The 57671-nt window shown below is 33.6% G+C and carries 44 protein-coding genes (1 of these 44 cut by a window edge); 25 read left to right on the top strand and 19 right to left on the bottom strand.

What is annotated here, in order from left to right:
• The first annotated feature begins 127 nt into the window (after positions 1-127).
• The gene (locus QLS97_RS06525) at positions 128-937 is read left to right on the top strand and encodes a lysophospholipid acyltransferase family protein (protein ID WP_131916906.1); all 810 of its coding nucleotides are present in this window, start codon (positions 128-130) and stop codon (positions 935-937) included.
• Between the two features lie 32 nt (positions 938-969).
• Here QLS97_RS06525 and QLS97_RS06530 read toward each other — a convergent pair whose 3' ends face one another.
• Both QLS97_RS06530 and QLS97_RS06535 read right to left on the bottom strand, forming a co-directional pair.
• Complete coding sequence (locus QLS97_RS06530) at positions 970-1575, bottom strand: hypothetical protein (protein ID WP_282715160.1); 606 nt, start codon at positions 1573-1575, stop codon at positions 970-972.
• Positions 1572-2075: an RNA polymerase sigma factor gene (locus QLS97_RS06535; protein WP_099714727.1), complete on the bottom strand. Its 504-nt coding sequence runs from the start codon at positions 2073-2075 to the stop codon at positions 1572-1574. The genes QLS97_RS06530 and QLS97_RS06535 overlap by 4 nt, the downstream gene beginning before the upstream one ends.
• Positions 2076-2363: 288 nt before the next feature.
• On the opposite strand from QLS97_RS06535, the gene QLS97_RS06540 reads away from it, so the two are divergent.
• Both QLS97_RS06540 and QLS97_RS06545 read left to right on the top strand, forming a co-directional pair.
• Complete coding sequence (locus tag QLS97_RS06540; protein ID WP_282715162.1) at positions 2364-3668, top strand: NAD(P)/FAD-dependent oxidoreductase; 1305 nt, start codon at positions 2364-2366, stop codon at positions 3666-3668.
• Positions 3669-3938: 270 nt separating this feature from the next.
• Positions 3939-5159, top strand: coding sequence for a 3-oxoacyl-[acyl-carrier-protein] synthase III C-terminal domain-containing protein (locus QLS97_RS06545; protein ID WP_282715164.1), 1221 nt, complete (start codon positions 3939-3941; stop codon positions 5157-5159).
• Positions 5160-5219: 60 nt separating this feature from the next.
• Here QLS97_RS06545 and QLS97_RS06550 read toward each other — a convergent pair whose 3' ends face one another.
• On the bottom strand, positions 5220-6281 hold the full coding sequence (locus QLS97_RS06550; RefSeq protein WP_282715166.1) for a DUF3810 domain-containing protein: 1062 nt from the start codon (positions 6279-6281) through the stop codon (positions 5220-5222).
• Between the two features lie 110 nt (positions 6282-6391).
• Here QLS97_RS06550 and QLS97_RS06555 point away from each other — a divergent pair, with 110 nt between their 5' ends.
• Complete coding sequence (locus QLS97_RS06555; protein WP_282715167.1) at positions 6392-7855, top strand: aminoacyl-histidine dipeptidase; 1464 nt, start codon at positions 6392-6394, stop codon at positions 7853-7855.
• Positions 7856-8110: 255 nt separating this feature from the next.
• Here the strand turns inward: QLS97_RS06555 and QLS97_RS06560 are convergent, their stop codons facing one another.
• The 5 genes from QLS97_RS06560 to QLS97_RS06580 all read right to left on the bottom strand — a co-directional run bounded on the left by QLS97_RS06560 (position 8111) and on the right by QLS97_RS06580 (position 14327).
• Complete coding sequence (locus QLS97_RS06560) at positions 8111-8449, bottom strand: DHCW motif cupin fold protein (RefSeq protein WP_282715170.1); 339 nt, start codon at positions 8447-8449, stop codon at positions 8111-8113.
• Positions 8450-8586: 137 nt separating this feature from the next.
• The gene (locus QLS97_RS06565; RefSeq protein ID WP_282715171.1) at positions 8587-9354 is read right to left on the bottom strand and encodes a carboxypeptidase-like regulatory domain-containing protein; all 768 of its coding nucleotides are present in this window, start codon (positions 9352-9354) and stop codon (positions 8587-8589) included.
• 88 nt (positions 9355-9442) lie between these two features.
• Entirely contained in the window at positions 9443-11356 is a 1914-nt protein-coding gene (locus tag QLS97_RS06570) for a DEAD/DEAH box helicase (protein ID WP_282715174.1), read from the bottom strand.
• A 206-nt stretch (positions 11357-11562) separates the two neighbouring features.
• Positions 11563-12141: a non-canonical purine NTP diphosphatase gene (locus QLS97_RS06575; RefSeq protein ID WP_282715177.1), complete on the bottom strand. Its 579-nt coding sequence runs from the start codon at positions 12139-12141 to the stop codon at positions 11563-11565.
• 677 nt (positions 12142-12818) lie between these two features.
• Positions 12819-14327: an FMN-binding glutamate synthase family protein gene (locus tag QLS97_RS06580; RefSeq protein WP_282715179.1), complete on the bottom strand. Its 1509-nt coding sequence runs from the start codon at positions 14325-14327 to the stop codon at positions 12819-12821.
• A 211-nt stretch (positions 14328-14538) separates the two neighbouring features.
• Here QLS97_RS06580 and QLS97_RS06585 point away from each other — a divergent pair, with 211 nt between their 5' ends.
• A complete protein-coding gene (locus QLS97_RS06585; RefSeq protein ID WP_282715181.1) occupies positions 14539-16917 on the top strand; it encodes a hybrid sensor histidine kinase/response regulator in 2379 nt (792 codons plus the stop codon).
• Here QLS97_RS06585 and QLS97_RS06590 read toward each other — a convergent pair.
• Positions 16914-17678 (bottom strand): NYN domain-containing protein, encoded by a 765-nt coding sequence (locus QLS97_RS06590; protein WP_099714738.1) that lies wholly within the window; start codon positions 17676-17678, stop codon positions 16914-16916. The two genes, QLS97_RS06585 and QLS97_RS06590, sit on opposite strands and share 4 nt — an antisense overlap.
• A gap of 285 nt (positions 17679-17963) precedes the next feature.
• Between QLS97_RS06590 and capB the strand changes: the two genes are divergently transcribed.
• Together capB and QLS97_RS06600 are read left to right on the top strand one after the other, a co-directional pair.
• Positions 17964-19226 carry a cysteate-C-fatty acyltransferase gene (capB, locus tag QLS97_RS06595; RefSeq protein WP_282715182.1) on the top strand — a complete coding sequence of 421 codons (1263 nt, stop codon included), beginning with the start codon at positions 17964-17966 and terminating at the stop codon, positions 19224-19226.
• A gap of 121 nt (positions 19227-19347) precedes the next feature.
• The gene (locus QLS97_RS06600; protein WP_282715184.1) at positions 19348-19821 is read left to right on the top strand and encodes a hypothetical protein; all 474 of its coding nucleotides are present in this window, start codon (positions 19348-19350) and stop codon (positions 19819-19821) included.
• Between the two features lie 90 nt (positions 19822-19911).
• Here QLS97_RS06600 and QLS97_RS06605 read toward each other — a convergent pair whose 3' ends face one another.
• Positions 19912-21030, bottom strand: coding sequence for a GTP cyclohydrolase (locus tag QLS97_RS06605; protein ID WP_282715186.1), 1119 nt, complete (start codon positions 21028-21030; stop codon positions 19912-19914).
• The gene (locus tag QLS97_RS06610; protein WP_282715188.1) at positions 21030-21965 is read right to left on the bottom strand and encodes a transporter; all 936 of its coding nucleotides are present in this window, start codon (positions 21963-21965) and stop codon (positions 21030-21032) included. The genes QLS97_RS06605 and QLS97_RS06610 overlap by 1 nt, the downstream gene beginning before the upstream one ends.
• A 124-nt stretch (positions 21966-22089) precedes the next feature.
• Between QLS97_RS06610 and QLS97_RS06615 the strand changes: the two genes are divergently transcribed.
• From QLS97_RS06615 to QLS97_RS06635, 5 genes are all read left to right on the top strand, one after another.
• The gene (locus QLS97_RS06615; RefSeq protein WP_282715190.1) at positions 22090-22371 is read left to right on the top strand and encodes a DUF4834 family protein; all 282 of its coding nucleotides are present in this window, start codon (positions 22090-22092) and stop codon (positions 22369-22371) included.
• Positions 22372-22419: 48 nt separating this feature from the next.
• Positions 22420-24825, top strand: coding sequence for a YfhO family protein (locus tag QLS97_RS06620; protein ID WP_282715192.1), 2406 nt, complete (start codon positions 22420-22422; stop codon positions 24823-24825).
• 50 nt (positions 24826-24875) lie between these two features.
• Positions 24876-26171, top strand: coding sequence for a glycosyltransferase family 4 protein (locus QLS97_RS06625; RefSeq protein WP_282715193.1), 1296 nt, complete (start codon positions 24876-24878; stop codon positions 26169-26171).
• A gap of 41 nt (positions 26172-26212) precedes the next feature.
• Positions 26213-27676, top strand: a complete 1464-nt coding sequence (locus tag QLS97_RS06630) for an oligosaccharide flippase family protein (protein WP_282715195.1) — start codon at positions 26213-26215, stop codon at positions 27674-27676.
• Between the two features lie 377 nt (positions 27677-28053).
• Positions 28054-28353, top strand: coding sequence for a hypothetical protein (locus tag QLS97_RS06635; RefSeq protein WP_282715198.1), 300 nt, complete (start codon positions 28054-28056; stop codon positions 28351-28353).
• A gap of 5 nt (positions 28354-28358) precedes the next feature.
• Here the strand turns inward: QLS97_RS06635 and uvrA are convergent, their stop codons facing one another.
• Complete coding sequence (gene uvrA, locus QLS97_RS06640; protein ID WP_282715199.1) at positions 28359-31145, bottom strand: excinuclease ABC subunit UvrA; 2787 nt, start codon at positions 31143-31145, stop codon at positions 28359-28361.
• Positions 31146-31331: 186 nt separating this feature from the next.
• Here uvrA and QLS97_RS06645 point away from each other — a divergent pair, with 186 nt between their 5' ends.
• The 8 genes from QLS97_RS06645 (at position 31332) to QLS97_RS06680 (ending at position 46325) form a co-directional block, all read left to right on the top strand.
• Entirely contained in the window at positions 31332-34133 is a 2802-nt protein-coding gene (locus tag QLS97_RS06645) for a helix-turn-helix and ligand-binding sensor domain-containing protein (RefSeq protein ID WP_282715201.1), read from the top strand.
• Between the two features lie 237 nt (positions 34134-34370).
• Entirely contained in the window at positions 34371-37427 is a 3057-nt protein-coding gene (locus tag QLS97_RS06650) for a SusC/RagA family TonB-linked outer membrane protein (protein ID WP_282715203.1), read from the top strand.
• Between the two features lie 11 nt (positions 37428-37438).
• On the top strand, positions 37439-38917 hold the full coding sequence (locus QLS97_RS06655; RefSeq protein WP_282715205.1) for a RagB/SusD family nutrient uptake outer membrane protein: 1479 nt from the start codon (positions 37439-37441) through the stop codon (positions 38915-38917).
• A 19-nt stretch (positions 38918-38936) separates the two neighbouring features.
• Positions 38937-40532: a PKD domain-containing protein gene (locus QLS97_RS06660; protein ID WP_282715207.1), complete on the top strand. Its 1596-nt coding sequence runs from the start codon at positions 38937-38939 to the stop codon at positions 40530-40532.
• Between the two features lie 91 nt (positions 40533-40623).
• Positions 40624-42267, top strand: coding sequence for a family 16 glycosylhydrolase (locus QLS97_RS06665; protein ID WP_282715209.1), 1644 nt, complete (start codon positions 40624-40626; stop codon positions 42265-42267).
• 67 nt (positions 42268-42334) lie between these two features.
• The gene (gene bglX, locus QLS97_RS06670; RefSeq protein WP_282715211.1) at positions 42335-44635 is read left to right on the top strand and encodes a beta-glucosidase BglX; all 2301 of its coding nucleotides are present in this window, start codon (positions 42335-42337) and stop codon (positions 44633-44635) included.
• 6 nt (positions 44636-44641) lie between these two features.
• On the top strand, positions 44642-45397 hold the full coding sequence (locus QLS97_RS06675; RefSeq protein ID WP_282715213.1) for a glycoside hydrolase family 16 protein: 756 nt from the start codon (positions 44642-44644) through the stop codon (positions 45395-45397).
• A 343-nt stretch (positions 45398-45740) separates the two neighbouring features.
• On the top strand, positions 45741-46325 hold the full coding sequence (locus QLS97_RS06680; protein ID WP_282715214.1) for an RNA polymerase sigma factor: 585 nt from the start codon (positions 45741-45743) through the stop codon (positions 46323-46325).
• A gap of 302 nt (positions 46326-46627) precedes the next feature.
• Here QLS97_RS06680 and QLS97_RS06685 read toward each other — a convergent pair whose 3' ends face one another.
• Complete coding sequence (locus QLS97_RS06685) at positions 46628-47278, bottom strand: endonuclease III domain-containing protein (protein ID WP_282715216.1); 651 nt, start codon at positions 47276-47278, stop codon at positions 46628-46630.
• 89 nt (positions 47279-47367) lie between these two features.
• On the opposite strand from QLS97_RS06685, the gene bcp reads away from it, so the two are divergent.
• Positions 47368-47820: a thioredoxin-dependent thiol peroxidase gene (gene bcp, locus QLS97_RS06690; protein WP_099714757.1), complete on the top strand. Its 453-nt coding sequence runs from the start codon at positions 47368-47370 to the stop codon at positions 47818-47820.
• 223 nt (positions 47821-48043) lie between these two features.
• Here the strand turns inward: bcp and QLS97_RS06695 are convergent, their stop codons facing one another.
• Entirely contained in the window at positions 48044-49504 is a 1461-nt protein-coding gene (locus QLS97_RS06695; protein WP_121342546.1) for a TonB-dependent receptor, read from the bottom strand.
• A 94-nt stretch (positions 49505-49598) separates the two neighbouring features.
• Here QLS97_RS06695 and QLS97_RS06700 point away from each other — a divergent pair, with 94 nt between their 5' ends.
• The 3 genes from QLS97_RS06700 to QLS97_RS06710 are packed head-to-tail and all read left to right on the top strand — an operon-like array spanning position 49599 to position 51321.
• Positions 49599-50363 (top strand): MBL fold metallo-hydrolase, encoded by a 765-nt coding sequence (locus QLS97_RS06700; RefSeq protein ID WP_282715219.1) that lies wholly within the window; start codon positions 49599-49601, stop codon positions 50361-50363.
• Positions 50364-50374: 11 nt separating this feature from the next.
• Positions 50375-50875: a hypothetical protein gene (locus QLS97_RS06705; RefSeq protein ID WP_282715220.1), complete on the top strand. Its 501-nt coding sequence runs from the start codon at positions 50375-50377 to the stop codon at positions 50873-50875.
• Positions 50876-50877: 2 nt separating this feature from the next.
• A complete protein-coding gene (locus QLS97_RS06710; RefSeq protein WP_282715222.1) occupies positions 50878-51321 on the top strand; it encodes a hypothetical protein in 444 nt (147 codons plus the stop codon).
• A gap of 7 nt (positions 51322-51328) precedes the next feature.
• Here QLS97_RS06710 and QLS97_RS06715 read toward each other — a convergent pair whose 3' ends face one another.
• The 4 genes from QLS97_RS06715 to QLS97_RS06730 all read right to left on the bottom strand — a co-directional run bounded on the left by QLS97_RS06715 (position 51329) and on the right by QLS97_RS06730 (position 55649).
• Positions 51329-51976: an alpha/beta hydrolase gene (locus QLS97_RS06715; RefSeq protein WP_282715224.1), complete on the bottom strand. Its 648-nt coding sequence runs from the start codon at positions 51974-51976 to the stop codon at positions 51329-51331.
• 4 nt (positions 51977-51980) lie between these two features.
• Positions 51981-52307: a hypothetical protein gene (locus QLS97_RS06720; RefSeq protein WP_282715226.1), complete on the bottom strand. Its 327-nt coding sequence runs from the start codon at positions 52305-52307 to the stop codon at positions 51981-51983.
• 39 nt (positions 52308-52346) lie between these two features.
• Complete coding sequence (locus QLS97_RS06725; protein WP_282715228.1) at positions 52347-53600, bottom strand: dihydroorotase; 1254 nt, start codon at positions 53598-53600, stop codon at positions 52347-52349.
• 120 nt (positions 53601-53720) lie between these two features.
• A complete protein-coding gene (locus tag QLS97_RS06730; RefSeq protein ID WP_282715230.1) occupies positions 53721-55649 on the bottom strand; it encodes a BatA domain-containing protein in 1929 nt (642 codons plus the stop codon).
• A gap of 182 nt (positions 55650-55831) precedes the next feature.
• On the opposite strand from QLS97_RS06730, the gene QLS97_RS06735 reads away from it, so the two are divergent.
• Positions 55832-56944 carry a lactonase family protein gene (locus QLS97_RS06735; RefSeq protein ID WP_282715233.1) on the top strand — a complete coding sequence of 371 codons (1113 nt, stop codon included), beginning with the start codon at positions 55832-55834 and terminating at the stop codon, positions 56942-56944.
• 64 nt (positions 56945-57008) lie between these two features.
• On the opposite strand, the gene QLS97_RS06740 is transcribed toward QLS97_RS06735, so the two are convergent.
• On the bottom strand, positions 57009-57671 hold the 3' end of the coding sequence (locus QLS97_RS06740; protein WP_282715235.1) for a DEAD/DEAH box helicase. It continues 690 nt past the right edge of the window; the window shows 663 of its 1353 coding nt (coding positions 691-1353); the start codon falls outside the window, past its right edge — the gene reads right to left on this strand; it ends in the stop codon at positions 57009-57011.

Below are 57671 nucleotides of genomic sequence, written 5' to 3' on the forward strand. Positions count from 1 at the left end.
TTTACAGTTAGAAAAGGGCCAATTAATTGGTTGTAATTTTCAAATAGTTCTGTTGAATTCAGCAACCAACTTCAAATATAAATTTCGTAAGTTTGTAATCCAAATTCACAAAAAAATACACAATTTTATGGGATTGTTGAAGAGAAATCCTTTCGGACACATATTATTTATAAAAAAATGGCTGATCCGAATCTTTGGAGCCATGACGCATAGACGGTATAGAGGATTTAATGAATTACAGATTGAAGGTTCAGAAATTATTAGAAATTTACCGGACAACAACGTACTTTTTATTTCCAACCATCAAACGTATTTTGCGGATGTCGTTGCTATGTTTCATGTTTTTAATGCGAGTTTGAGCGGACGTGATGATAGCATTAAAAATGTTTGCTATCTGTGGCAACCTAAAATGAATATTTATTACGTTGCGGCCAAAGAAACCATGCAGGCAGGTTTGTTACCAAGGATTTTATCTTATGTAGGCGCAATAACTGTTGAAAGAACTTGGCGTGCAAAAGGTGTTGATGTAACCGAAAAACGAGACGTAAACCCTAACGATACTGAAAATATTAAAATTGCGCTAGCCGATGGCTGGGTAATCACTTTTCCGCAAGGAACTACAAAATCTTTCAAACCGGTTCGTAAAGGGACAGCACATATTATTAAACAACACAGGCCTATCGTGGTGCCTATTGTTATAGATGGGTTTCGTCGTTCGTTTGACAAAAAAGGATTTCGCATGAAGAAAAAAGGAATTCTGCAGTCTTTTATTATCAAAGAACCTCTGGATATTGATTATGATAATGATACAATCGAAGAAATTGTTGAAAAAGTAGAATATGCAATCGAGCAACATCCTTCATTCCTAAAAGTTATTCCTGCTGAAGAAATTAAAGAACAGGAAGAATTGAATCGATTGCGTAAATGGGAATATTAATAATACAAAAAAAGAGGCAATTGCCTCTTTTTTTATAAATCTATCTTTTTCAATTCTGCGTAATTTCTATTCAGTTTTTTTAGTAAAATTCCATAAATCAATTGATAAAATAGCCATACTATGCCAACTAAAATAAGTATAAAAATAAGCATAACAATACAAGTGAAAAATATTCTAGCTCCATCATCATTGTTCGTTGCGAATTTAATTTGGATCTCATTGGATAATAATATTACAGCAACAAAAAACACTATAAATAAATTATATCCTATATAATATCGAACTGTTTTTCGAGTATTTAAAATACATTCCATTAGTTTTTTAGTATTTGAAGTGACTGATATAGAACGATAATTCTTATAGAATAAATACATAAAGAATAGCGCTACACCATAACTTAAATAATCTAAAACAGTAATAAAAATTTCAATTGTTCCAGATTTACTCATTTTGTCATCAGGAAGTAAAAAACTTAAAGAGTTTAATACTACAAACTCAATAATACTAATAATAAAAATCCATTTCACAATCGAAGATGATTTTTTATGGATCATTTTATAAATCTCGATTTCCGATACTTGCTCAAAAGAATTATCACTCTTCTGCCAGTCTTTTTTTAATAAATCCAACTCTTTCATACGCCTAATGGATTTAATATTTTTTTTAATTTCCCTTTAATTCTATTCATTTTCACCCTTGCATTTACTTCACTAATTCCCAATGTTTCTGATATTTCCTGATAATCTTTGTCTTCAAGATACATAAATATCAATGCTTTTTCAATGTCATTTAATTGGTAAACAGCTTTGTACATTAATTTTAATTGTTCTTCCTCCTCATAGTCATATTCAACATCATTCAGGAAATGTTGCCGTCCTTCAAATTCTATAGTGTTTATGGATCTTTTTGTTTTTCGGTACAAAGTAATCGCTGTATTCAGCGCGACTCGATAGGCCCAAGTAGAAAATTTACTGTCGCCCCTAAATTTTGGAAAAGCCTTCCATAACTGAATCGTAATTTCTTGGAACAAATCCTTATGTGCATCATCGCCATTAGTATACAACCTACAAATCTTGTGGATTATATTCTGATTTTCCTGCAACTGCTTTACAAAAGAATGTTCTAGATTATCACTCATATATACGTTAGTAAGCCAATACTGGTTTTTGTTACAAAGTAGCGCTTTTTTTTGAGGAGCACACCACTATTCATTTCATAATTAATACTCGTCCCGCTGTACATTGCAATCTTTATTTTCTGAAAAAACCAGAAAAATAAAGGATTTCCATTACCATCGGGGCTAATTTACACGTTTATTTTTTCTAAGGAACTTTTGCAAAAACAAAAATTTCGATACTATTTGATGAAATTCAACAGTAGAAAACATTGTATCTTTGAGTATCAACAATTCAGAATTTTTTTAAACATGAACATCCCAAATTCAACTTTACCCAGAATAGTAGTCATTGGCGGAGGTTTCGCAGGAATTGCATTAGCCAAAAAACTAAAAAACAAAAAAGTTCAGGTTGTCCTTTTAGACAAACACAATTACCATACTTTCCAACCTTTATTATATCAAGTAGCTACAGGCGGTCTCGAAGCCGGTTCCATAGCATATCCTATCCGAAAAGTAATCCAAGAATACGACGACGTCTATTTTAGGCTCACCAATGTCCAAGAAATCGACACTAAAAACCAAAAGATAATCGCTGAAATTGGCGAATTAAAGTATGATTATCTAGTGATTGCCACAGGTTCCAAAACCAATTATTTTGGCAACAAAGAAATCGAGCGCAACAGTATGGCCATGAAAACCATACCGCAATCACTCAATATTAGAAGTCTGATTTTAGAAAATTTTGAACAAGCGGTTTTAACAACAGATGTAGCCGAACAAAATAGTCTCATTAATTTTGTACTCGTAGGTGGCGGACCTACAGGAGTGGAACTTTCTGGCGCTTTGGCCGAAATGAAAAAAGCCATTCTGCAAAAAGATTATCCCGACCTTGATATTGCCAAAATGGAAATTAATTTGATTCAAAGTGGTGACAGAATCCTAAACACCATGAGCGAAGAATCCTCGCAAGCTGCCGAAAAATTTCTAATCAGTTTGGGTGTGAAAATCTGGAAAAACGTCCGTGTCACTAATTACGATGGACGCACGATAACCACAAATTCCGATTTAGCTTTTGAAACCGCCACCGTGATTTGGACAGCAGGAGTTCAAGGCGCTCTTATTGCCGGATTGGATGGTAAATCTTTGGTTGAAAAAGTAGAACGCATTCGGGTTAATGAATACAATCAAGTGGCGGGCTACGAAAATATTTTTGCCGTAGGCGATATTGCTTCTATGGAATCCGAAACCTATCCGCAAGGACATCCTATGATGGCACAGCCTGCGATGCAACAAGGGGAATTATTGGGTGAAAACTTAATAAAATTAATTGAAAACAAACCCATGGAAGCTTTTGAATACAATGACAAAGGCTCTATGGCAACCATAGGAAGAAATAAAGCGGTTGTTGATTTGCCTAAATATCATTTCAGTGGCGTTTTCGCATGGTTTGTATGGATGTTTGTCCACTTGTTTTCACTTATTGGATTCAAAAATAAAGCCGTAGTTTTCTTGAATTGGGTTTACAATTACATTCGATTTGATCGGGAAGGACGTTTGATTATCAGGCCTTATAAAAAGAAAAGCTTCACGACTTTTACAAGTGATGAAGTTTAGATATTTTTTTAAAATTTGGAAAAATACACTTAAAAAACAGCATCACATAATACTGTATTTTTATTCTTACATACTTGATAATCAGTACTTAATGAATGTGTAGAGTAATTCTTATAACTAACTGATTTTCAGTTTTTTAACAAAATTATAATATTTATAACTAATTGTAAATCAGTGATTTATGTTTTAAATAAATATAACTATATTGATTTGAACTTTTTTGAATGATTTTTGATTTAATTTTATATTTCAATTAAAATTTAAAAGTTAATGAAAAGCGTTATACTTTCCAATTTTCATCCAATTTTAGTGGGTAAATTGATAGATCAAAAAAAACTCAATCAGTACACAAAATTCCTGTATTATCATTTTCAAAATCTTCCAAAATCTGGTGTAACTGGAAATGGAGCTTATGATAATGAACCTATTACTTTTGAGCTTATATCTGATCAGGTAGATAAGTATGCCGTTTCTTCCGAAAATATAAATAGTAGACAAAGTATTATTTTTGAGGAAGTTGAGGATTTTATTGAACATATAATGGAAGTTACTTCGCCTTCAGGATATCATTTTCCTGCTGGTTTCGAAGTCAAATCAGGAAATCTTTATGGACCTAAAATTGAGGTTCGAATGGAATGGTTCAAAAGAAAAATGGGATATGTTTTTGATCAATTCTATTTAAAAACCAATACAAGTCCAGAAAATCTCATACATGTTACTTGCTCGGGATATTCTTCACCAAGTGTCGCTCAGGAAGCAGTCATAGAAAGGGATTGGGAAACGGTACAAGTTACGCATTCCTATCACATGGGCTGTTATGGAGCTTTTCCGGCAATTCGTACAGGAAGAAGTTTGCTGTGTGCCAGTTCAACTAAAGGTAGGGTAGATGTGGTTCACACAGAATTATTATCGGCACACTTAAATCTGACCGAATTTTCCAATTCAAATATTATGATTTGCTCTCTTTTTGCAGATGGATTTATTGGTTATTCCTTATTCGATGAAGAATCGTTCCTGACTGATGATACGTTTCCCGAGAAAAAAGGACTACGAATTTTAGCGTCTCATGAAGTTATTATACCAGATTCGTTAGAGGATATGTCTTGGGATTTAGGGGAATACAATTTTTTAATGACCTTGTCTAAGCGAGTACCTGTTTTTATTCGTAAAAACATCAAACCTTTTTTGACTACACTTTGTAAAAAAGGAAATGTTGATCTTGAACAGCAAAAAGGAAATATGCATTTTGCGATACATCCAGGTGGGCCTAAAATCATTGATTATGTTATAGATGCAATAGGATTGGCTAAAGAGCAGGCAAATTGGTCTTATGAGATTTTACGTCGTCAGGGAAACATGTCTTCAGCCACGATTCCTCATATTTTCAACGAAATTGTGAACGATCCAAATATTGAATCAGGTAAGAAAATTGTCGCAATGGCGTTTGGGCCAGGGCTTACAGCTACAGGTTTATTACTGGAAAAATTATAGTTTCTTAATAGTTAAGTTAGGCTTTAAATGTTATGAAATTCATAATTCATAACACATAACTCATAACTTTTTTCCCTTATAGTAATTCACCATTAAATTCACAAATTTACTATAGCCTTCTAAGCCGTCTTTTTGCTGGTTTATTTTTAGAAATCTATCGTAAAAAGCATGAAAACCTTTGTCAATTATAGTGTCATATTGTTTCCAAAAATACTCACTTTCTTTGTAGTTTTTCAAAATTCCGGGATGAACGGTTTTTAGTAATTCTTTAAAAATTTTTTCGTCTCGAACTTGCCAATTGCCCAAGCAATACCGTAAAGCCATGCTGTAGCCTGAATATTGAATATATACATTTTCATTTTTTATAGATGCTAAAAATCCAATAAAGTTACATTCGCTTTCGCTGGCAAAACCCATTTGATGTGCCATTTCATGATTGGTAGTCATAGGGAAACTGTACATTGGACCCAGATAATTAACCTGAGCTTCATTGGTAAACGGATTCAAATAGCCGCCAAAACCCATATAGGTCAAAGGCAAGCTGATAAGTGATTTTTTGGTGCTTAAATGATTATAGGTAAAATAGGAATGTTCTTCAGCTAGTTTTTTGTATCCATTCAAATTCATCTTAAAAACCTGGTTTTGTGAGTAAGGAAATACTACTTTCAAACTATCGTTTTTTGTAATCTGCTTTTGAATGGCGTTTGTTTTAATGATTAACTTTTTGGTGAAAGCTAATAAATCAGCATCCGTATAGTCTTTTTGAATTTCCATTTTTTCAAAAAGCGGTTGACGGTAATAATTAAACGCCCACAGTGAATGAAACAAGAAGTAGAACACTGAAACAAAACTTAATATAGATAATATATTGTTTTTCCATTTTAATTTCCAAGATTTTCGTTGGTTCCAAAACCATTTCAACACAAAAGCAATAACAATAATATACATTAAATCTCCCAAAGAAAATAGAATGCTGCCCAATGCTAATCTTGAAAATTTTGAAAGTACCGGATAAAAACCATTACTGTAAAATTGTTCTACTTGTAGCGGAAAATAAGGAAGAACCTGCAAAATTAGTATTTGGACAAAAAGAAAGAAGGAAAGGAAATATTTTGTTCGCACAGCATGAATTTTAGTAGTGTAAATATAATTACAATATCAATTAGTATCGATAAAGAATTTAAACTTTGTAACTTTGGGCTTTGTAAATGTTAAACCTCAAACAAAAATAAATGAGTCAAGAAATAAGAAATCTGGAACCAAAAGCACTTTGGAATAAGTTTGCCGATTTAAACGCCGTACCGCGTCCTTCTAAAAAAGAAGAGCGTGTGATTGAGTTTATGAAAAACTTCGGAAATAACCTTGGATTAGAGACTTTTGAAGATGAAATTCGCAACGTAATTATCCGTAAGCCGGCAACCGCTGGAATGGAAAACCGAAAAGCAATCGTACTTCAAGGACATTTGGATATGGTACACCAAAAAAATTCGGATACCGTTTTTGATTTTGATACGCAAGGAATCGATATGTACGTGGATGGAGATTGGGTTCGTGCTCGAGGAACAACTCTTGGGGCTGATAACGGTCTTGGTGTTGCAGCTATCATGGCAATCTTGGAAAGTACGGATATTCCACATCCTGCGATAGAAGCATTGTTTACTATTGACGAAGAAACGGGAATGACTGGAGCGTTGAACTTAAAAGGAGGCATTCTACAAGGTCAAATTCTTTTAAATTTAGATACGGAAGAAGATGATGAAATAGATATTGGTTGTGCGGGAGGAATTGATGTGACGGCTACTGCTGAGTATGATGAAGAAGAAACTCCGGAAGGTTCTGTTGGATACACGATTACTGTAAAAGGCTTGAAGGGTGGACATTCAGGAATGGATATTCACAAAGGATTGGGTAATGCCAATAAAATCATGAACCGATTGTTATTTGATGGTTTTGATAATTTTGGTTTACAAATTTCCGAAATAAAAGGTGGAAGTTTGCGTAATGCGATTCCGCGTGAAAGTCAGGCAAAAGTAATTATTGCCGAAGTGTATGATGAAGCTTTTGTTTTTGACATGCAGCAAATTGTAAACGAAATCAAAATGGAGCTAAAAACAACGGAACCTAATTTAGAAGTTGTTTTTGAAAAAATGGATATAACTCCTGCTAAAGTAATGCCTTCAATTGCTCAGTTTTACTTTGTAAGAGCAATGTATACGGCTCATAATGGAGTGTATAGAATGAGTGCTGATTTTGATAATTTGGTGGAAACATCGAATAATATCGCTAAAGTAATTGTTGGCGAAGGGCAACTTTCGGTACAATGCTTAACACGTTCTTCGGTTGAAACCTCTAAATTTGATTTGGCCAATGCTTTGCGTTCTGCTTTTGAATTAATGGGTTGTGAAGTAGAATTTTCTGGTGCATATCCAGGTTGGACACCGAATTCTGAATCAGAGATTCTGGATGTTTTAGTTCCAATTTACGAAAAACAAAACGGTGAAAAACCAAAAGTAGTGGCGTGTCACGCAGGATTAGAATGTGGGATTCTGGGAACTAATTATCCGGATATGGATATGATTTCTTTTGGACCAACGATTCACGGTGCACATTCCCCTGATGAAAGAGCAAGTATTTCTTCTTCTCAGAAATTCTGGAAATTTGTATTGGAGATTTTAGCTAATATTCCAGCGAAATAATCTTGAATTTTAATAAAATATAAAACCCTCCTTTAGCAATAAACGAGGGTTTGTTTTTATAAAAAAGAATTAGTCTCTTTTAGGACTGTTTTTCTTATCTCTTTTTTCTTCTTTCTTTTCTTTAGCCGTTTTTAAAGGCTCTTTCTTTGCAGTTTTCTTTGCGTCTTGACTTTTTGCCATGATATGGGTATTTAGGTTTTGTTTTTAATTTTGATTTAGGTAAATGTATATAATATTTTTGATTTGTTTTAAATATTATTTTAAAAAATCCCCGTCGATGATTAATAATTCAACTCCATTAGCAGTTATAGAGCGATGTGAACTTACATCATCTGAAACTACATAAGTCATTCCTTTAGCGAGTTGGACTTGGTCTCCGGATTCTAGTTCGCTAATAAAATCTCCTTCGAGACAATGCACAATATGTCCTTTTTGACACCAGTGATCTGCCATGTAACCTTTGGAATATGTTACTTTGCGAATTCTAAGTCCGCCTAATTGTATTGTTTGCCAATGTGCTATTCCTGTTGTCCCGATATGTTCGGTTTTTTCTATTGAGTCCCAATTAATAGTTTGGAAAGGTATATTGGACATAGAATTTATTTTTAGATTATTAAATTTCGATTTGAGCCTAAATTTAGTTTCTTTAAAATAAAATTCCCCAATTTCTTTAAGAATTGAGGAATGATTTAATTTATGGGGAAGTCTAAACTTCGATTTAATAAAATATTTTATTGTTTCTTCAGGACTTTATATTCCTCATAACAGCCACTTATAGCATCCATGATTTGTAAATCATTAGCCGTTTTTATAAATGATTCAGAGTAGTTACAGCGTTGTAGAATTTCAGGTATTTCATTTTTATCAATGCCTAAAAGTACCGCTATAGTTTCTCTGTCAAATTTTGATTCTAAAAGATTCCGTACCGTATCATCTTTTTTTAGTTCTTTCAGTTTCTTAAGCTCTTTTGGATTCTTACCAAAAAAATTATAGAGCATATCCGCGGGATTGAATATAGAACCAAGCACTCTTCCAAAAGCATTTGGAGAATATTCACCTGCTTCATATCCTTGTGTTAAACCGGAAATACTATACCTGTAGTTTTCTCTAACCGGTATGATTTTAGTGTCTACTTCAAGATATCCTGTTAGATTAAAGGGTCTGATTACAACTTCTTCAAGCGCAATTGCTTTTTCAGTAAGTTGTATTTTGGTGCTTTTGTTTTTTATCCAGTCATTGGTCACTCGAACGCGAAGCGATTGAAATCCTAAACTAGTAATGTGAAGTGTATCGTTCAGTTGTACGTCTATTTCGAAATATCCTCTTGAATCGGTAGTTGCACCTCTAACTTTATTGATATTAATGATATTTACACTAGATAATACTTGTCTAGTAGTATTGCTGATAATTATACCATTAACTTTTTGGGAAGGTTCTTTAACTTGCGCAAAAGTAGTTGCGGAGAGTACTAAAAAAAAGAAAACTACAAAATATTTCATAAACTGGTTTAAGACTTTAAAAGTAATAAAACAGGATTAAATATTTTGTAGTTCCAGTATATAATTATAAGAAAATTAACAATGAATGTTAGTCTCTTCTTGGTCTTCTTGGTCTTGGTGAGTCACCAAAGCTTTCAGAACGTCTTGGAGCTCTGTCAGATGAACCTTCAGTTCTAGGTCTGTCAGATGAAAAACCACCTTCTCTTCTTGGTCCGAATCCGCCTTCTCTAGGAGCTGAGTTTCTATCGCTTCTAAATCCACCGCCTGAACCTTCTCTTCTTGGAGCAAAGCTTCCTTCTCTTCTTGGAGCAGCACTTCTTCCGCCACCAAAACTTCCACCAGAACTTCTTCCGTTATGGTCACGTCTTCCGCCACCGTCATTTTTAGAAATTTCAACATTGATTCTACGACCTTCTAATTGTACGTTGTTCAATACTTCCATTACTTTATCAGTATGTTCCGGATCCGTGTTAAAGAAAGAGAAACCTTCTTTTACGTCTACTTTGAAAACGTCATCACGACCTAAGTCTAATGTTTCTTTTAAGTAATCTTTCAATGACATCCAATCAAAGTTATCTCTAGAACCTATGTTCACAAAATATCTTGTTGCACCACCATTGTTGTTTTCTCTTGGAGCACCATCTCTATCATCACGATCACGTCTTTCAGAACCTGAAGCTTGATTAGAAATATCTCTAGTTTTCTTGTAGTAATTGATAAAACGATTAAATTCAACCGATACCATTTTCTTGATTAACTCCTCTTTCGATAAACCTTCAAGAACGCTGTTAATTGCAGGAAGATAGTTGTCAATTTCGTGATCAACTTCTGTATCTTTAATTTTATTAGCTAAGTGTAACAATTGGATTTCGCAGATTTCAATTCCAGAAGGGATTGTTTTTTCTTCGAATTTTTGTTTGATGATTCTTTCAATTGAAGAAATCTTACGCAATTCGCTTTTGGTTACGATTACGATAGAAGTTCCTAATTTTCCAGCACGACCTGTACGGCCTGAACGGTGATTGTAGGTTTCAATTTCGTCAGGTAATTGGTAGTTCACTACGTGAGTAATGCTATCAACGTCAATTCCACGTGCAGCAACATCAGTAGCTACAAGCATTTGAATTTGTCTTCCTCTAAAAGATTTCATTACACCATCACGTTGCGCTTGAGATAAATCTCCGTGCAATGCAGCAGCGCTATATCCATCTTCAACTAATTTTTCAGCAACAGCTTGTGTGTCACGTTTAGTTCTACAGAAAACTACTGAGAAAATGTCTGGATTAGCATCAGCTAAACGTTTCAAAGCTTCGTAACGGTCACGTGCATTTACAAGGTAAAATTCGTGAGAAACTGTAGCAGAACCTGAGTTTTTAGCTCCAACTGTAATTTCAATTGGATCAGTCATGAATTGTTTTCCAATACGTGCTACTTCAGCAGGCATTGTTGCAGAGAATAACCATGTGTTTTTTTCGTCTGGCGTAGTAGAAAGGATGTTTACGATATCTTCGTAGAAACCCATGTTCAACATTTCGTCAGCTTCGTCAAGAATACAATAGTTGATTTGAGAGATGTTTACCAAACCTCTATTAATCATGTCTTGCATTCTTCCTGGAGTTGCCACAATAATCTGTGCGCCTCTCTTTATGTCTCTCGCTTGGTCTGTTATGCTAGCTCCACCGTAAACTGCTACCACATTAATACCTTTTTCGTATTTAGAGTAGTTTTTAATTTCGTTGGTAATCTGCAAACAAAGTTCGCGTGTTGGAGATAAAATTAATGCTTGTGTGTTTCTGTTGCTGGCATCAATTTTCTGAATAACTGGAAAACCAAATGCTGCCGTTTTCCCTGTCCCTGTCTGAGCCAACGCAACCATATCTGTGTCTTTTTCCAATAATAGGGGAATCGCTTTCTCCTGTACTTCGGTCGGATTTTCAAATCCTAGATCTAAAATCGCCTTCAGTAACGATTCACTCAATCCTAATTGTTCAAATTTATTCATATGTATTTTTAAAATAGGGTGCAAAATTACTGTTAATAATCGATATAAACTAATGCTATTTTAAGATTTAATGTTTTATTATAATTTGATTATCAGAAAGTTATATTTTTTATTTGCGAATTGTGGGTTTTGATTTAGGATTTTAGTGTGAAATTACGCTTTGAAAATTGTTTTTTTGTTATAAAAATGTTGTATTTTCTGAGCATTTATTTATGCAGTTTCAAAAAATCAATTAATTGTTGCGTAGCTTTTCCTCTGTGACTGATTTTGTTTTTTATTTCCAATGATAATTGGGCAAAAGTTTCTTGGTATTCTTCAGGTTTGAAAATGGGGTCATAGCCAAAACCTTGATTCCCCAATTTTTCTAAAGTAATTTCACCTCGTGCAATTCCTGTAAAAAGATGCTGTTTTCCGTTTAAATTAAATGCAATCACTGTTTTGAATTGTGCTTTTCTATTGCTTTTATTGGTTAAGGAATCTAATAATTTATTCATATTATCATCATCATTGCGCTGTTCGCCAGCATATCGCGCAGAGTAAACTCCAGGTTCGCCATTCAGTGAATCCACTTCTAGTCCAGTATCATCTGCAAAGCAATTGAAACCATATTTTTGTGTAACATAATTGGCTTTTAGAATGGCATTGCCTTCAATAGTTGATGCAGTTTCTGGAATGTCTTCATGACAACCGATACTTTCTAAACTAAGAATTTCAATGGTATCGGGAAGTATACTTTGTATCTCGAGTATTTTATTTTTATTGTTGGAAGCGAAAACAAGTTGCATTTTATTGGTTTTAATGTTACACTTCAAAGATACATTTTTTAGATAGTACATTGGGATGATGTCAATAGCTGCCCAAAGAGCCTATTGATAATACGAATAGCGGTGTGTTTAGAGGTTAAAGAATGTGTGTAGTTGTAATTAATTGAAAATCAATACGTTAATTAATAGTTAAAGTGCTATTTTCTAATGATTTAACTAACATAAGTTGTATCTTTGAGTGTGGTTTTGATTAATCACTTGAATAAAAACTATCTGCAAGGAGAAGAGTATTCAAATTGTCATTTCGTACTGAACGGTATGTTTGATAAATGGTAAATCAAAATTTACAATCGGAGGCCCTTTAAAAAGGCCTCCTTTTTTGTGGTTTAATTTTAAGGATTTTAATTTTTAAAGTATGAATTAAAAGTATATTTTTCAAGATGTGAAATGATTATTTAATTATGATTTCTATGCTGTGAACTAGTGCGTTAATTATTAGTTAAACATTTGTTTTTCAGTATTTTGATTTAAGTTTAATTGTATCTTTGAGTGTGGTTTTGATTAATTACTTGAGTATGTCAATCTTGCAATAAGATATGATAATTCAATAGTCAGCTATACTAATATAATTGTATGAGTTGATAATGGTAAATCAGAACCGACAACTGGAGGACTCTAAAGGTCCTCCTTTTTTTGTTTTAATGTTTTCGGACACTTTTTAAATTATCAGGAAAATACAAATCAGATAGATGGGCAAATTCATCACCACGCATGAAAATGTTAATGTCAACTTCGGCAAAATTATTTTTACCTGCGGCAGCAAGAAGCTCATTAGCTGCGTGTAAAGTGTTTTTATGGAAATGATATACCCGTTCTGATTTGTCCGTTACAACCAGTCCTTTCATCAGCATTTTATCTTGTGTAGCAACTCCGGTAGGACATTGATTATTATTGCATCGCAATGCTTGAATGCAACCTAAAGAGAACATAAATCCACGTGCACTGTTACACATATCTGCTCCAAGGGCAACCGCTCGAAGGATTGAATATCCAGATATGATTTTGCCACTACAAATAACACGTATCTTATCTCTGATTTCAAAACGTGCTAAAGTTTTGTTTACAAAAATAAGTGCTGGTTCAAATGGCATTCCCACGCCATCAGCAAATTCTAGCGGAGCAGCACCGGTTCCACCTTCGGCGCCATCAACGGTGATAAAATCAGGAAAGCAATTTTGAGTAATCATTTCTTGGCAAATCATTTCAAATTCGCGGGTTTCACCAATGCATAGCTTAAAACCAATTGGTTTACCATTAGACAGCAATCGTAATTGTGCAATAAATTCCACTAAACCTTTAGTGTCTGAGAATGCAGAATGGCTGGGAGGAGAAAGTATAGTAGTATGTGGTTGCACACCTCTTATTTTGGCTATTTGTTCCGTATTTTTTGCGGCTGGTAAAACGCCGCCATGACCTGGTTTTGCACCTTGTGATAATTTGATTTCAATCATTTTTACTTCTGGTAAATTCGCTTTTTCGGCAAATTTACCTCCGTCGAAACCGCCTCTGTCATCACGACAACCAAAATATCCGGTTCCTATTTGCCAAGTTACATCGCCACCTTGTAAATGAAATTCAGTTAATCCGCCTTCACCAGTATTGTGGTAAAACTTACCTTTTTGTGCTCCTTTGTTTAATGCAACAATAGCATTTTCGCTTAAAGAGCCAAAACTCATTGCAGATATATTTAATAGTGACGCAAGATAAGGTTGTGTACAGTCTTGACCTCCTACGAGCACTCTTGGTAACTCTTCATTGACAACAGTAGGAAAAATAGAATGTTTGATTCCTTCGTAGCTTGATTGATTTAGATTTAATTGTGTTCCAAAAGGGGTTGTTGAATCAATATTTTTAGCTCTTTGATAGGCAAGAGAACGCTGGTTTCTGGAGAATGGTTTTCCATCAGTGGAACGTTCAATGAAATATTGTTGAAGTTCAGGAGCAATCATTTCAAATAGGTATCTGAAATAACCTAAAACCGGAAAATTTCTTAAAATGGCATGTTTGGTTTGGATGCTGTTAGCAAATCCAATGGCAATTATGGCTAAAATTGTTAAAGGAAAAAAGATGCTGTATTTGTAATAATAAGCAATAATTGCACTTAGAAATAAGATTATAATCCCAAAAATAAAAAATTGCTTTCTCATATTGTTTGTTGTTTAAAGAGCCTAAATTACTTAGAAATTTTTAATATTTTGATAGTTTTGTGAACTACTATCAAATTGATTTTAAATGCATTTTGATTTCTTAGGGACCAAATAGTTAGTTGTTGAAAAATTAAATTATCTGATTTTTTTTAATCAATGTAAAACCAATTGTTTTAATAAAACGTAAATGAAGAAATAAATTATATCGTAAATGAAATTTAAAAATTATAAAATACAATTAAGCACGTTTTACTTCTTGCTAATTTTCTTGTTTTTAAGCATTTCTACAAAAGCCCAATATGTAGTAAATGATTCTCTATTTAAAGATGTAGTTTCTTTACACAAATATGCCAAAATTGTAAATGTAGGACAGCGCAATTATACAATTCAAGAAATTATTCATGATACCTCTCTGAAATTTGAACCATTACTCGTAGAAAATAAAGATTTAGGATTTACAGATGACAACTATTGGTTAGTATTTGAGATTGTTAATAATACAAAAAGTGATTTACGTCCATTTATAGAAACTTCCAGAGCAATAGTTGATGTTGCTGAATTGTATGTTATTGATCCAAGTGGGAAGATAAAGTTGTTAAAAAGCGGGGATTTAATGCCTTTTAAGGAGCGATCCTTAAACTCTACAAAAACCTTATTTAGACCAGTTTTAGAACCGAATGGAGTGACTCGTTTTTATCTTCATTTGAAAAGTGATGGCGAGGTAATAAATGCTCCAATTTACATGAAGTCTGCCGAGAAAGAATTGGAAATGGCTTCCTTTGAGCAATTTATTTTTGGAATTTTTTACGGTTTATTGCTCATAACTGCAATAATTTACATGTTCTTTTATTTTGCAATGAAAGAAAAAAGTTTTCTATTTTATAGCTTATACGTTACTTTCATAGGATTATTGCAATTTTCGGTAGATGGCTATTTTTATCAATATTTTGCGCCAAATAATGGTTGGTTATCGTCTCACTCCGTAATAATATTTGCAACAATAGCCAACTTTTTTTTAGGGAAATATTCGCAAGTATTTTTGAATATCAAAAAGTATAGTTTAACCATTTATAGAATGTTTTATGTTTTATACGGGCTAAATCTGCTTTCTATTACTGCGTTGTTAGTATATCCGGAATCTCTTGAGTACTTATATCCAATTGCTAATGTATTAGGATTGTTTTTATTACTACTGATTATTGTGTCAGTTTCAGTCGTTTATTACAAGACAAAAAAGATTGACAAATTTTTTTCAATTGGTATTTTTTTCTTGATTAGCGGATTCGTTATTTTCATATTGAAAAACTTTAGTGTATTGCCATCTGTTTTTTGGACAGAGAACAGTTCAAAATTAGGTACTGGTTTAGAAGTTATTTTCCTTTCTCTTTCAATGGCAAATTTGATCAGAAATCTTAAAAATGAAAAAAATGAACTGAATCGACTTGCTTTGGTTCGTTCTGAAGAAATGAATGATTTGAAGTCCTATTTTTTATCGAATATCAGTCATGAATTACGAACGCCTTTGAATGCAATTATGAATATGATTGACTCAATTTCTGTAGAGGTTCAGGATGATAAAATCAGAAAAAATTGCCAAATAATAAAGTATTCGTCGCACAGTTTATTGAGTTCTGTCAATGATATTTTAGATTTCTCTAAAATTGAGAAAAAGGAATTAAAATTGGAATCCGTTAAGTTTGATCCCGGCAGAGTTCTGGAAAATTTAAAAAATAATGCAATCAATAGAGCCAATGATCAAGGACTAGAGTTTCAATTTTCAAAATCAGATGCGATTCCTGATTTTTTAATTGGCGATGTGACCAGATTGGTTCAAGTTGTAAATAATGTATTAAATAATGCTATAAAATTTACATCTAAAGGTTTTGTGAAATTTGATATAGACTGTAAAATCAAGGAAAATAATCGAGCAAGTTTGAAATTTACAGTTTCAGATTCTGGTGTAGGAATTCCTAAAGAAAAAATGAATAGTATTTTTGATTCATTTTCTCAAAATAGTATTGATAATAAAAGAAAGTTCGGCGGACTTGGATTAGGGCTTTATATTGTAAAGACTTTAGTAGATATGCAAAATGGGGCCATTGAAATGAACAGTGAAGTCAATAAAGGTACCACTTGTGTCATTACTCTTGATTTTGATATTGTGCCGCTAGAAGAAAAAGCAGAAGTCTTGGCTACGCCTATGGTTTACGATTTAGAAGGCAAATCAGTTTTAGTAGTTGAAGACAATCCAATTAATCAAATGGTGATTAAAATGATCACTAAAAAATGGTTGAACACGACAGTAGTTTATGCTAATAACGGTAAGGAATGCTTAGATGCGTTTAAAACAAACCATTTTGACATTGTATTAATGGATCTTCAAATGCCAGTAATGGACGGCTACGAAGCAACTATAGCGATTAGAAATGGGGAAGCAGGAGTTGCTAATGCTTCTGTCCCCATTATTGCAGTAACCGCTGATGTAATGGAAAGTACTAAATTACGTGTAGCAGAAATTGGGATGAATCATTATTTATCTAAACCAATTAAGAATGACACTTTATACCGTTCGGTAAAAAACTTAGTTTAACTAAAACGCAATCTTACATAAACATGTTTGATGCCTTTTTTATCGGAGTCTCTTTCGTCGATTTCTAGTATATCAGTAAGGGATTTTAGCATTGGAGTAAGTTTAGAAAAGCCATAATTTCTTGGATCAAATTCTGGTTTTTTCTTTACAATTAGATTTCCTACATCACCCAAAAAGGCCCAGCCGCTATCATCACCTATATCTTCAATGGTAGATTCTATTAATTCGATAGTTTGTAAATCAATTTTGTTTAGGCTTTTCGGAGTTGCTTTTTTAGCGTCGGATGCGGTTCGTTTTGGTAATTTCTTTTTGATAGCTCCGTCCAAAACTTCAATATAAATAAACCTGTCGCAAGCAACAATGAATGAATTTGGTGTTTTTTGTTCTCCAATTCCAATGACTTTCATTCCGGATTCACGGAGTCGAATTGCTAAACGTGTAAAATCAGAATCACTGGAAACAATACAAAAACCATCTACTTTGTCCGAATATAATAGATCCATGGCGTCAATAATCATGGCAGAATCCGATGAATTTTTCCCCACGGTGTAACTATATTGCTGAATTGGCGTGATAGCATGTTCCAATAATACACTTTTCCATCCACCGGCATTCGGTTTAGTCCAGTCGGCATAAATACGCTTTGTGGTTGGTGTTCCAAATTTGGCAATTTCCTCCATCATTCCTTTTACATTGCTATAAGGGACGTTGTCAGCATCAATGAGAACGGCTAGTTTTAATTCTTTTGTATCTTGTGACATAAATTTCTAATGTTGAAATATTTATTCAAATATACAAAGTTTATTATGGAATACGACTCGAAGTTTGAGGATTAGCCCTGATCGAAACGGCATCCTTTTGTGCTGTCATTGCGAGGAACGGAGCAATCTTTTTTGACAGCACAAAAGATACAGTGTAGAGCAGGAAATAGCTCCTGATATTCATGATAATAAACCCTGAAAAATAATTCAGCTTTCAATACCTTTATAAAATTTAAATAATTATTTTTGCAACTTCTTAAAATTAAAATTATTACTTGATATATTATGGTAAAAGATTTATTCGAAAGGATTCAAAACAATAAAGGACCTTTAGGGAAATGGGCTTCACAAGCAGAAGGATATTTTGTATTTCCAAAATTAGAAGGAGATTTAGGCCCAAGAATGAAATTTCAAGGAAAAGAGGTTTTGAATTGGAGTTTGAATGATTATTTAGGTCTTGCAAACCATCCAGAAGTGCGTAAAGCAGACGCGGATGCCGCGTTAGAATTTGGTGCAGCAGCTCCAATGGGTGCTCGTATGATGAGTGGTCATACTAAATATCATGAACAATTAGAGAATGAATTAGCTGCTTTTGTAATGAAAGAATCGGCTTATTTATTGAATTTTGGTTACCAGGGAATGGTTTCTATAATTGATGCTTTGGTGACTAGAAATGATGTGATTGTGTATGATGTTGATGGGCACGCTTGTATTATTGACGGAGTTCGTTTGCATAGTGGAAAACGTTTTACTTACAAACACAACGATATCGAAAGTATGGAGAAAAACCTGCAACGTGCTACCAAAATAGCTACGGAAACAGGTGGAGGTATACTTTTTATTACGGAAGGTGTTTTTGGAATGCGTGGACAGCAAGGAAAGTTGAAAGAGATTGTTGCAATGAAAAAGAAATACAATTTCCGTCTTTTGGTTGATGATGCTCACGGTTTTGGTACTCTTGGTAAAACAGGAGCTGGAGCAGGTGAGGAGCAAGATTGCCAAGATGAAATTGATGTTTATTTCTCGACTTTTGCAAAATCGATGGCTAATATAGGTGCTTTTGTAGCTGCTGATAAAGACATTATTGATTACCTAAAATACAACTTACGTTCGCAAATGTTTGCTAAAGCATTACCGATGATTCAAACAGTTGGTTCATTGAAACGTTTGCAATTGTTGCGTGATAACCCTGCATTGAAAGACAAACTTTGGGAGAATGTAAATGCTTTGCAAAATGGTTTGAGAAGCAAAGGATTTAATATTGGTGATACCAATACTTGCGTTACACCAGTTTATTTAGAAGGAAGTGTACCAGAAGCGATGGTAATGGTAAATGACTTAAGAGAGAATTATGGTATTTTCTTGTCAATAGTAATTTATCCAGTTATTCCAAAAGGAATGATTTTATTGCGTGTTATTCCTACTGCTCCTCACACTTTGTCAGATATTGACGAAACACTAACGGCTTTTGAAGCTATTCGTGAGAAATTAGTAAACGGAACGTATAAAGAAATTGCAGCAAGAACTACAGTTGATTTAGACGCTTAGTTTTTAAAATCATAGCAATTTTAAGTTTATAAAAAATCCATCAGCTTTTGTTGATGGATTTTTTTTTGAAATGTATCTAGCCAATAATGAGTATATTTATGCAACTTAAAATTTAAAGTTTATGAAAAAAGTAATTTTATTGAGTGTCGTTTTTATGAGTGTTTTTGTCTCTTGTAAGAAAGAAAAGGAAATAGAAGAAACGCCAATCACCTCGGAAGAAATAGTTGTAGAAGAACCAGTTTCAGAAGAATGCTATAGTGCGATTATTAAAAAAGATACTATTTCGATGTCTTTGAATATTAAAGGAAATAAAATAGCTTCTGGGAAATTGAGTTATAAGTTTTTTGAAAAAGATAAAAATGAAGGGACTTTAGTTGGGGAAATAAAAGGCGATACGCTTTTTGCAGAGTATACTTTTATGTCTGAAGGAGTTTCGTCAATTCGTCAAGTTGTCTTTTTGAAAAAGGGAAATACCTATGTTGAAGGTTTTGGTGATGTTGTAGATGATAATAAAGGAAAAGTCACTTTTAAAGACACAAAACAACTAAAATTTGAAGGAAATATCGTTTTGTCAAAAGTGGATTGCAAAATGTAATTTTCATTATAAAATAACATTATTAAAAACAAAAAAATCCATTCGCCACGGCGAATGGATTTTGTGTTTTAAATAGTACAATCTAAGTTGTTATAAATTCTTTAGAAAAGTACATCTTCGTTTGTGAACAACAGGATTGAAATGTTTCCATAAGTTATGAATGGCAAGGTTATCTGCTAATTCAGGGGTTCTGAAACAGTTGATGACTCCTTTTTCTTTGAAAGTATGGTAATATTCATTGAAAATTATCGCTGTAACTGCTTTGTTTTGATAATCTGGATGAACACCAATCAAATAGAAAATCATATCCTTACTTTGGTTTTTTGCTTTTAGCAAATGAAGGAATCCAAAAGGGAATAATTTTCCTTTTGATTTTTGCAACGCTTCGGAAAAAGATGGCATTACAATACTAAAAGCAACAATATTATGGTCTTTGTCTTCCACAAATTTGATGAATTCAGGATTGATAAAACTAATGTATTTTTTCTTGAAATATTCTTTTTGAACGTCTGAAATAGCTACAAAAGAAGATAATGAAGCATAAGATTCATTGAATAAATCAAACATTTTATCCACATGTGGCATCACTTCTTTGGTAGTTTTGAAATTAAGCGGGCTTAACTGGTACCTTCTTTTTACCAAATCATTTGCCTTTTCAAAAAATTCCGGTTTTACGTTTTCGAAAGGGAATTTACTTTCTAAGTATTCTTTTTCTACACTATACCCTAATTGTTCAAAATGAGTGGCATAATACGGATGATTGTACCACGTAATCATGGTTCCAATCTCGTCAAAACCTTCCGTTAAGACACCAACTTTATCTAAATTTGAAAATCCCATTGGACCTTCAACGTGTTCTAAATTGTTTTTTCGACCTAATTCATACACTTTTTCCAAAAGTGCTTTTGTCACTTCGATATCATCAATCACATCAAACCAACCAAAACGAACTTTCTTTTTTTGTTGGTCGTTTACTTCACTCCAATTGATGATTGCTGCAATTCTACCTACAATTTCATTGTTTTTATAAGCAATGTAAAAATACGCTTCGGCATTTTCAAAAGCTGGGTTTTTTGTTTTGTCAAAGGTTTCCAATTCATCAGCAATGATTGGCGGAACCCAATATTTATTGTTTTTATATAGGGAAAAAGGGAATTTGATATAATCCGTTAATTCACTTTTTGTTTTAGCTTCTTTTATTGTAATCATTATCCTTTTTTTGTCTTTTTTGCTCTTTTCAATGCTTTTTTATCAGAATCCTTATTGTCAATGTTTATTCTTACTTCTTGGTAATTGGCGTCATAACGCCAAGAAAAACCAATACCTCCATAAAGAGCTGAAGGAGTATCTTTAAGGCTTGTGCTTATTGATGCGTCAATTTGCATGTCTTTATTCAACAGATAAGCTGCGCCACCACGAACAATGGCATCGCTGTAAAAATCGCTTTTAAATCCTTGATTTTCTACAAAACCAGACCATTTGTCATTAAATCCTCTTGTTAAAGTCAAGACATAACCATAGCTTGGATAGTCAGTTGTTACATAATCAGCTATGATATTAGTTACAAAAACCCATTTTCCATCACCCAAGTGGTTTTGGGTAATCAACATAATTTTTGGTGATATGCTGGATTCTGGAGAAAAAGAATAAGGGTTGTCTGCCATAGTAAAATTAGCTCCCGCAAATACGGAAACGGCCGGAATTAATTGGCGCCAACTAAATGCTCGATTGGCTTTCCAACTGTATATATTTACCTTTTTTTCGTAATTTTTGAAAGGATCGTAAATCAAATATTTGGCTCCTAAAACAGTTTGCTTGAAATCTGCTCGATTTGAACTGTTAAATAAGGTGGTGTATTTTTCATTTTGGTATTGTATATCAGCTATCAATTCCAGTCTTTCCATGAATAAACCCCAACGTAATGTGGCATCAATCCCAAAACCATTGGCATCATAATTCAATAAACTGTGATTTTGTTTTATGCCGTAAACGCCTGTTTCTATTTGGATTACCGACTTCCCAACTGCGTAAGCTGACATGGTTTCGCCAGGTCTGTTAGAATTTATTTGATCAGTATGTTGGCCATAATGAATACTTGGAAGCATTGAAATAGCAGCGATAAGTAAGATTTTGATTTTGGACATATTATTTTTTTTGGGTTAAAAAGTAATAACGCTTTTCAAATGTACTATATTTTATTATTTATTTAAGAGAGATATTTTAATTTTGAACGGTTGATTTATTAATTTTGGAAAAAATTACACTTATATGCAAACAGCTTCTTTCATTGGTTTTATAAAAGCGCTTTTTTATATGATCGCTTTCTATTATATTTTTAGATTTTTAGCAAAACTATTTTTGCCTTTATTGCTTAAAAAAGTAGTCGAAAAAGCAGGAGAAAATATGCAGAAGCAACAACAGTATGCACAAGATAATACTTGGAAAAAAACACAAAGTAAGGATGAAGTAATATACAAGACGGCGAATACAAAAAATCCACGCGAAACCAAAAAAGTGGGAGATTATGTTGATTACGAAGAAATAGATTAAATTTGTCGTTATTAGCACCGTTTTTACTCTAATCCAAACCATTTTACATTGAAAATAATAAATAAGTTCTATCCACACGTCCTAGCCATACTTGGTTTTGTTGTAATTTCTCTCCTATATTTTTATCCTGTATTGCAAGGAAAACAAATTTTCCAGTCTGATATAGTGCAGTATACAGGAATGGCCAAAGAACAAAATGACTTTAGAGCCACGGATGATGTTGAACCGTATTGGACTAATTCTGCTTTTGGTGGAATGCCAACGTATCAATTGGGAGCCAAATATCCACACGATTATATTGGTGCGATAGACGATGCATTGCGATTTTTACCTCGCCCTGCGGATTATTTATTTTTATATTTTCTTGGGTTTTATGGCTTGATGCTAGTGTTAAAAGTAAATCCTTTGAAAGCCTTTTTTGGAGCATTAGCCTTTGGATTATCTACGTATTTGATTATTATTCTTGGAGTTGGTCATAATGCCAAAGCGCATGCGATTGCTTACATGCCGCTGGTTATTGCCGGATTTATTCTGGTATTTCAAAAAAAATACATTCTGGGAGGTTTGATTACACTTTTTGCGACAGCATTAGAAATCAATGCGAATCACTTCCAAATGACCTATTACTTATTGATTTTCCTATTGATTCTTTCTGCTTATTTTATCTATCAGCAAGTAAAAGAGAAAGAATATAAATCACTGTTGTATTCGTTTGGGATATTAGCAGCGGCAGGAATTTTAGCTATTGGTGCCAATGCTACGAATCTATTAGCAACTTCTGAGTATGCTGATTTTAGTATTCGTGGTAAAAGCGAACTGACATTCAATCCAAACGGTTCAAAAAACGAAACGACTTCTTCAATGTCTAAGGACTATATCACGGAGTACAGTTATGGAGTAATGGAAAGTTTTAATCTTATTGCCCCGCGACTTTTTGGTGGTTCTAATAATGAGGCTGTTGGAAAAGACAGTAATATGTATGAATTCATGATAGGTCAGGGAGTTCCGGAGGATCAGGCAACTGATTTTGTTTCGGGAATGCCAACGTATTGGGGAGATCAACCTATTGTGGCAGCTCCTGCATATATTGGAATTGTAGTATTCTTTTTGGCTATTTTGGCTTTATTCATCGATAAAAGAAAGATTAAATATGTATTTCTATCCGGTTCAATAGTTGCGTTAGTTCTTTCTTGGGGTAAAAATTTCCCTATTTTGACCGACTTTTTTATTGATTATGTTCCAATGTATGATAAATTCAGAGCGGTATCTTCAATCCAAGTTGTTTTGGAATTGTGTTTTCCAGTTTTGGCTATTATGGGATTACAGTCTTTCTTCAAATTAGACAAAAAACTGCAATGGAAAGCATTGTATGAAACGACAATTTTAGGTTTAGGAATTATTTTGATTTTATTTTTAAGCAAAAGTATGTTCAGCTTTTCTGGAGGAAACGATGCTTATTTTCAAGAAAGTTATGGTCCTGAATTTGTAAGCGCCCTTAAGCTGGATCGAATGAGCTTGTATAGTGCTGATTTATTGCGTTCAGGCTTTTTTATCGTGTTAACAGCCGGCGTTTTATGGTTGTTCATTAAAGATAGATTTGCTCAAAATACAGCCATTATAATTGTAGGTTTATTGATGGTTTCCGATTTGTTTTTTGTGGATAAAAAGTATGTTTCGGGAAAAGATTTTGTAAGCGGAAGTCAAGTTGAAGTGCCTTTTCAAGAGTCACCTTCTGATACTGAGATTCTAAAAGACACGGCTAATTACCGCGTTTTTGAAGTGGGCGATATCATGGGGGCAAGAGCTTCTTATTTCCATAAATCTATTGGTGGTTATAGCGCCGTAAGACCTAGAAGAATGCAGCAATTAATTGACTATCAAATTTCAAAAAATAACATTGAAGTCCTTAACATGCTTAATGTAAAGTATGTAATCCAAAAAGATAAAGAAGGAAAAGAATTCCCAGTATCAAATCCAGCTGTTAATGGAAATGCATGGTTTGTGAGCCAAGTAAAATTAGTGAATTCAGCTGATGAAGAGATGAAAGCGTTGGATAGTTTGGATTCTAAAAATGTCGCAATTGTAAATAGTAAAGATTTTGAAATCAAAAATACGGCTTTCGCCAAAGACAGTTCAGCGACTATAACTTTAGAAAATTACAAACCTAATTACTTGAAATATGTGTCTAATAATTCAAATGAAGGTTTAGCCGTTTTCTCCGAAATGTATTATGGAAAAGGTTGGAATGCCTATATTGATGGAAAAAGTGCAGATCATATTAGAGTTGATTATGTTTTAAGGGGATTACTAATTCCTAAAGGGGATCACAAAGTAGAATTCAAGTTTGAACCTCAAGTGATAAAAACCGGAAGTACAATTACGCTGATTAGTTCAATAGGAATGCTGTTACTTTTAGCTGGTGGGATTTATTTCGAAAGGAAGAAATCCGTGTAATTAGGTAGAGACGCACTGCAGTGCATCTCTACTAACATAAAAAAATTAAATTGAAACCAGAACCCAAGAAAATTTTAATTATTACCTATTATTGGCCACCGGCTGGCGGACCAGGCGTTCAGCGTTGGCTTAAGTTTGTTAAGTACTTGCCTGATTTTGGTATTCAACCAATTGTATACATTCCGGAGAATCCAACGTATCCTATTGTTGATGAGAACTTGGTTAAAGAAGTTTCTGATAAAGCGATTATTCTGAAACAGAAGATTTTCGAACCCTATCAATTAGCATCTTTTCTTTCGAAAAACAAAACTAAAAAAATCAGTTCAGGAATTATTCCAAATCAGAAAAAGCAATCTTTTCTTGATAAAACTTTTCTTTGGATTCGTGGAAATCTTTTTATTCCCGATGCACGTGTTTTTTGGGTAAAACCATCGGTTGCTTATTTGGAAAAATACATTGTAGAAAATGATATTGACACCATAGTTACTTCTGGACCGCCACACAGCTTACATCTTATTGGACTAGAATTAAAACAAAAATTAGATTTGAAATGGTTTGCCGATTTTCGGGATCCGTGGACGACTATTGGCTATCATAAATCCTTACGATTGTCCAGTTTTGCTGCCAAAAAACACAAAGCATTAGAACATCAGGTTTTGAATACAGCCGATACAATTATTGTAACCAGTAAAACTACTAAAACGGAATTTCAAGCGATTACAAATAAACCTATTGCGATAATAACGAATGGTTATGATACGGAAGAAGTTGGAAAACAGACTTTGGATTCAAAGTTCAGCTTAGCACATATTGGTTCTTTTCTTTCCGAGAGAAATCCTTTGATTTTATGGGAAAGTTTGGTTGAATTGCTACACGAAATTCCAGATTTTAAATCGCATTTAGAAATAAAACTAATTGGAGCTGTTAGTCAGGAAGTTTTGGAAACGATTACTCAATTTGGGCTAAATTCCTATTTGAATAATTTGGGTTATGTTTCGCATTCAGAAGCGATTGCACACCAAAAAAAATCACAGGTTTTGTTGCTTATCGAAATTGATTCCGAAGATACTAAAAGTATTATTCCAGGAAAATTATTCGAATATATGGTTTCAAACCGACCTATTATTGCGATTGGTCCCAACGGTTCTGATTTTGCCGAAATCATAACAGAAACCAATACAGGCGTATTTTTTGATTATTCGGAGAAAATGAAACTTAAAAGTGTAATTTTGGATTTTTATAATCAGTTTTTGGAGGGAAAATTACAAGCAAACGGAGTTGGATTACAACGCTATTCCAGAAAAAATCTTACCAAAGCATTGGTTGAATTACTTAACAAATCGTAAATTAAAAGTGAGATTGCTTCGTGCCTCGCAATGACAAAAAAATGGGAATAGTATTAAATCAATCTTTAAAGAATACAATAATCACTTATTTAGGTTTTGGAATTGGTGCAATAAATACCCTTTACTTGTATCCTATTTTTTTGGGAGCTACTTATTATGCCTTAACTAATTATATCCTTTCTGTTGCTAATGTTATCATGCCATTATTTGCAATAGGAATGCAAAATACGTTAGTGAAATTTTATTCGCAATACGAAACAGATGAAGAGCGATCCCGATTTTTATCCTTTACAGTATTGTTTCCTTTACTTTTATCTATTCCTTTAATTCTGATTGGATTTATTTTCTTTGATGATATTTTATTTTTTGTATCAAAGAAAAACCCGGTAGTCAAGGATTTTATTTGGCTTATTCCATTTGTCGGATTATGTATGGCTTATTTCGAAATTTTTTATGCCTGGGCCAGAGTCCACATGCATTCGGTTTTTGGGAATTTTGTTAAAGAAGTAGGACTTAGATTGTTTTCTTTAATTGCGTTGATTGGTGTTTATTATAAATGGATAACGGTTGTGGATTTTGTTTATATTACTGCCGGAATTTATTTTTTGGCACTAATTATTACAATGGGTTATGCCTTTTACATTAAAAGACCAAGTTTTCAATTTGCTATACCTCATAACGTGAAAAATTTAATGGAGTATACTTTTTATATTATTTTATCAGGAAGTGTGGCTAATTTGCTGTTGGATGGTGATAAAATTATGCTGAACCAGTATATGGTAATTGAAAATATTGCCTACTATTCTATTGCCACATTTATCGCTCTGGTCATATCAGTTCCAAGCCGGGCGATGCATCAAATTGTGTATCCAATTACGGCAAGGTTAATGCATGAAAATAAACATGATGAGTTAAATGATTTGTACAAAAAAACATCCATCAATTTACAAGTAGTCGGCGGTTTTGTGATGTTGGGGATTTTTGTTAATATCAATCAATTATATGAAATAGTTCCAGAAGTATATAGAGGGGGTATTCCAGTTGTTTTTATGATTGGAATTTCTAAATATTTTGATTTAATTTTAGGGAACAATAATGCCATTATTTTCAATACAAAATATTATCGAACGGTTTTGTTTTTGGGTGTTGGATTAGTCGCCTTAACCATCGGATTGAATATGATTTTTATTCCCTTATATGGTATTATAGGTTCTGCTTTTGCTACCTTATTGTCTATTACATTATACAGTTTAGCTAAACTACTTTTTGTGGTCAAGCGTTTGTATTTATATCCTTTCACAAATCAAACGATATATTCTCTTGGGATTACATTTGTATTATTTCTATTGTTTTATTTCTGGGAATTTCCTTTTGATCCCAGAATAAACATTGGTTTAAAATCAATTTTGGTTACTTTTTTATATGTTTATATCAACTACAAGTTTGTAATTTCCATTGAAATTAATCAAGCTTTAGATGTAGTTTTGAAAAAATTGAGGAATTAATTTATATTCTTTTTTTGTTCCAAAAAATGGTAAATCTTAATTTCTAAAATAAATTTTCCAAAAAAAAACCATACCCGTTTAGCTTTTTCCCTCTTTAGAAAATAAGGAGATAAGTCTTTATTATATAAATGATTAAGGAAGGCGATATGTGAATATTGTAACTTTAAATAATTATTGTGTAACTTTTAAAGTGTCTAAAAAAATATATTTGTGTGAACTTTAATTGTAAAAGATAATAGTCGTTTAATTGTTTTTTGGATTGATCAAAAATCACTAAAAGTGGGTATTGTACAAGTAAGCGACTATCCTTATTTTTGCAATTGTTATCTTTATAAAAGACAATAATTAAATAGCTAAAATAATTTACCCCAATGATTATGAAAAGCAATCCATATATAAACGAAGAAAGCCTACAAAAATTTACTAGTATCATAGCTAATAAAATCCATAATGGATTTATAATTATCGAAAGGAACGATACATTGCCTTTTGCAGTTTTATCAAAAGGCAGGAAAGACGTCGATCACGGGTTTAATTTTTTACTTTGTTGTATGACATTAGGCGTATGGTCGGTTGGTTGGATTTATTTAACTTATGTTTCTTCTAAAGAGAAAAATATAGTGATAGCAATCGATGAAGATGGAAATACATTTGAAGAAAAATGCTATTCAGAATAGCATTTTTATAATTTTTCTTTTAGGTATTTTCCAGTAACTGAATCTTTTATTTTTACAATTTGTTCTGGAGTTCCAACTGCTAATAATTTTCCGCCATTTTCTCCTCCTTCTGGACCTAAATCAATAATCCAGTCGGCACATTTGATAAGATCAAGATTGTGTTCAATTACTAATATTGAATGGCCTTTATCTATCAATGCATCAAAAGAAGCCAATAATTTTTTGATGTCATGAAAATGCAATCCCGTTGTGGGTTCGTCAAAAACAAATAAAGCTTTGTCTTTTGTAGCTCCTTTTACTAGGAATGAAGCGAGTTTTATACGCTGTGCTTCTCCACCGGAAAGTGTAGAAGACGATTGTCCTAATTGTACATAACCCAATCCCACATCTTGCAAAGGTTGTAATTTCTGAGTGATTTTAGTTTGTTTATTAGCAATGAAAAAGGCAATTGCATCATCAATAGTCATGGTTAGAATATCGTGAATATTTTTACCCTCAAAAGCTACTTCCAGAACTTCTTTCTTAAATCGCTTCCCATTGCAGGTTTCACAAGGCAATTGCACATCCGCCATGAAAACCATTTCTACATTTATGGAACCTTCTCCTTTGCAGGTTTCACATCTTCCTCCATCAACATTAAAAGAAAAATGTTTGGCTTGATAGCCTCTTATTTTTGATAGTTTTTCTTTGGCATACAATTCCCGAATATCATCATACGCCTTAATATATGTCACAGGATTAGAACGGGAACTTCTTCCTATTGGGTTTTGGTCTACGTATTCAATATGTTTAATTTGCGAAAACGAACCTGATATTTCGCTGAATTGCCCTGCTTTTTCACCAACATTTTCGAGTTTTTTTTGCATCGCCGGAAAAAGGATTTTTTTAACAAGCGTACTTTTTCCGCTTCCCGAAACACCGGTAATTACCGTTAATACATCCAAAGGAAAGGTTACATCTATATTTTGAAGATTGTTTTCACGAGCTCCTTTTATTTCGATAAAATTCTTGAAAAGTCTGCGTTTTTTTGGAACGGTAATTTCTAAATCACCATTCAGATATTTTGCTGTAAGTGAAGTCGATTTTAATATTTCATCATACGTACCTTGAGCCACCAGATTACCTCCAAAAGTACCTGCTTCTGGTCCAATATCAATAATCATATCGGCCGCTTTCATAATATCTTCATCATGTTCTACCACAATAACGGTGTTTCCTAAATCTCTTAACGATAACAGTACTTTTATCAGGCGTTCTGTATCTTTTGGGTGTAAACCAATGCTAGGTTCATCCAGAATGTACATAGAACCCACTAAACTGCTTCCTAGAGAAGTTGCTAAATTGATACGTTGTGATTCACCTCCGGAAAGTGTTGCTGAATTCCTGTTTAATGTCAGATAATCCAATCCTACTTCGGTTAAAAATGACAAACGGTTGTTGATTTCTACTAACAATCGTTTTGCTATTTGTTTTTCATAAACATCTAAATCAATATTTTCGAAAAAAGCAACCAAATGTTTAATAGGCAAATCAACTAAGTCAGAAACTGTTTTTGAATTAATTTTGACATAGGAAGCCTCAATTCTCAAGCGTTTTCCTTTGCAGGAATGGCATTTGGTTTTTCCTCTGTAACGAGAAAGCATCACTCTATTTTGGATTTTATAATTCTTTTCTTCCAGTTCTTTGAAAAAATCATTTAAACCTTGAAAATAGGTATTTCCATTCCAAATCAATTCTTTTTGATCCTCAGATAATTGATAATATGGTTTGTGGATTGGGAAATCAAATTTGTACGCGTTATTGACTAATTCATCTCGAAACCAACTCATGCTTTCGCCTCTCCAAGGGAAAATTGCATTTTCAAAAACGGATAAAGTCGTATTTGGCACCACTAATTCGGCATCAATTCCTATAATATTACCATATCCTTCACAAACGGGACACGCTCCATACGGATTATTGAAGCTGAATAAATGTACATTTGGTTCCAAAAATGTAATCCCATCCAATTCGAAATTATTGGAATACGAATACTTTTTATCGGAGTTTAATTCTTGTAAATGGCAAATTCCTTTTCCTTCAAAGAAAGCAGTTTGCACCGCATCAGCCAATCGATTGTAGAACTCTTCTTCATCTTTGACTACAATTCGGTCAATAATGAGCTTTATGTCTTTATTATCTAAAGAATGTTGGTCTATTTCATCTAAACGAATCATTTCATTGTTTACCAATATTCGGGCAAAACCTTGTTGTAAGAGCACTTTTAGTTTGTCTTCCAGTTTTCGTCCTTCTTCTAAATGGATAGGAGCAAGAAGCAACCATTTGCTGTCTAATTCAAATGTTTTCACATCTGTAACCACATCAGTAACCGTATTTTTTTTGACTTCACGACCAGAAATAGGAGAATATGTTCTTCCAATTCTGGCAAAAAGCAATTTTACATAATCGTATATTTCGGTTGAAGTTCCTACTGTAGAACGTGCGTTTGTTGTATTTACTTTTTGTTCGATAGCAATCGCAGGAGCAATTCCCTTGATGTATTCCACTTTTGGTTTATCCAAACGTCCAAGAAATTGTCTCGCATAAGATGACAAACTTTCTACATAACGGCGTTGCCCTTCGGCATATAAAGTATCAAAAGCCAAACTTGATTTTCCAGAACCTGAAAGTCCTGTAATAACCACTAATTTATTTCGGGGAATCGCAACATCTACATTTTTTAGGTTATGTACTTGTGCGCCTTTTATGATGATATTTTTCTTTGGATCTAATTTCGAAAGGTCAACTTGCATAAAAATGATAATTTTTACAAAAGTAATCAATTTTCAACTGACTAAAAGGATTGAACAAGTCACAAATAATCATTAAAAGTGTGGTTGATAAGTGATTTTTCTTCTTGTATAGTTTTTATGTTTTCTATGACCTAAAAAAATAGTATTTTTAAGATTATTTTTGAAAAAATTAACTTCACCATACCATTGAAAACAAAATTATACATTTTTCTTTTTTTAATGTCCTTTTGTGCTTTTTCTCAAGAATTGCCGCCAATTGTAAAATATGCCTCAACCACTTATGGTGCGGGAAACCAGAATTGGATGATTTCGCAGGATCAAAATCATTATGTTTTCTTTGCCAATAATGAAGGATTATTGGAATTTAACGGATCAAATTGGGAATTATATCCATCACCAAACGAGACTATTGTTCGTTCTGTAAAAGTGATTGGAAATAAAATTTATACCGGTTGCTACATGGAATTTGGTTTCTGGACGAGGCAGACAAATGGAAAACTAAAATACACTTCGCTTAGCAAAACAATAAAAACTCAAATTCTTAATGACGAACAGTTTTGGAATATATTAAACTATGAACAATGGGTTGTTTTTCAATCTTTGGACAGAATTTATATTTACAATACCAAAACAGGAGGTTTCAAAATTATTGCTCCCAAAAATAATATTACTAAATCGTTCCGTACAAAAAACGCAATTTATTTTCAGAGTATAAATGAAGGACTTTTTGAAATTGAAAGCGGAAAAGGGCGCTTGGTATCTAATAATCCTATTCTAAAAGACAATAGGATTGTCAACGTTTTTACTATTGATGAAGGCCTTTTAATCCAGACTCAGCTGAATGGATTTTATAAACTTATAGGAACTGTTTTGACTAAATTTTCTACAGAAGTTGATTCGGAATTAGCATCCAGTAGCGTGTACAGCAGTCAATTACTGTCGGATGGAAGTTTTGCTTTAGGAACTGTCTCTAATGGGATTTTTATCTTAAATAATAACGGGAGAATTAAATATCACATCAACCAAAACAAAGGATTGAGTAATAATACAGCGTTGTCTTTATATGAAGATGCCGATAAGAATCTTTGGGTAGGATTGGACAACGGGATCAATTGTATTAATCTGCAATCTCCTATACAAAATTTTGTTGATGATACTGGAATTTTAGGAACCGTCTATACCTCAAAGCTTTATGACGGTAATTTGTATGTAGGAACCAATCAAGGTTTGTTTTATAAAAACTATCTGACTAATGATGAATTCAAATTTGTAAACGGAACTAAAGGGCAGGTTTGGTCTTTGTTTGAGTACGATGGAACACTTTTTTGCGGTCATGATTCGGGAACATTTGTGATTGAAAACGCTGTTGCAAAAAATATATTTTCTGCATCTGGTACTTGGAAATTTGAAACTGTCCCCAATCAAAAAGGGCTCTTACTCCAAGGGAATTACTATGGAATTTCTGTTTTGGCAAAAACGAATAATCAATGGAGTTTTAGAAATAAAATTGCAGGATTTGATTATTCCTCAAAATATTTTGAAATCACGAATGCTCTGAATATATATGTAAGTCACGAATATAAAGGAGTTTATAGGCTGGAATTAGATGATAAACTCTCAAAAACGAAACCTTTTGTGACCTATAAAACACCCGAAAAAGGTAAAAATGCCAGTTTAACTAAGTTCAATAACATAATTTACTATGCTAATAAAGAAGGTATCTTTAAATTGAATGAGAAGACCAAACAATTCAGTAAGGATAATTTATTAAGTTCTGTTTTCGAAAAAGATGAATATACTTCGGGAAAATTGATTGTGGATAATTCCAATAAAATATGGCTGTTCTCAAAAAATTACATCCATTATTTTTCATTGAGTAAACTAAGTAATCAACTGAAGCAAAATGTAATTCCGATTCCAGCTTCATTAACAAATTCGATGTTAGGCTACGAAAATATTACTCAAATTTCCAATTCCAATTATTTGATAGGAACTACTGATGGGTATTATATTTTGAATCTTAATGAATTGAGTTTTAAAAATCATAACGTCTCTATTTCCGCAATTACAACAAATAAGTTAAATGAAACTTCCGAAAACCGTTCTATTCAGGAAGAGGGTAGTTTTAAATATGATGAAAATAATATAACCATTAATTATACGGTTCCTGAATTTAATAAATACATCAATGCTGAATTTCAATATTTATTAGAAGGATTTCAAGAGGAGTGGAGCGAATGGAGTGCAAAATCAACAGTGAATTTTAAAAATTTGCCTCCTGGGGAATATACTTTTAAGGTGAGAGCTAAATTTGCTAATTCTACTTTAGAAGATACCGCTATATATACTTTTACTGTTGAAAAACCTTGGTATTTAACCAATATTGCTCTTTTTTTCTATTTTATTTTTGTGATTGTGATGGCTCGATTTATTCATAAGACCTATAAAAATTACTATCAAAAACAAAAAGAGAAATTAATAGAAGAGAATAATTTGTTATTAGAGATTAAAGAGCTTGAAAACGAGCAGGAATTAATGCGTATTAGAAACGAACAGCTTTCTCAAGATGTAGATACTAAAAATAGAGAGTTGGCTGTTTCTACGATGAGTTTGAATAGTAAAAATGAGTTGCTGGCTTTTATCAAAGATGATTTAAAGAAAACGCATGATGATGGCAACAGAAGTATAAAATCAGTAATTTCTACAATTAATAAGAACATAACTGAAGGCGATAGCTGGAGTGTATTCAAAGAAGCTTTTGATAATGCCGATAAAGACTTTTTGAAAAAAATGAAACTGGCTCATCCGTCCTTAACTCCAAACGATTTGCGATTATGTGCCTACTTGAGATTAAATCTTTCGTCGAAAGAAGTAGCGCCTTTGCTAAATATTTCTGTACGAAGCGTTGAGATAAAAAGATATCGTTTGCGTAAGAAAATGGAATTGTCGCACGAACAAGGACTTGTAGAGTACATTTTAGCTGTATAGTTTCTTCTGAATTTTACAAATAAAACTATACATTACCACAACAATACCGTTATTGTTGTGGTTTTTTTGTTTTTAGAGAAAATCTGGATTTCTTAATTTCTTCTTAATTTTCAGCCCTTTTTTAAATATTATGAATTAAACAATTGATTTTTTGCATTGTATGTTTTTTGTAGAGGTTCTTTTTGATTTATTATTAGTTGTTCCGATTAATTTTATAATTCACAAAAAATATAAATTATGAAGTCAAACTATCTACTAATCCTTTTTCTATTTCTATCCTCTTTTGGTTTTGCCCAAGGATATGATGTAGGAGGAGTTGTTAAAGAAACCGGTTCTGGTTTACCTATACCTGGAGTAAATGTTCAAGTTAAAAATTCAACGATTGGGACGGCGACAGACATGGATGGCCGTTTTTCTCTAAAAGGAGTTTCCTCTGGTGCAACTTTAATATTTTCATATTTAGGATTTAAAAATTTTGAATATAAAGTAGTATCTACTAATAGTGCTCTTTCTATTTCGTTACAGGAAGATTCTAAAGTATTGGATGAAGTTGTAGTAATTGGATATGGAAGTCAAAAAAAGCGAGAAGTAACGGGAGCAGTTTCTGTGGTAGACAGCAAAACTTTGGAAGCTTTAAAACCAGTTAAAATTGAGCAAGCTTTACAAGGAACTGTTTCCGGAGTGAATGTTACAACTACTTCGGGTGCTCCGGGTGCCGCTTTGGATATTCGCATCAGAGGTATTGCAACCAATGGTGAAAACAGACCTACAACCATCATCGATGGATATGTTGGAGAACTTGGATTATTAAATCCAAATGATGTCGAGTCCATCACTGTTTTGAAAGATGCTCAAGCAGCTATTTATGGTACTATTGGTGCTAATGGGGTTATTCTTATCACGACAAAATCAGGGAAAAAGAATTCTAAATCAAAAATTAGTTACAATACCTATACAGGTTTTCAGGAAACGTCAAGAACATTACCAATGCTTAACGCTACTGAATACGCTTTATTATTGAATGAAAGTTATGCTAATGGCGGTAACGCAATTCCCTTTCCTAATGTTTCTGGTTTAGGCAAAGGAACAAACTGGCAAAATGAAGTTTTCAGCACCAGTGTTCCTATTATCAATCATGACATTTCCTTTTCTGGTGGATCAGATAAAATTACCTATGCGGTAAGTGGTTCTCATTTAGATCAGGAAGGAATTATTGGAGAAAGTAAATCTGGGTTTTTAAGAAATACAGCCAGAGTTTCTGTAGGTGCTGATGTTACTGAGAAATTGAAATTGAAAACAAACGTAATCTATACTTATTTTAATAGAAAATCATTAAACGAAAGTGGTTTAGGTTCTGTTTTGTTCAATGCTTTGAATACACCATCAACACTAACACCGTATGATGCAAATGGGGATTTTACAAAAGTGCCTACAAATACTGGGTTAGGAATTGAAATTATAAATCCATTGGCTCAAATTGCCAATACTTATAATGACTACAGCTTCAAAAAAGTCAATGGTAATTTTGGATTAGATTACAAGGTTTTCAAAGATTTTACGATTTCGAGTTCAATTGGTTTTAATACTTCAAACAGTGAGTCTAAATCGTTTGCCAAGCAAATTCTATATTGGATAAATCCTTCGGATAAGGTATTTGATGTTTTGAGAAGTTCGGTTTCCCAAAGCGCTATTAATGATAATGATTATTCATTTGATTTATTTGGAACCTATACTAAGAAAATTGGAAATCACAATGTAGTTGCAACTGTAGGAAATACTATTTTCAAACAATACGGAAACGGGTTATTTGCAACTGGATTTGATGTTCCTTACAATTCATGGGAATTTGCAGATATAGCATTGACCAAAGGGATTTCTGAAACCGTACCAAACGGTTCCTATAATTACGACGAACGAAGACTTTCTTATTTTGCAAGAGCACAATATGATTACAAAGGGAAATACCTTTTTTCTGCGATGATACGACGTGATGCTTCGACAAAATTTGGACCTGGAAATAAAGTGGGTTATTTTCCATCATTTACAGCAGGTTGGGTAATTTCTGATGAAGGCTTTTTTGGAGAAGACAAACTAATAAACTTCATGAAATTGAGAGGAAGCTACGGTACTTTAGGAAATGACCAGATTCCAAACAATGGTTATGTTTCGCAATTAAGCGGAGAAGCGACCTATGTTTTCGATGATGTTTTAGTGAATGGTTTAGCTACAGGACAAATTCCAAATCCAAATTTGAAATGGGAAGAAGCCAGAAAATTTGACGTTGGTTTAGACCTTAAATTGATACAAAATAAAGTTTCTATTGTTGCGGATTATTTTATTGATACCAGAGCCGATTTGTTAATTCCATTTATACCTGTTTCAGGAATCAACGGAACAGCAGCTCCTGGTGCAGGTTCACCAACAATCAATGCAGGAACGGTAAGGAATTCAGGTTTAGAGTTTGCAATAGATTACAAAAACAAATTCTCGGATAATTTTTCGATGAGTGTTGGGTACAATGTTACGTTCCTTAAAAACGAAGTATTAGCCGTAAACAACGGAATAGGATATATTGAAGGAGGTTCATTTGGCGTAGGCCAACAAGCACCTTCAAGAATGGAAGTAGGTCAGCCAATAGGTTATTTTTATGGCTACAAAACAGACGGAATTTTTCAAAACCAGTCAGAAGTTGATTCACATCCGTCTCAATTATCTTTGGGTGCTGACGCCAGTCCTGGAGACCTTCGTTTTGTAGATGTGAATGGAGATGGAATTCTTAATTCAAGTGATAGAACGAATATTGGAGATCCAATTCCTGAAGCTACAATGGGTTTCAATTTACAAATGAATTACAAAAACTTTGATTTTGCAGTCTATACTTTTGCTTCCGTAGGAAATGATATGGTGAGAAATTACGAAAGAAACCTTACAGATGTAAATCGACTTAATTATGTTTTGGACCGTTGGACTGGTGAAGGAAGTACTAATACTACTCCAAGAGTGACTACAAGTGCTACAGGAAATTCTACTTTCTCCAGTTATTTTGTTGAAGATGCTTCCTATTTAAGAATCCAAAACATGCAATTGGGATATTCAATAAATTCTAAATTTTCTGAAAAAGCAGGAATCACAAAACTGCGTTTGTATGCGGGTGTAAATAATTTATACACGTTTACAAAATACAAAGGTTTTGATCCGGGTGCTTCTAATGGAGCTCCAATTGGCGGAGGAATTGACTATGGTTTTTATCCAATCCCAAGAACCTATTTGTTAGGTTTAAACATTAATTTTTAATTCGTATTAAAATGAAAAAGTATCTATTTATTACCCTTATATCGATAACAATCTTCTCAACTGTAACCATTTCCTGTAGTGATGATTTTGTGGATCGACCTATAGAATATTCGATTGATTCTGAGAATTATTTTAATTCAAAATCAGATTATGACAATGCTTTAATTGCAGCGTATGATTTGTTGCAAACTACATATCTAAATGCATTGTTAGGCGAAATAGCTTCAGATAATACTTTGGCTGGTGGCGAAAGTCAATCGGATACTCCGGGTTTTCAGCAAATTGATGATATGATTCACACACCCGTGAACAGCAATCTAAAAAACTTATGGGACTGGATGTTCGCAGGAGTTCAAAGAGCCAATTACATTTTGGAATTCAAAGACAAAACAGATTTTGAAGGAAAAAATCAAGTGATTGGTGAAGCTCGTTTTCTTAGAGCCTATTATCATTTTGAATTAGTAAAATGGTTTGGTGGAATCCCATTGAAAGGGGACGCAAGGTTCAGCTCTGGTGACGAGAAAATAATTCCGCGTTCATCCGTTTCAGAAGTGTACGCTTCAATTGAAGCCGATTTAATTTTTGCTTCTGAAAACTTATCTGCAACAGCAGCACAAAAAGGAAGAGCAACAAAAGGCGCGGCATTAGCATTATTAGGAAAAGCATATTTGTACCAAAATAAATACCCACAAGCGGTAGCAACTTTCGAAAGTTTAATTGGAACTTCTTCGTATTCATTGGTTTCAGATTACAATACTATTTTTGAAAATGCTGGAGAAAATGGATTAGAATCGGTTTTCGAAGTACAATACACGGATGTTGAAGGTGCCGGTTTTGGATGTCTCCAATGTAGCGAAGGAAATGTAGCCGTGGGTTTTAGTGGACCAAGAAATTATTCAGGTGATTTATTTACTTCGGGTTTCAGTTTTAATGTTCCAACTCAGAAAATCGTAAACGCATTTGAAGCCGGAGACAGAAGGGAAGCGGTAGCAATATTAGATATCGAAGCTTGGGCGACAGCAACAGGAGCTACTTTTGGAAAAGGATATGAACATACTGGTTTTTTCAACAGAAAATACATTCCAAGAAAAAGAAGTGCCAACGCACAAGGAGATTTAAACTTAACTAATCCTAATAATTACAGAGCCATTCGCTATGCAGATGTTCTTTTGATGGCGGCCGAAGCTTACAATCGCGGAGGAATCGATGATACTAAAGCAAGAGGGTATTTGAACCAAGTTAGAAGACGTGCTTTTGGTGATTTGAATCATGATATTTCGTCTTCTGGAGCAGCTTTGACTGACTTTATTTTAGCAGAAAGAAGAGTGGAATTAGTTGGTGAAGGACACCGTTTCTTCGATTTAGTACGAACTGGTAAAGCAGCTCAGGAAATTACTGGATTTACAGCCAACAAAAATGAATTGTTTCCAATTCCTATCGAGGAAATTCAATTTGCAAATGGAAATTGGACACAAAATCCTGGATATTAAAAACTAATATTATTTAAATATGAAAAACTTAAAATTAATACTAAGTCTTTTTGCTCTAATCCTCTTTTTAGGATGTTCAGACGAAAATAATGACGTAGATCTGGATGGAGTAAATGCTCCTTCAAATATATCTGCTCTGACGACCATTACTCAGGATAACTCAGGAAATGTTACTTTTTTGCCTCGTGGCGAAGGAGTTACTCAGTTCGAAATTTATTTTGGTGACGCAACTACAGCTCCTGTTTTCGTAAATCCAGGCGGTACCATTACTCATAAATATAAAGAAGGTAAATTTCAGGCAAAAATTGTAGGGGTAACTATTAATGGTAAAAAAACCGAAACGATTCAAGAGGTAACGGTTTCTTTTTTGGCACCAACAAGTTTTGAACCTACTATAACTATTGGAAGCAATCTTTCGATTAATGTAACTGCCAAAGCGGAATTAGAGACTTTCTTCCAGGTTTATTTTGGAGATGTAGCAAATGAAGTTCCGGTAGATTTCATGCAAGATGAGGTAATTACGCACACGTATTTAAATCCGGGAACGTATCAAGTAAAAGTGGTTGCACTAAGCGGAGGAGTTGCTACGACACAAAAAACACAAAGTGTAACAGTAACTAATTTATTCGCTGCGCCAGTTCCTACAATTCCGGCAGCAAATGTCATTTCAATGTTTAGCGACAGTTATACAAATGTTGCGGTTGATACTTGGAGAACTTCTTGGTCACAGGCAAATTTAGAAGATATTGATATTAGTGGCAACAAAACTAAAAAATACAGTGCTTTGAATTTTGTTGGTATCGAAGCAACTACAACTCCAATCAATGCTTCGGCTATGACTTTCTTTCACGTAGATGTTTGGTCGTCTGATTTTACAGAGTTTAAAGTTAAACTAGTCGATTTTGGAGCTAATGGAGCTTTTGGTGGAGGAGATGATAAAGAACATGAAATCACGATTCCTAATCCTGAAAAGGAGAAATGGGTGAGTTTAGATATTCCGTTAAGTGACTTTACAGGATTGACTACTCGTTCTCATATTGCTCAATTAATCTTTGTTGGTGCGCCTTCTGGAAATACTACGGTTTATGTGGATAATGTTTTCTTTTACAATCAAGCAGGTTCAATCACAGCAGCTCCAACTCCAAGTGTAGCGGCATCCAAAGTAATTTCTATGTTCAGTGACGCCTATACAAATGTAACTGTTGACACCTGGAGAACTTCTTGGTCAAGTGCCACGCTGACGGATTTGAGTATTAATGGAAATGCAACAAAGAAATACAGTGCATTGGATTTTGTTGGAATAGAAGCGACTACAACGCCTATAAATGCTACTGCAATGACGCATTTTCACACTGACGTTTGGTCATCAGATTTTACACAATTCAAAATAAAATTAGTCGATTTTGGTGCGAATGGAGCTTTTGGAGGAGGAGATGATGTAGAACATGAAATTACAATTTCGTCACCAGCTAAAGGATCTTGGGTAAGTTTAGATATTCCGTTAAGTTCCTTTACAGGATTAACTACACGAGCACATATTGCACAGTTAATTTATGTGGGTGCGCCTTCTGGAAATAACACTGTTTATATAGATAATGTTTATTTTCATAATTAATAAAAACAGAAAAAATCAACTAATTATGGATTTAAAATGAGTTTGTATAAAACCAGTATTCTAACTACATTTTTTTAAAAAAATATTTAAAATGAAAAAAATAATCATAAATATAGTATCCGTTTTTGTCCTTCTTTTGATGGTCAATTGTCAGGAAGATAATTTAGGTTTTGGAGCATTAGACACGCCAACAAATCTTCAAGTTACAGCGGAAATAATAGGGAAATCAGCTGCATTTCCAAACGGAGATGGTTCCGGAAAAGTAAAATTTACCAGTACTGCAGAAAATGCTATTTCGTACAAGTACATTTTTAGTGATGGGACTTCAAAGAATTCCCCAAGCGGTATATTCGAAAATGCTTTTGCAAAGCCAGGTACAAATACGTATACAGTGACTGTAATTGCCTCTGGAGCAGGAGGAGTTGCTACTAATGTTACTTTGGAAGTAACAGTTTTTAGTAATTTTAAAGATGAGCAAGCGGTACAATTTCTAACAGGTGGTGCTTCCAGAAAATGGTATTGGGCACAAACAGAGCTAGGGCATTTGGGAGTTGGTCCAAACGTAGCGTGGTCTGATCCTACTTTTGGAACAAAAAATTATTACCCGGATTTTTACTCCGCTAAAGCCAATGAGAAATCAGCTACCTGTTTGTACAATAGTATAATGACTTTTTCTTTAGTTGGTGATCAAATGAAATTTGAGTTGGATAACAAAGGGCAAACGTATTATAATGGTGCTTTTAAAGGCGGTGGAGAGGATGCCTGTTATGATTTAAATACCAGTGGAGCAAAAACAGTGACTTTGAGTAAGTCAGACTCTTTTGTGACAATGAATCCGGATAGTGCTACGCAGACCAGAGGGACTACAATAAATATTGCTGACGGAGGTTTTATGGGCTATTATGTTGGGTCTAGTTCTTACGAAATTCTATCAATTACAGATAATCGTATGGTTGTGCGAGTGATTCAGTCAGGAAATCCATTTTTGGCGTGGTATCATATTTTCACAACAACGCTTCCTGGTACAGTTGTAACTCCAACTCCGACTGCAAATTATACCGTTTTGAAATTTTCTGACGAATTTAATATTGACGGTGCTCCGGATCCTACAAAATGGGGATATGACCTTGGTGCTGGCGGTTGGGGAAATGGCGAAGCCCAAACCTATACAAGCGCTTCTGATAATGTAATTGTTCAAGGTGGAAATCTAAAAATTACGGCTAAAAAATCAGGAACAGGTTATACTTCCTCAAGATTAAAAACAGAAGATAAATATGAATTTACCTATGGTAAAATTGAAGTAAAAGCAAAATTACCTATTGGTGGTGGAACTTGGCCGGCGATTTGGTCTTTAGGACAAGATTATAAAACTAATGCTTGGCCAAAATGTGGTGAAATTGATTTCATGGAGCACAAAGGAAATGATCCGAATGTAATTCACGGGACATTACATTATCCGGGTAATTTTGGTGCAAACCCGAATACAGCTACGACAACAATAACAAATGCATCTACTGAATTCCATATTTACAAAACAATTTGGAGTCCTACTTCGATTCAGTTTTATGTTGATGATAAGCTCTTTCATTCTTTTGTCAATAGTGCTTCAGTACCTTTCAACAGTGATTTTTTCTTAATATTGAATGTGGCGATGGGAGGGACTTTTGGAGGAGCAATTGATCCTGCTTTTTCGCAATCTTCAATGGAAATTGATTATGTAAGGATTTATCAATAAAATACATAATGAATTTATAAAGGTCGGTTCTTTTACCGACCTTTTAATTATAACAAAAAGGATAAAGATGAGAAATAAATCCCTGTTAGCATTATTTGCTATTACAGCTTTAATAATTGCAGGCTGCAGCAATAAAATTTTAAAATCACCTGTTTCTTATTCCAAAGAAAATGTTTTAGATACTAAAGTCGATTCTGTGCTCCAATTGATGACTCTGGAAGAAAAAGTAGGGCAACTCAATCAGTACAACGGATTTTGGGATATTACTGGTCCAACTCCAAAAGAAGGTCAAGCAGCCAAAAAATACGAAGATCTAAAAAAAGGGTTAGTAGGATCGATGCTGAATGTAAAAGGAGTTAAAGATGTAAAAGCATTGCAAAAAATAGCGGTGGAACAAACCCGATTAGGGATTCCATTACTCTTTGGATTTGATGTTATTCACGGTTATAAAACGATCAGCCCAATTCCACTGGCCGAAGCAGCAAGTTGGGATTTAGAAGCAATAAAAAAGTCGGCGGCAATAGCGGCAGAAGAAGCGGCTTCCGTAGGATTGAACTGGACTTTTGCACCCATGATTGATATTTCTAGAGATGCCCGCTGGGGTCGTGTTATGGAAGGAGCAGGTGAGGATACATTTTTAGGAAGTAAGATTGCCGTAGCTCGTATACAAGGTTTTCAAGGCGAAGATTTGGCCGCTACGAATACTATTTTGGCTTGCGCCAAACATTTTGCAGGATATGCGTTTGCAGAATCAGGAAGAGATTATAATACGGTAGATATAAGTGAAACCGTGTTGCAGAATACAATTTTCCCTCCTTTTAAAGCGGCGGTTGATGCTGGTGTGCGAACGTTTATGAACTCTTTCAATGAATTGAATGGAATTCCCGCAACAGGAAATGCCTATTTACAAAGAGAAGTTTTAAAAAGAGATTGGAAATTTGATGGTTTCGTAGTTTCTGATTGGGGTTCTATCAACGAGATGATACCACATGGTTATGCCAAAGACAGTAAACATGCTGCCGAAATAGCCATCAATGCTGGTTCAGACATGGATATGGAATCTAGTGCGTATGTGGAACATTTGGTAGCATTAGTGAAGGAAGGTAAAGTCAAAGAAAGTGATATTGATGATTCGGCAAGACGCATTTTGAAAGTAAAGTTCGAATTGGGTTTGTTTGACGATCCATACAAATATTGTGATGAAAATCGAGAATTGGCAACCGTTGGGAAACAAGAATTTCAAGAAGGAGTTTTGGATGTAGCCAAAAAATCGATTGTGCTTTTGAAAAATGAAAAGGAAGTATTGCCTTTAAAAAAATCAGGTCAAAAAATTGCATTAATCGGTGCTTTGGCAAATGATAAAACGAGTCCTTTGGGGAGTTGGAGAATCGCTGCTGACGATAATTCGGCAGTTTCAGTTCTGGAAGGATTACAGAAGTATTCAGGTAATCAACTTACTTATGCTAAAGGAGCTGATGTAGTCGAGGGAAGAACTCAATTCATTTGGGAAACTAAAATCAATACAACTGATAAGAGCGGATTTGCAGAAGCCATTTCGGTAGCAAAACAAGCCGATGTGGTAGTCATGGTTTTGGGAGAACACGGATTGCAATCAGGCGAGGGAAGAAGTAGATCAGATATAGGTTTGCCGGGTGTTCAACAAGAATTATTGGAAGCAATTTATAAAGTCAATCCTAATGTGGTTTTGGTTTTAAATAACGGCCGACCATTAGCGATTCCTTGGGCTGATGAAAATATTCCTGCAATTGTTGAAGGATGGCATTTAGGAACGCAAAGTGGTAACGCAATAGCACAAGTGTTATACGGTGATTATAACCCAAGCGGAAAATTGCCAATGACTTTTCCTAGAAATGTAGGTCAGGTTCCTATTTATTACAATTATAAAAATACAGGAAGACCGGTTATGAACGAACCCGAAAGTGTATTTTGGTCACATTATATTGATGAAAAGAACACGCCTTTGTATCCTTTTGGTCACGGATTAAGTTATTCTAAATTTGAATACTCTAATTTACAATTATCATCCAATACATTTGCTAAAAACGGCAAAATAGAAGTTTCAGTAACTATAAAAAATATTGGAAAAGTTACCGGAAAAGAGGTTGTTCAATTGTATATTAGAGATTTGATAGGAAGTATTACCCGTCCGGTAAAAGAGTTGAAAGGATTCGAAATGATCGAATTGCAACCTAACGAAGCAAAAAAAGTAGTATTTTCAATCGATGAAAAAACAATTGAATACTTCACAGCTAATAAAAAATGGGAAGCAGAAGCAGGTGACTTTAAAGTATTCATCGGAGGAAGTTCAGTAACAAAGTTGGAAGGCGATTTTCAATATTCTAATTAAAATAAAATGAAAAAAATACTAATATTATTGCTTGTGGTTAATTTTTCTTTTGCACAACAGAACAAACGAAAACTAGTCTGGGAAGAAAATTTTGACGGCACCACATTAAACGAAAATAATTGGAATTTTGAGCTTGGAGATGGTTGTCCTAATTGTGGTTGGGGAAACAATGAACGACAACTGTATACGAAACAAAACCACACGGTTGCTAAAAATCAGTTAGTTATCACGGCCAAAAAGGTAGGTGATAAATACACTTCGACACGGATTACCACCAAAGGCAAAAAAGAGTTTCAGTACGGTCGTTTCGAAGCTAGAGCAAAGCTTCCTGTTGGACAAGGAGTTTGGCCAGCTTGGTGGATGTTGGGTTCAAATATCAGTGAAGTCGGTTGGCCTAAATCCGGAGAAATCGATATTTTAGAATATGTAGGAAAAGAACCCAATATGGTTTTTACTTCTTTGCATACACAAGACAGTCATGGAAACACTATAAATACCAAGAAAACAAGATTTGATGCTATCGAGGAAGGTTTTCACATTTACGCTGTAGAATGGACGAAAGATAAAATTGATTTTTTTGTAGATGATACTTTAGTGTATACCTTTCAACCTGAAAATAAAACAGAAGCGATTTGGCCATTCAACCAGCCCTTTTATTTTATTGTCAATATGGCTATAGGAGGGAATTTTGGAGGACCCGAAGTAGATAACACTATACTTCCGCAAGATTTCATAATTGATTACATTAGAGTTTATCAATAATCAGAAATATTAAGTAAAATAATTAAAAATAAAATAAAGTTTGATTATAATTAATTGATAATCAGGCTTTATTTTGTTTTTTTTAGTTTCAGAACTCATTTTTAGAAAAAAGACTCCTTTACTATTCGTCAGCATCCTATTTTTACAGGAATGTAAAAAAAAGAAGAAAAATTTTAACAAATTTCAGTCTTGTTCTGTTAATTTTTATTAATTTTACTTGCATGTTAAAACAATAATTAGTTAAATTTGAAAACTTAACAAACCTAAATAAACACTAGCCTATAATAAAAAACTACTTTTTAGAGACATCTCTTATTTTATTTTAAAACTAAAAAGTATTATTATGGTTAATATACAACTCCCTGACGCGTCATTAGTAAAGGATTATGTCGCAGGTAACGAGGATGCCTTAGCTAAACTAATAAAAAGGCACGAATCAAAAATTTATGGTTTTATTTATTCGAAAATTCCGGATAAAGACATTACCAACGATATTTTTCAAGATACTTTTATCAAAGTAATTAAAACTTTGAAATCAAACTCATACAATGAAGAAGGTAAATTCTTACCATGGGTTATGCGTATATCCCATAATCTCGTTGTAGATCATTACAGGAAAACAAAAAAAATGCCTATGTTTAGAGAAACCGAAGAGTTCTCTATTTTTTCCATAATGTCAGATGATTGTCAGACGATAGAAAATAAAATAATTTCGGAACAAGTCGAAATGGATTTAAAAAAGCTAATCGAAGGACTTCCAGCGGATCAAAAAGAAGTATTGGTGATGCGAATGTATCAAGATATGAGCTTTAAGGAAATTTCAGAATCGACTGGAGTTAGTATCAATACCGCTTTAGGTAGAATGCGTTATGCTCTGATGAATTTGAGAAAAGTGATAGACAAACACCAAATTGTTTTGACCAATTAACAATATGTTTAAACTTGCTGCGTTGTAATATAAAGAAAAATATATATTACTCTATGGCAAAAACTTACTCAAAAAAAGCATCAGTTTCAAAAAACAGGAAACCAAGTAAAGAAACAATTTCTTTCTTATTAAGCTATTCCAAAGCGTTGAGCATAATAAAAATAGACAATAAAAGTTTCGAAATCATATCGAATTAAAATAGCTTAATTCCAATTATGGATGATCTAAAGTATATTTAATTTGGTTTTAAATTATTAAAATCCCACTATTTTTTAATAGTGGAATTTTTTGTTCCATAAGGTTTATTTTTTATGGTAAGAATCAATGACCGTTTTTCTTCCAATTGTTTTAGTGATAATGTCTTTGTCTAAATCCCAAGCACGAGCCGGAGAATATTGTCTCCCGTACCATATAATCTGAAGGTGTAGATCATTCCAAAGTTCTTCAGGAAAAATACGTTTCGCATCTTTCTCTGTTTGAACAACATTTTTTCCGTTTGTTAAATTCCATCGATACATCAATCTATGGATGTGAGTATCAACAGGAAAAGCAGGAACTCCAAAGGCTTGCGACATTACAACACTTGCCGTTTTATGTCCTACCGCAGGTAATTCCTCTAAAAATTCAAAACTCTGAGGTACTTTTCCACCATGTTTGTCAATTAAAATATGGGATAAACCATGAATTCCTTTTGATTTCATTGGCGATAAGCCACAGGGACGAATGATTTCCTTAATTTCCTCAACAGACATTTTTATCATATCATAAGGATTGTCCGCTTTCGCAAAAAGTAACGGTGTGATTTGGTTCACGCGAACATCTGTACATTGTGCCGAAAGTAAAACAGCAATCAATAACGTATAAGGATCCTTATGGTCTAAAGGAACTGGAATCGTTGGGTATAACTCTTTTAACGTATTTATAACAAACGTTACACGTTCTTGTTTATTCATTATTCATTAAATTTGATTTGTAAAGAAAAACAATTTCATTGGCAATAGCAAAATTCAATTTCAATTCAAATAAATAAAAAATATAAATAATGACAACATTAAAAAAAGGAGATAAAGCACCTAATTTTTCTGGTCTGGACCAAGACGGAAAATCACATCAATTAGCGGATTATGCAGGTAAAAAATTAGTCGTTTTCTTTTATCCAAAAGCAAATACGCCAGGTTGCACTGCAGAAGCGTGTGATTTAAGAGATAATTTCGAACGATTCCAAGCTAATAATTATGAGCTGTTAGGCGTTAGTGCCGATGCGCAAAAAGCACAAGCTAAATTCAAAGAAAAATTTGATTTTCCGTTTCCGTTACTTGCTGATGAGGATAAATCGGTAATTCAGGCTTTTGGAGTTTGGGGACCAAAGAAGTTTATGGGAAAAGAATATGACGGTATTCACCGAACAACATTTGTAATTGATGAAAAAGGAATTATCGAAGATGTGATTTCAGATGTGAAAACTAAGGCTCATGCCGCTCAGATATTGAAGTAAGTGTTCAGTAATCAGTTTTTAGTGTTCAGTTACTGCAATTACAAATAAGTATACAAAAACTGAAATTAAATTTTGACAAACAAAATAAAGTCCAGAGTTGAGATGTTAAATGACCTCAATTCTGGACTTTGTTTTGTAATTTAAATCGAAATTTCATGACTGATTCCGATAGTTATTAGGACTAGCAACTGAACACTAAAAACTGATTACTGATCACTATTCGCTAATTGCTTTCCTTCAAAACTTTATTTGGGTCATACCCAAAAAGGCGGTGTTCTTTTATTATTTCTGCAATACCAGTAGGAAGCATTGTTTCCCAACCCGGTTTTCCATTATTAATCATATTTAAAACTTCACGAGAGAAAACTTCTAAAATAGAAGGGTCATAATCATCTATGTCAACTACTTTTCCGTTGAATTTAAAGAATTTGTATAATTCTTTCATTCTAGGATGTACTTTTAAGTTTTCTGATGTGATGATTTCTCCGTCTTCTCCAATCATTGGATACAAGAAAACTTTCATATCGCGATAGAATAATTTTCCAAATGCTTCCAATATTCCACCACTTAAATGACGGTAATATTTCTCATCAAAAATATCTACTAAATTATTCACGCCCATGGCTAATCCCATTCTGGCTTTGGTATAATTAGCAAAATATTCCACCACTTTATAGTATTCCTGGAAGTTTGAAATCATTACAGTTTGTCCAAGTGAACATAGTAATTCAGCCCTATCCATAAAATCTCTTTCATCGATTTCACCATCAGAACGTAAGTTTGATAATGTAATTTCAAAAACTACCAATGTGTTTTCGGCATTTACCTTATTCTCATTCAGGAACATTTTTAATGATTTCTCATACATGTCCATGTTCACTTTTGTAACGGGACGAAAACTACCTCTAAAAGCAAGAATATTTTTCTTGTATAAAATTGCTGCAGGAAGAATGTTTTTACCTTCAGGGTTAAACATTACCGCATCAGTCATTCCGTTTTTTACTAATTGTAAACTCATCAAACGATTGTCAACATCAGCAAAACGAGGTCCTGAGAAATTTATAGTGTCTATTTCTAATTGATCTTTATCTAGGTGATCGTATAAATAACGCAACAATCGTTTAGGATCATTGTATTTATAATATGCTCCATAAATTAAGTTTACACCAAGAATACCAAGCGTTTCTTGTTGCAAGCGGACATCAGTTTCTTTAAATCGAATGTGAATGATAATTTCGTTATAATCCTCATCTGGTTCAATTTGATAACTAATTCCAACCCAACCATGTCCTTTGAATTGTTTTGCAAAATCTATCGTAGCTACAGTATTGGCATAACTAAAAAACATTTTATTAGGATGTTTTTCTCTGCTCAATCTTTTTTCTATCAGATTTACTTCATGAGAAAGCATTTTTTTAAGTCGGCTTTCGGTTACGTAACGGCCGTCTTCTTCAACGCCATATACGGCATCACTAAAGTCTTTGTCATAGGCTGACATTGCCTTTGCAATTGTTCCGGAAGACCCACCAGATCTAAAAAAATGTCTTACAGTTTCCTGTCCAGCCCCAATTTCTGCAAAAGTTCCGTAAATGTTTTCATTCAAATTGATACGGAGTGCTTTATCTTTAATCGAAGGGATTTGTTCGATGATTTTATCACCTTTTAATTTTATTTCTGTATCCATTTTCTTTTAATATGGCTAATATGTTGCAAAGTTAATGAAATAGGTTTCTAATGAAAGATAATTAACCCTATTTTTGTAAATAAAAGCAATAAAATTGAAGGTATATTTTTTAGGAACTGGTACATCACAGGGGATTCCTGTTATTGGGAGCAATCATCCAGTATGTAAAAGCACTGATTTTAAAGACAAAAGGCTAAGAGTTTCCGTTTGGATTTCTTGGGGAAATCATTCTTTTGTTATTGACTGCGGACCTGATTTTAGACAGCAAATGCTTTCTTCAAATTGTCAAAAAGTAGATGGAATCCTGTTTACCCACGAACATGCTGACCATACAGCAGGAATAGATGATATTCGTCCGTTTAATTTCAAGCAGGGAGAAATTCCAATTTATGCACATCAAAGGGTTATAGATAATCTGAGAAGGCGGTTTGGCTACGTTTTTGAAACGGTAAATAAATATCCGGGCGCACCTTCTGTTGCTACTATAGAAGTTGTCAATAATGAACCATTTTCTCTAGGAAATAAAACGGTAATTCCTATTGATGTAATGCATGGAAATCTTCAGGTTTTTGGGTATCGAATAGATGATTTTGCCTATTTGACCGATGTGAAAACTATTGAAAAAAGCGAAATTGAAAAATTAAAAAATTTGAAGGTATTGGTAATAAATGCGTTACGAGAAGAGCCTCATGATACGCATTTCAATTTGAAAGAAGCATTAGATTTTATAACTTTGGTGCAACCAAAAACTACTTATCTGACACACATTAGTCATATTATGGGATACCATGAAGAGGTTCAAAAAAACCTTCCTCCAAATGTTTTTCTAGCGTACGACAATTTAGAAATTACACTATAATTCAATTTACAATGAAACAATCATTATTCCTTTATCTCACTATTTTAGCGGTACTTTCTTCAATTTTTACTTATATGTTTTTGAGTAAACAGGTGACATTTGAACAAACAAGGTATGAAAAAACTACAAAAAAGTTAAGAGACAGTCTACGTTTAGTTTCGAATCAGTTAGCTGATGCCAACTATTTTTCTTTGGCTAAAAACGAAAACGCCCAAAATTATTTTGATTCAGGAAGTTCAGATAAAATAATTCAATACGAAAAATTAATTCCTGTTGTTACCGAAAAATTATTAGATTTTAATTCCAATCCAAAAGGGAATCCTTATACTGGTCAAGATCAAATTGGAGTTAATAAATTCATTATCAATAAAGTAAGAGTCCTGAACCACAGATGGATTATTGCAGATTTTAGTGACGGCGAAATTTGGGGAGAAGTTTTGTTGAAATATTTTGTAAATGCTGATGATAGTATTTCATTTGAAGTAAATCAATCATTATTATATCAAAAATAAGTATGAAAAAGGGATTGTTTTTTTCGGTAATGATCATTTTTGCTTTTTCTTGTGCAAAGCAAATGGATCAAAAAAAGGAATCTAAGAGTCCAATTCTAAAAGAAGAAAAACCACAATTAGTAGGTGGAGATTTGGATGAACACGGTTGTAAAGTTTCTGCAGGTTATACTTGGTCTGTGTTGAGAAAGGAGTGTATCCGGGTTTTTGAAATCGGAACTCGATTAAATCATTACGAGCAAAGCGGAGAAACTGCAACTACATCAGCTTTTGTGATTTTTGAAAATAATGGAAATAAAGCAGAATTATTTCTGGATACCCAAAAGGAGTCTATTATTTTAGAGAGAAAATCCGAAGGCCAACCATGGGTTAAGGATGATTGGCAATTGATTCCTTGGAAAGGTTATGTTTTGAAAAAAGCAGAAGAAATTAAATATACAGGACAATAAAAATCGGTTAGTTATTTTCTAACCAATTTTTAAAGTCATAAAAATTTTGTGGTGCCACTCCATGACCCACAGGATATTCTTTATAGGTTATATTTATTCCTAAATTTTCTAGTATTGCAGGTGTTTTTCTAGCCCATTCTACTTGAATTACTTGGTCTACTGTTCCGTGTGAAGCAAATATTTTCAAGTTAGTAAAGTTGTTTTTAAGATAATCCTCAGCCACAATTTCTAAATTCAAATAGCCGCTCATAGCTACCACTTTTTGAACTTTTTCTGGGTAAGAAAGTGCCACAGCATAACTCAAGATTGAACCTTGGCTGAAGCCAACTAAAGCAATTTGTGTCTCATCGATTGGATAATTAGCAATTAACTCATCAATAAATCCAGCAATTAAATCCCTTGAAATTTTAGCTTGTTCGTGGTCTGAAAATTTATTTTGATCCGCATCAAAGTTTATCGCGTACCAAGCATAACTGCCGTATTGTAAGTCGTAAGGAGCTCGTGCTGAGATAATATAATATTCCTCTGGAAGTTCAGTAGCAAATGAAAATAAATCTTCTTCATTGCTGCCATATCCATGTAATAAAAGGATAAGAGGATTTTTGTCTAATTTTATTTTAGGTTCTCGTATTTTATATTCTAAAGATAAATTCATCGGATTATGATATGTTTTTAAGCCATTTTTGAAAATAAGTTCCCAATAAAGGAACTGGTTTTGTTTCTCCTTTTATAGCACTGGTAATGCCATAAGACCATAAAACAAATACGAAAATCCACATTGGAGCTGAAATCATTAAGCTGTCAAAATTGCTGATGATTAATCCCAATGAAATAAAAGTTAATGTGAGTCCCAGTCCTTGGCGTATATGAAAGGAAGCAAACGCATTTTTGTCTTCGGAGTTCATGGACATCGCTATAAATACGCCAATTCCTAAAATATAGCTGGTGATGGCGGCAGTTTTTCCTGTTTCGGTAGTGTTATTCATTTTATTTGTGCTCACTTTGAGTTTGGTGAGATTTTTTATTTATGCTAAAATTAATTTTCCTTGATTCACAATTCCAAGAACTTTTCCTTTGATTTCTGTTTCCAAAAATGCGGAATTTTTTGATTTCGATAGAATCGACGATTTTGTGAAAATGCTTTTTGGTTCAGGATTAAATAAGGTAATATTTGCTTTAGAACCTTCATTTATGATTTGGATATCAATACCGAATGTAGATTTTCCAGCGGTCAATTTATCTATTACGGTTTCTAATGGCAATACGGTCATCAAAGCACCAAAAGCACTTTCCATTCCAATCGTTCCATTTTTGGCACCATCAAATTCCATTTTCTTGTGTTCAATATCTATCGGATTATGGTCGGATGTAATCATATCGATTGTTCCTTCTTTTATTCCTTTCAGCAATGCTTTTCTATCGGTTTCAGTTCTAAGTGGCGGCGAAACTTTATAACGGGTATCAAAACCCTCCAATTTTTCATCGGTCAAAACCAAATGATGTACAGCGACACTGCAGGTTACATTTAGTCCATTGGCTTTAGCCTCTTTGATTAATTGAACTGATTTTTTAGTCGAAATCGTCGGAATGTGAAGTTTTCCTCCGGTATATTCTAACAGAAATAAATTTCTTGCGATTTGTAATTCTTCGGCAAGATTTGGAATTCCTTTCAAGCCTAATCGGGTAGAAACTATGCCTTCATTCGCAACTCCGTTTCCTTTTATATTTTCGTCTTGGGAAAAAGCAAGAATCAATCCATCAAAATCCTGAACGTATTGTAAGGCAATTTTCAGCAAATTAGCATTATCCAAACTTTTATTATAATCTCCAAAAGCAACCGCTCCCGCTTTTTTCATATCATACAATTCGGCCATGTCTTTTCCTGCACTTTCTTTGCTCAAAGCGCCAATAGGATACAGCTGAGTCGCAAATCCGAGTGCTTTATTCAAAACAAAATTCACTTGGGATTGATTGTCAATAATAGGAAAGGAGTTGGGTTGTAATGCGATTGCCGTAAAACCACTTTTGGCAGCCACATTAAGTCCGTTTGATATCGTTTCTCGGTCTTCAAAACCAGGTTCTCCTAGAGAAACGCTACTGTCGAACCAACCTTGTGAAACATGTAAATTATCAAGTTTTACCTCTTCTGCTTTATCTGGATTTGGAAGCGATGTTCCAATTTTTTTTATAAAACCATCAACAATTAAAATATCTGCAGTCTTATTATGAAAGGGACTTTTTGAATCGATAATTTTGGCGCCTCTGATGATTAATTTCATATGTAGATAATATTTGTTTTTTAATGGAATATGTAATTCGCATAGTTGCATTAACTTTTACGACCAAATTACGGTCATGCTCATTTCATATTGATTTTTTAAGTATTGAACCTTCGTTATTTACTTTACGAATCGTATAATTGCCATTTCGGTTATTATAAATAACAGTGCAAAGATAACAAACCATTTCCAAATTTGATTATCTGTTCTGTCAGTTTGTAAAGTGTTAAATAGCGATGGGATTGATTCGATTGTTTTATAGTCCGAAAGAATATTGTCATTGGCTGAAGCCAAATCACTTTCGGTTCTGTTGTAATTGAAACTGATGTTTTCAATCCACTCTTTTTTATTGTAAATGCTGAAATTTCCCGCTTGTTCTGGATAATCATTGAAAGTCATTTTGACTTTATTATTCAGAATTTGTTGAATAGGAATAAATTGTTCGTCCAAGCCTTTTACCGTTAAAATAGCGTCTTTGTTTAATGATGCTTCGGTCAAGTGCGGGTTGTTATTTCCAATTATCAAAGCATTGATGCCGTTGTTTTGATTGTTCATCGCCATCTTGTAAAATGTAGGCACAATTAATGGAGATTGCTGGAAATTTGAATTTTCGGTGTTGATGGGAGCTGCAAAAACAGCAACCGCTGAAACGGAATTTGCTATTGAAGTCAAGAAAACACTTTGGTCCTCATAAGACAAAGCAGCTGGACTGGAGCTGGATAATGCAAAGGAACTTTTTGTTTTTGGATACTGAAAATTAGTCACTTTGTTTTCAAAAACGCTATTAAATATAGGGTGATTGAAGTTGATTTTAGTAATCAGCTTTTCTCTGTTTTCTAAAGAATTGAATGTAAGGTTTCCAAAATTCGAGACAAAAGAATTCATATTTGTAGTTGAACTTACTGTCGAAGGGATCACAATTAAATTGCCGCCTTTCTCTACAAAAGATTTCAAAGTGGTCGCCAAAGCTTGTGGAATTTCATCCAATTCATTTAAAACAATCGCATCTTGTTCTTCCAGTTTATTGTAATCTAATGCGCTTAAAGTATAATTGTTGAAATTGAATTCTTCACTGGTGTAAATTCGGGAAAGAAAGTTGCTTTTTCCCAGTTCTCCAATGCTGATTATTTTGGTTTTCTTAGTTTTAGTAATGCTGAAAAACAACGTGTTATCATATGTCAACCCATTGTCAACTATAGAAAAATAGCCATGAAAGGATTGTTTTGGAATCGTAAAGTTGAGATTTTTTTTCTTTGTGTCTAAAGTTACTATTGTCTTCGCAATGAGCTTGTTTTCATTGTATAAAGAAATAGGAATCGGGTTAAAATCATCTCCATAACCGGATATTTGGACACTAATTTCATAAAAATTTTCTAATGTTTTATTGATGAAAACACTATCAATTGATACATTATTTTTTTGTTCTGCTTTTGGGATTATAAATAAAGGAGAATCAGTTGCGTCACTATTTTTCAGTTGTTTTTCATTAAGACCAACAGCATCAGTAATGATAACGATATCCTTTTTAAAAGCTGATTTATGGGCTTTTATTTTTGCCATTATATTGTCCAATTGGAACGGAGTAGCGCTGTATTTTAGATTTTGCAAAGCACTACGAACCGACTTTATATCGGTGTTCCAATAATTTTCGGAATTGGTGAGCAAAGAAAAATTTACATTTTCCGGAGTTTCTTCAAGTAATTCCTGAACGGCTCTTTTTAGCAATTCTCCTTTTTTGCCTTTGGCTTGCATACTAAAAGAATTATCCAAAATAATATACAGCTCATTGCTGGCATTTTTACTGTCTTTTGACTCAAAAAAAGGTTGAGCAAATGCTATAATAATACACGTCAGTAATAATACACGGCAGGCGAGAAGCAACCATTTCTTGATTTTAGAGCTTTTCCGGGTTTGAATGGAAAGTGCTTTTAAGAAACGAACATTGGTGAAATATTCTTTTTTGAAACGGCGTAATTGAAATAAATGAACCAGAATTGGAACAATCAACAAGAACAGAAAGTATAAAATTTCGGGATGTTTAAAATGCATTCTGAGGTTGAGTTTACTTCACTGGATTTTGTTTTCAACGGTGTTCATTGAATTCTATGAGTCAAAAATACAAATTTGTTGACAGTTTTAGTTGAAGTTGTTATAATTTTTCAAAGGAATAAACAATTGACATTCATTATGAATATAATGTGTATTTTAGCTTTCTAATAAATTTTAAAAACATGAAAAAGCCGTTTGCTGTTCTTCTATTAATTTTCATTTTTACAAGTGTTCAGGCGCAAAAGAATAAATTCAATTTACTGATTGGAACCTACACCCAAAATTGTGACAGCAAAGGAATTTATGTATATGATTTTGATTCAAAAACAGGTGATTTCAGTTTTAAAAATGCTACTGAAAAAGTTATAAATCCAAGTTATTTGACCGTTTCAAAGGAGAGTAACTTTATTTATGCCGTAAATGAGTTTGGTGCTGAAAGTACAGTAAGTTCTTTTAGTTATAATCCAGCAAGCGGAAAATTAGACTTAATCAACAAACAAAGTTCAAAAGGCGCTGATCCTTGTTACATTATAAACGATGATAAAAATGTGATAGTTGCCAATTATTCCGGTGGGAATATTTCCGTTTTTGGTAAAAATAACGACGGAAGTCTTGCTGAAGCAAAGCAAGTTATTCAACATTATGGAAAAGGAATTAATGTACAAAGACAAGAAGGTCCTCATGTACATATGGTTCATTTTTCTCCAGACAAAAAGTTTATTTTGTCCAATGATTTAGGGAATGACAAAGTGTATTCTTATGCTTATAATCCTAATGCTGCTACTACTGTTTTAGAATTAAAAGATAGCATTTCAGTGAAATCTGGAAGTGGACCAAGACATTTGACGTTCAGTAAAGACGGAAAATTTGTTTATCTATTACAGGAACTTGACGGAGCGTTAACGGTATTTAGTTATTCAAACGGAATATTAAAAAAGATTGATGAAACGACTATTTTAACCAAAGGCTTTAAAGGAACTTTCAGTTCTGCAGATATTCATATTTCGCCTGACGGGAAATTTTTATATGCATCCAATCGTGGTGAAGCAAATACGATTACAATTTTTAAAATCCTAAAAAACGGAAAATTACTATTGAAAGGACAAACAAGTACTTTAGGGAAAGGACCCAGAAATTTTGCAATTGATCCAACTGGAAATTTTCTTTTGGTAGCACATCAATATACCAATAATGTAGTGATTTTTAAAAGAAATAAAAATACGGGAGCACTTACAGATACTGGAAAAAAGATTGCTTTGTGTTCGCCGGTTTGTTTGGTTTTTACAAAGAATTAAAATGAAATTATGATCACAAAAAAAAAGGCTAAAAATGATACTCATTTTTAGCCTTTTTTTAGTACTATTTATTCTTGTCTTTTCTCTTCTTGTCTCTGGTTTTTAGCATATTTCTATTTACAGAACCGTGCGTTTTTTTCTTTGTTACACCTGGTCCACCTAAATTAACTTTCTTATTCTTTTTACTTTTCTCTTGAAAAGCGCCATCTCCGTCAAGTTTCTGTTTTTTCATCATAAACTTAATCGGTTGTCTGTCTTTTTCAGGTTCGATTAATTTTGATGACACTTCAACTGTCTCCGGGAAAGCTTCGATTGCTAATTCCATATTCATCAGCACTTCTATTTCCACTTTGGATTCTTCTTCACGAGGCGCGATAAGACTTATTGCAGTTCCTGTAGCATCTGCACGACCGGTTCTACCAATTCTGTGCATGTACAATTCTGGCATTTCAGGCATCTCAAAGTTGACAACGTGGGTGATATTCGAAATATCTAAACCTCTTGCCATAATATCAGTAGTAATTAAACCACGGAGATTTCCTTCTTGGAATGAAGCCATCGTACTCAAACGGTAATTTTGTGATTTATTCGAGTGAATTACTCCAAACTGACCCTCAAAATCTTCTTCGATACGTTCGTGAACCATATCTGAAATCTTCTTGTTATTTACAAAAACTAAAACACGACTCATGTCTTCGTTGTTTTGCAATAAGTGTTTTAGAAGGTT

The sequence above is a fragment of the Flavobacterium yafengii genome (assembly GCF_030010375.1).
In the GTDB taxonomy this organism is placed as follows: domain Bacteria; phylum Bacteroidota; class Bacteroidia; order Flavobacteriales; family Flavobacteriaceae; genus Flavobacterium; species Flavobacterium yafengii.

What these genes read in the sequence shown, in the direction of transcription:
- QLS97_RS06735 (WP_282715233.1), top strand. Translation starts at nt 55,832, where the DNA reads ATGAAAAAGCCGTTTGCTGTTCTTCTATTAATTTTCATTTTTACAAGT.
- QLS97_RS06585 (WP_282715181.1), top strand. Translation starts at nt 14,539, where the DNA reads ATGAAATTTAAAAATTATAAAATACAATTAAGCACGTTTTACTTCTTG.
- QLS97_RS06525 (WP_131916906.1), top strand. Translation starts at nt 128, where the DNA reads ATGGGATTGTTGAAGAGAAATCCTTTCGGACACATATTATTTATAAAA.
- QLS97_RS06730 (WP_282715230.1), bottom strand. Translation starts at nt 55,649, where the DNA reads ATGCATTTTAAACATCCCGAAATTTTATACTTTCTGTTCTTGTTGATT.
- QLS97_RS06705 (WP_282715220.1), top strand. Translation starts at nt 50,375, where the DNA reads ATGAAACAATCATTATTCCTTTATCTCACTATTTTAGCGGTACTTTCT.
- capB (WP_282715182.1), top strand. Translation starts at nt 17,964, where the DNA reads ATGGTAAAAGATTTATTCGAAAGGATTCAAAACAATAAAGGACCTTTA.
- QLS97_RS06600 (WP_282715184.1), top strand. Translation starts at nt 19,348, where the DNA reads ATGAAAAAAGTAATTTTATTGAGTGTCGTTTTTATGAGTGTTTTTGTC.
- QLS97_RS06545 (WP_282715164.1), top strand. Translation starts at nt 3,939, where the DNA reads ATGAAAAGCGTTATACTTTCCAATTTTCATCCAATTTTAGTGGGTAAA.
- QLS97_RS06650 (WP_282715203.1), top strand. Translation starts at nt 34,371, where the DNA reads ATGAAGTCAAACTATCTACTAATCCTTTTTCTATTTCTATCCTCTTTT.
- QLS97_RS06655 (WP_282715205.1), top strand. Translation starts at nt 37,439, where the DNA reads ATGAAAAAGTATCTATTTATTACCCTTATATCGATAACAATCTTCTCA.
- QLS97_RS06665 (WP_282715209.1), top strand. Translation starts at nt 40,624, where the DNA reads ATGAAAAAAATAATCATAAATATAGTATCCGTTTTTGTCCTTCTTTTG.
- QLS97_RS06675 (WP_282715213.1), top strand. Translation starts at nt 44,642, where the DNA reads ATGAAAAAAATACTAATATTATTGCTTGTGGTTAATTTTTCTTTTGCA.
- QLS97_RS06560 (WP_282715170.1), bottom strand. Translation starts at nt 8,449, where the DNA reads ATGTCCAATATACCTTTCCAAACTATTAATTGGGACTCAATAGAAAAA.
- QLS97_RS06605 (WP_282715186.1), bottom strand. Translation starts at nt 21,030, where the DNA reads ATGATTACAATAAAAGAAGCTAAAACAAAAAGTGAATTAACGGATTAT.
- QLS97_RS06540 (WP_282715162.1), top strand. Translation starts at nt 2,364, where the DNA reads ATGAACATCCCAAATTCAACTTTACCCAGAATAGTAGTCATTGGCGGA.
- QLS97_RS06575 (WP_282715177.1), bottom strand. Translation starts at nt 12,141, where the DNA reads ATGCAACTTGTTTTCGCTTCCAACAATAAAAATAAAATACTCGAGATA.
- QLS97_RS06610 (WP_282715188.1), bottom strand. Translation starts at nt 21,965, where the DNA reads ATGTCCAAAATCAAAATCTTACTTATCGCTGCTATTTCAATGCTTCCA.
- QLS97_RS06555 (WP_282715167.1), top strand. Translation starts at nt 6,392, where the DNA reads ATGAGTCAAGAAATAAGAAATCTGGAACCAAAAGCACTTTGGAATAAG.
- QLS97_RS06570 (WP_282715174.1), bottom strand. Translation starts at nt 11,356, where the DNA reads ATGAATAAATTTGAACAATTAGGATTGAGTGAATCGTTACTGAAGGCG.
- QLS97_RS06530 (WP_282715160.1), bottom strand. Translation starts at nt 1,575, where the DNA reads ATGAAAGAGTTGGATTTATTAAAAAAAGACTGGCAGAAGAGTGATAAT.
- QLS97_RS06710 (WP_282715222.1), top strand. Translation starts at nt 50,878, where the DNA reads ATGAAAAAGGGATTGTTTTTTTCGGTAATGATCATTTTTGCTTTTTCT.
- bcp (WP_099714757.1), top strand. Translation starts at nt 47,368, where the DNA reads ATGACAACATTAAAAAAAGGAGATAAAGCACCTAATTTTTCTGGTCTG.
- QLS97_RS06635 (WP_282715198.1), top strand. Translation starts at nt 28,054, where the DNA reads ATGAAAAGCAATCCATATATAAACGAAGAAAGCCTACAAAAATTTACT.
- QLS97_RS06590 (WP_099714738.1), bottom strand. Translation starts at nt 17,678, where the DNA reads ATGTCACAAGATACAAAAGAATTAAAACTAGCCGTTCTCATTGATGCT.
- QLS97_RS06565 (WP_282715171.1), bottom strand. Translation starts at nt 9,354, where the DNA reads ATGAAATATTTTGTAGTTTTCTTTTTTTTAGTACTCTCCGCAACTACT.
- bglX (WP_282715211.1), top strand. Translation starts at nt 42,335, where the DNA reads ATGAGAAATAAATCCCTGTTAGCATTATTTGCTATTACAGCTTTAATA.
- QLS97_RS06535 (WP_099714727.1), bottom strand. Translation starts at nt 2,075, where the DNA reads ATGAGTGATAATCTAGAACATTCTTTTGTAAAGCAGTTGCAGGAAAAT.
- QLS97_RS06615 (WP_282715190.1), top strand. Translation starts at nt 22,090, where the DNA reads ATGCAAACAGCTTCTTTCATTGGTTTTATAAAAGCGCTTTTTTATATG.
- QLS97_RS06715 (WP_282715224.1), bottom strand. Translation starts at nt 51,976, where the DNA reads ATGAATTTATCTTTAGAATATAAAATACGAGAACCTAAAATAAAATTA.
- QLS97_RS06725 (WP_282715228.1), bottom strand. Translation starts at nt 53,600, where the DNA reads ATGAAATTAATCATCAGAGGCGCCAAAATTATCGATTCAAAAAGTCCC.
- QLS97_RS06720 (WP_282715226.1), bottom strand. Translation starts at nt 52,307, where the DNA reads ATGAATAACACTACCGAAACAGGAAAAACTGCCGCCATCACCAGCTAT.
- uvrA (WP_282715199.1), bottom strand. Translation starts at nt 31,145, where the DNA reads ATGCAAGTTGACCTTTCGAAATTAGATCCAAAGAAAAATATCATCATA.
- QLS97_RS06680 (WP_282715214.1), top strand. Translation starts at nt 45,741, where the DNA reads ATGGTTAATATACAACTCCCTGACGCGTCATTAGTAAAGGATTATGTC.
- QLS97_RS06660 (WP_282715207.1), top strand. Translation starts at nt 38,937, where the DNA reads ATGAAAAACTTAAAATTAATACTAAGTCTTTTTGCTCTAATCCTCTTT.
- QLS97_RS06580 (WP_282715179.1), bottom strand. Translation starts at nt 14,327, where the DNA reads ATGAGAAAGCAATTTTTTATTTTTGGGATTATAATCTTATTTCTAAGT.
- QLS97_RS06685 (WP_282715216.1), bottom strand. Translation starts at nt 47,278, where the DNA reads ATGAATAAACAAGAACGTGTAACGTTTGTTATAAATACGTTAAAAGAG.
- QLS97_RS06695 (WP_121342546.1), bottom strand. Translation starts at nt 49,504, where the DNA reads ATGGATACAGAAATAAAATTAAAAGGTGATAAAATCATCGAACAAATC.
- QLS97_RS06630 (WP_282715195.1), top strand. Translation starts at nt 26,213, where the DNA reads ATGGGAATAGTATTAAATCAATCTTTAAAGAATACAATAATCACTTAT.